General features: G+C 37.3%; 58 protein-coding genes, 1 pseudogene and 1 riboswitch (2 of these 60 only partly in view). Of the genes and pseudogenes, 11 read left to right on the top strand and 48 right to left on the bottom strand.

Features of this window, described 5'->3' with window-relative positions:
• On the bottom strand, window positions 1-23 hold the start of the coding sequence (thiD, locus tag AC2TFD_RS15185) for a bifunctional hydroxymethylpyrimidine kinase/phosphomethylpyrimidine kinase (RefSeq protein ID WP_484676253.1). The gene continues 784 nt to the left of window position 1, outside the view; 23 of the gene's 807 nt are visible here — the first part of the coding sequence; its start codon is at window positions 21-23; its stop codon lies off the left edge, out of view.
• Between the two features lie 12 nt (window positions 24-35).
• Window positions 36-842, bottom strand: a complete 807-nt coding sequence (thiM, locus tag AC2TFD_RS15180) for a hydroxyethylthiazole kinase (RefSeq protein ID WP_484676252.1) — start codon at window positions 840-842, stop codon at window positions 36-38.
• A gap of 100 nt (window positions 843-942) precedes the next feature.
• A riboswitch (TPP riboswitch) is annotated at window positions 943-1,054 on the bottom strand.
• Between the two features lie 179 nt (window positions 1,055-1,233).
• Between thiM and AC2TFD_RS15175 the strand changes: the two genes are divergently transcribed.
• Window positions 1,234-1,545, top strand: coding sequence for a hypothetical protein (locus AC2TFD_RS15175; RefSeq protein ID WP_484676251.1), 312 nt, complete (start codon window positions 1,234-1,236; stop codon window positions 1,543-1,545).
• A 323-nt stretch (window positions 1,546-1,868) separates the two neighbouring features.
• On the opposite strand, the gene AC2TFD_RS15170 is transcribed toward AC2TFD_RS15175, so the two are convergent.
• Window positions 1,869-2,777: a TIGR01777 family oxidoreductase gene (locus AC2TFD_RS15170; RefSeq protein WP_484676250.1), complete on the bottom strand. Its 909-nt coding sequence runs from the start codon at window positions 2,775-2,777 to the stop codon at window positions 1,869-1,871.
• 221 nt (window positions 2,778-2,998) lie between these two features.
• Here AC2TFD_RS15170 and AC2TFD_RS15165 point away from each other — a divergent pair, with 221 nt between their 5' ends.
• A complete protein-coding gene (locus tag AC2TFD_RS15165; RefSeq protein WP_484676249.1) occupies window positions 2,999-4,495 on the top strand; it encodes an MHYT domain-containing protein in 1,497 nt (498 codons plus the stop codon).
• Between the two features lie 36 nt (window positions 4,496-4,531).
• Here the strand turns inward: AC2TFD_RS15165 and AC2TFD_RS15160 are convergent, their stop codons facing one another.
• The 3 genes from AC2TFD_RS15160 to AC2TFD_RS15150 form a co-directional block, all read right to left on the bottom strand.
• Window positions 4,532-4,954, bottom strand: coding sequence for a hypothetical protein (locus AC2TFD_RS15160; RefSeq protein ID WP_484676248.1), 423 nt, complete (start codon window positions 4,952-4,954; stop codon window positions 4,532-4,534).
• Between the two features lie 349 nt (window positions 4,955-5,303).
• Complete coding sequence (locus AC2TFD_RS15155; protein ID WP_484676326.1) at window positions 5,304-5,387, bottom strand: putative holin-like toxin; 84 nt, start codon at window positions 5,385-5,387, stop codon at window positions 5,304-5,306.
• Between the two features lie 134 nt (window positions 5,388-5,521).
• Window positions 5,522-7,294 (bottom strand): acyltransferase family protein, encoded by a 1,773-nt coding sequence (locus AC2TFD_RS15150; RefSeq protein WP_484676247.1) that lies wholly within the window; start codon window positions 7,292-7,294, stop codon window positions 5,522-5,524.
• 322 nt (window positions 7,295-7,616) lie between these two features.
• Here AC2TFD_RS15150 and AC2TFD_RS15145 point away from each other — a divergent pair, with 322 nt between their 5' ends.
• A complete protein-coding gene (locus AC2TFD_RS15145; protein WP_484676246.1) occupies window positions 7,617-7,853 on the top strand; it encodes a hypothetical protein in 237 nt (78 codons plus the stop codon).
• A gap of 82 nt (window positions 7,854-7,935) precedes the next feature.
• Here AC2TFD_RS15145 and AC2TFD_RS15140 read toward each other — a convergent pair whose 3' ends face one another.
• The 6 genes from AC2TFD_RS15140 to AC2TFD_RS15115 all read right to left on the bottom strand — a co-directional run bounded on the left by AC2TFD_RS15140 (window position 7,936) and on the right by AC2TFD_RS15115 (window position 14,035).
• On the bottom strand, window positions 7,936-9,243 hold the full coding sequence (locus AC2TFD_RS15140) for a TRAP transporter large permease (protein ID WP_484676245.1): 1,308 nt from the start codon (window positions 9,241-9,243) through the stop codon (window positions 7,936-7,938).
• Between the two features lie 14 nt (window positions 9,244-9,257).
• Window positions 9,258-9,722 carry a TRAP transporter small permease gene (locus AC2TFD_RS15135; protein ID WP_484676244.1) on the bottom strand — a complete coding sequence of 155 codons (465 nt, stop codon included), beginning with the start codon at window positions 9,720-9,722 and terminating at the stop codon, window positions 9,258-9,260.
• Between the two features lie 109 nt (window positions 9,723-9,831).
• Window positions 9,832-10,911 carry a TRAP transporter substrate-binding protein DctP gene (dctP, locus tag AC2TFD_RS15130; protein WP_484676243.1) on the bottom strand — a complete coding sequence of 360 codons (1,080 nt, stop codon included), beginning with the start codon at window positions 10,909-10,911 and terminating at the stop codon, window positions 9,832-9,834.
• 41 nt (window positions 10,912-10,952) lie between these two features.
• Complete coding sequence (locus tag AC2TFD_RS15125) at window positions 10,953-11,609, bottom strand: carboxymuconolactone decarboxylase family protein (protein ID WP_484676242.1); 657 nt, start codon at window positions 11,607-11,609, stop codon at window positions 10,953-10,955.
• 30 nt (window positions 11,610-11,639) lie between these two features.
• Window positions 11,640-12,431, bottom strand: a complete 792-nt coding sequence (locus tag AC2TFD_RS15120) for an enoyl-CoA hydratase/isomerase family protein (protein ID WP_484676241.1) — start codon at window positions 12,429-12,431, stop codon at window positions 11,640-11,642.
• A 38-nt stretch (window positions 12,432-12,469) separates the two neighbouring features.
• The gene (locus tag AC2TFD_RS15115) at window positions 12,470-14,035 is read right to left on the bottom strand and encodes a class I adenylate-forming enzyme family protein (protein WP_484676240.1); all 1,566 of its coding nucleotides are present in this window, start codon (window positions 14,033-14,035) and stop codon (window positions 12,470-12,472) included.
• Window positions 14,036-14,228: 193 nt separating this feature from the next.
• Here AC2TFD_RS15115 and AC2TFD_RS15110 point away from each other — a divergent pair, with 193 nt between their 5' ends.
• Window positions 14,229-15,131 carry a LysR family transcriptional regulator gene (locus AC2TFD_RS15110; protein WP_484676239.1) on the top strand — a complete coding sequence of 301 codons (903 nt, stop codon included), beginning with the start codon at window positions 14,229-14,231 and terminating at the stop codon, window positions 15,129-15,131.
• Window positions 15,132-15,656: 525 nt separating this feature from the next.
• Entirely contained in the window at window positions 15,657-18,776 is a 3,120-nt protein-coding gene (locus AC2TFD_RS15105; RefSeq protein ID WP_484676238.1) for an alpha/beta hydrolase domain-containing protein, read from the top strand.
• Window positions 18,777-19,096: 320 nt separating this feature from the next.
• On the opposite strand, the gene AC2TFD_RS15100 is transcribed toward AC2TFD_RS15105, so the two are convergent.
• The 13 genes from AC2TFD_RS15100 to AC2TFD_RS15040 all read right to left on the bottom strand — a co-directional run bounded on the left by AC2TFD_RS15100 (window position 19,097) and on the right by AC2TFD_RS15040 (window position 33,076).
• On the bottom strand, window positions 19,097-20,638 hold the full coding sequence (locus AC2TFD_RS15100) for a class I adenylate-forming enzyme family protein (RefSeq protein WP_484676237.1): 1,542 nt from the start codon (window positions 20,636-20,638) through the stop codon (window positions 19,097-19,099).
• Between the two features lie 69 nt (window positions 20,639-20,707).
• Complete coding sequence (locus AC2TFD_RS15095; RefSeq protein WP_484676236.1) at window positions 20,708-22,585, bottom strand: sigma 54-interacting transcriptional regulator; 1,878 nt, start codon at window positions 22,583-22,585, stop codon at window positions 20,708-20,710.
• A gap of 201 nt (window positions 22,586-22,786) precedes the next feature.
• A complete protein-coding gene (locus AC2TFD_RS15090) occupies window positions 22,787-24,562 on the bottom strand; it encodes an FAD-dependent monooxygenase (RefSeq protein WP_484676235.1) in 1,776 nt (591 codons plus the stop codon).
• Between the two features lie 68 nt (window positions 24,563-24,630).
• Window positions 24,631-25,554: a VOC family protein gene (locus tag AC2TFD_RS15085; protein ID WP_484676234.1), complete on the bottom strand. Its 924-nt coding sequence runs from the start codon at window positions 25,552-25,554 to the stop codon at window positions 24,631-24,633.
• 18 nt (window positions 25,555-25,572) lie between these two features.
• Window positions 25,573-26,535, bottom strand: coding sequence for a fumarylacetoacetate hydrolase family protein (locus AC2TFD_RS15080; protein ID WP_484676233.1), 963 nt, complete (start codon window positions 26,533-26,535; stop codon window positions 25,573-25,575).
• Between the two features lie 348 nt (window positions 26,536-26,883).
• Entirely contained in the window at window positions 26,884-27,438 is a 555-nt protein-coding gene (locus AC2TFD_RS15075; RefSeq protein WP_484676232.1) for an NADPH-dependent FMN reductase, read from the bottom strand.
• A gap of 135 nt (window positions 27,439-27,573) precedes the next feature.
• The gene (locus AC2TFD_RS15070; RefSeq protein WP_484676231.1) at window positions 27,574-28,575 is read right to left on the bottom strand and encodes an alpha-ketoacid dehydrogenase subunit beta; all 1,002 of its coding nucleotides are present in this window, start codon (window positions 28,573-28,575) and stop codon (window positions 27,574-27,576) included.
• On the bottom strand, window positions 28,556-29,662 hold the full coding sequence (pdhA, locus tag AC2TFD_RS15065) for a pyruvate dehydrogenase (acetyl-transferring) E1 component subunit alpha (protein ID WP_484676230.1): 1,107 nt from the start codon (window positions 29,660-29,662) through the stop codon (window positions 28,556-28,558). The genes AC2TFD_RS15070 and pdhA overlap by 20 nt, the downstream gene beginning before the upstream one ends.
• Before the next feature lie 267 nt (window positions 29,663-29,929).
• Window positions 29,930-30,160: a hypothetical protein gene (locus AC2TFD_RS15060; protein WP_484676229.1), complete on the bottom strand. Its 231-nt coding sequence runs from the start codon at window positions 30,158-30,160 to the stop codon at window positions 29,930-29,932.
• Between the two features lie 167 nt (window positions 30,161-30,327).
• The gene (locus AC2TFD_RS15055) at window positions 30,328-30,786 is read right to left on the bottom strand and encodes a DinB family protein (protein WP_484676228.1); all 459 of its coding nucleotides are present in this window, start codon (window positions 30,784-30,786) and stop codon (window positions 30,328-30,330) included.
• 108 nt (window positions 30,787-30,894) lie between these two features.
• On the bottom strand, window positions 30,895-31,278 hold the full coding sequence (locus tag AC2TFD_RS15050) for an acyl-CoA thioesterase (protein WP_484676325.1): 384 nt from the start codon (window positions 31,276-31,278) through the stop codon (window positions 30,895-30,897).
• 105 nt (window positions 31,279-31,383) lie between these two features.
• Window positions 31,384-31,617 carry a hypothetical protein gene (locus AC2TFD_RS15045; RefSeq protein ID WP_484676227.1) on the bottom strand — a complete coding sequence of 78 codons (234 nt, stop codon included), beginning with the start codon at window positions 31,615-31,617 and terminating at the stop codon, window positions 31,384-31,386.
• A gap of 346 nt (window positions 31,618-31,963) precedes the next feature.
• Window positions 31,964-33,076, bottom strand: a complete 1,113-nt coding sequence (locus AC2TFD_RS15040; RefSeq protein WP_484676226.1) for an FtsZ/tubulin family protein — start codon at window positions 33,074-33,076, stop codon at window positions 31,964-31,966.
• 294 nt (window positions 33,077-33,370) lie between these two features.
• Here AC2TFD_RS15040 and AC2TFD_RS15035 point away from each other — a divergent pair, with 294 nt between their 5' ends.
• The 3 genes from AC2TFD_RS15035 to AC2TFD_RS15025 all read left to right on the top strand — a co-directional run bounded on the left by AC2TFD_RS15035 (window position 33,371) and on the right by AC2TFD_RS15025 (window position 34,973).
• Window positions 33,371-33,838: a low molecular weight protein-tyrosine-phosphatase gene (locus AC2TFD_RS15035; RefSeq protein WP_484676225.1), complete on the top strand. Its 468-nt coding sequence runs from the start codon at window positions 33,371-33,373 to the stop codon at window positions 33,836-33,838.
• A 201-nt stretch (window positions 33,839-34,039) separates the two neighbouring features.
• Window positions 34,040-34,660 (top strand): NAD(P)-dependent oxidoreductase, encoded by a 621-nt coding sequence (locus tag AC2TFD_RS15030; RefSeq protein ID WP_484676324.1) that lies wholly within the window; start codon window positions 34,040-34,042, stop codon window positions 34,658-34,660.
• Window positions 34,661-34,814: 154 nt separating this feature from the next.
• Window positions 34,815-34,973, top strand: coding sequence for a hypothetical protein (locus AC2TFD_RS15025; protein ID WP_484676224.1), 159 nt, complete (start codon window positions 34,815-34,817; stop codon window positions 34,971-34,973).
• 150 nt (window positions 34,974-35,123) lie between these two features.
• Here the strand turns inward: AC2TFD_RS15025 and AC2TFD_RS15020 are convergent.
• The 15 genes and pseudogenes from AC2TFD_RS15020 to AC2TFD_RS14950 all read right to left on the bottom strand — a co-directional run bounded on the left by AC2TFD_RS15020 (window position 35,124) and on the right by AC2TFD_RS14950 (window position 46,927).
• Window positions 35,124-35,380, bottom strand: a pseudogene (locus tag AC2TFD_RS15020) (YolD-like family protein).
• 237 nt (window positions 35,381-35,617) lie between these two features.
• Entirely contained in the window at window positions 35,618-36,061 is a 444-nt protein-coding gene (locus tag AC2TFD_RS15015; protein ID WP_484676223.1) for a cell wall hydrolase, read from the bottom strand.
• A 96-nt stretch (window positions 36,062-36,157) separates the two neighbouring features.
• Window positions 36,158-36,964 carry a hypothetical protein gene (locus AC2TFD_RS15010; protein ID WP_484676222.1) on the bottom strand — a complete coding sequence of 269 codons (807 nt, stop codon included), beginning with the start codon at window positions 36,962-36,964 and terminating at the stop codon, window positions 36,158-36,160.
• 351 nt (window positions 36,965-37,315) lie between these two features.
• Window positions 37,316-37,657, bottom strand: coding sequence for a hypothetical protein (locus AC2TFD_RS15005; RefSeq protein ID WP_484676221.1), 342 nt, complete (start codon window positions 37,655-37,657; stop codon window positions 37,316-37,318).
• A gap of 43 nt (window positions 37,658-37,700) precedes the next feature.
• Window positions 37,701-38,153, bottom strand: coding sequence for a hypothetical protein (locus tag AC2TFD_RS15000; protein WP_484676220.1), 453 nt, complete (start codon window positions 38,151-38,153; stop codon window positions 37,701-37,703).
• Between the two features lie 531 nt (window positions 38,154-38,684).
• On the bottom strand, window positions 38,685-39,137 hold the full coding sequence (locus tag AC2TFD_RS14995) for a RidA family protein (protein WP_484676219.1): 453 nt from the start codon (window positions 39,135-39,137) through the stop codon (window positions 38,685-38,687).
• A gap of 78 nt (window positions 39,138-39,215) precedes the next feature.
• Complete coding sequence (locus AC2TFD_RS14990) at window positions 39,216-40,061, bottom strand: phosphoenolpyruvate hydrolase family protein (protein ID WP_484676218.1); 846 nt, start codon at window positions 40,059-40,061, stop codon at window positions 39,216-39,218.
• Window positions 40,036-41,295, bottom strand: coding sequence for a Tm-1-like ATP-binding domain-containing protein (locus AC2TFD_RS14985; RefSeq protein ID WP_484676217.1), 1,260 nt, complete (start codon window positions 41,293-41,295; stop codon window positions 40,036-40,038). Before AC2TFD_RS14985 ends, AC2TFD_RS14990 begins: the two co-directional genes overlap by 26 nt.
• Window positions 41,288-42,202, bottom strand: coding sequence for a sugar phosphate isomerase/epimerase family protein (locus AC2TFD_RS14980; RefSeq protein WP_484676216.1), 915 nt, complete (start codon window positions 42,200-42,202; stop codon window positions 41,288-41,290). Before AC2TFD_RS14980 ends, AC2TFD_RS14985 begins: the two co-directional genes overlap by 8 nt.
• Window positions 42,199-43,308 (bottom strand): Gfo/Idh/MocA family protein, encoded by a 1,110-nt coding sequence (locus AC2TFD_RS14975; protein WP_484676215.1) that lies wholly within the window; start codon window positions 43,306-43,308, stop codon window positions 42,199-42,201. Before AC2TFD_RS14975 ends, AC2TFD_RS14980 begins: the two co-directional genes overlap by 4 nt.
• Before the next feature lie 13 nt (window positions 43,309-43,321).
• Complete coding sequence (locus AC2TFD_RS14970; protein WP_484676214.1) at window positions 43,322-43,678, bottom strand: cupin domain-containing protein; 357 nt, start codon at window positions 43,676-43,678, stop codon at window positions 43,322-43,324.
• A gap of 26 nt (window positions 43,679-43,704) precedes the next feature.
• The gene (locus tag AC2TFD_RS14965) at window positions 43,705-44,544 is read right to left on the bottom strand and encodes a carbohydrate ABC transporter permease (RefSeq protein WP_484676213.1); all 840 of its coding nucleotides are present in this window, start codon (window positions 44,542-44,544) and stop codon (window positions 43,705-43,707) included.
• On the bottom strand, window positions 44,545-45,489 hold the full coding sequence (locus AC2TFD_RS14960) for a carbohydrate ABC transporter permease (protein WP_484676212.1): 945 nt from the start codon (window positions 45,487-45,489) through the stop codon (window positions 44,545-44,547). It abuts the gene before it with no gap.
• 84 nt (window positions 45,490-45,573) lie between these two features.
• Window positions 45,574-46,599: an ABC transporter substrate-binding protein gene (locus AC2TFD_RS14955; protein WP_484676211.1), complete on the bottom strand. Its 1,026-nt coding sequence runs from the start codon at window positions 46,597-46,599 to the stop codon at window positions 45,574-45,576.
• Complete coding sequence (locus AC2TFD_RS14950; protein WP_484676210.1) at window positions 46,562-46,927, bottom strand: extracellular solute-binding protein; 366 nt, start codon at window positions 46,925-46,927, stop codon at window positions 46,562-46,564. The genes AC2TFD_RS14955 and AC2TFD_RS14950 overlap by 38 nt, the downstream gene beginning before the upstream one ends.
• Window positions 46,928-47,031: 104 nt before the next feature.
• Here AC2TFD_RS14950 and AC2TFD_RS14945 point away from each other — a divergent pair, with 104 nt between their 5' ends.
• Window positions 47,032-48,858, top strand: coding sequence for a sensor histidine kinase (locus AC2TFD_RS14945; RefSeq protein WP_484676209.1), 1,827 nt, complete (start codon window positions 47,032-47,034; stop codon window positions 48,856-48,858).
• On the top strand, window positions 48,830-49,573 hold the full coding sequence (locus AC2TFD_RS14940; RefSeq protein WP_484676208.1) for a response regulator transcription factor: 744 nt from the start codon (window positions 48,830-48,832) through the stop codon (window positions 49,571-49,573). The genes AC2TFD_RS14945 and AC2TFD_RS14940 overlap by 29 nt, the downstream gene beginning before the upstream one ends.
• Window positions 49,574-49,881: 308 nt before the next feature.
• On the opposite strand, the gene fdhD is transcribed toward AC2TFD_RS14940, so the two are convergent.
• From fdhD to AC2TFD_RS14910, 6 genes are all read right to left on the bottom strand, one after another.
• Complete coding sequence (gene fdhD / locus AC2TFD_RS14935; protein WP_484676207.1) at window positions 49,882-50,700, bottom strand: formate dehydrogenase accessory sulfurtransferase FdhD; 819 nt, start codon at window positions 50,698-50,700, stop codon at window positions 49,882-49,884.
• 26 nt (window positions 50,701-50,726) lie between these two features.
• On the bottom strand, window positions 50,727-53,084 hold the full coding sequence (locus AC2TFD_RS14930; protein WP_484676206.1) for an FdhF/YdeP family oxidoreductase: 2,358 nt from the start codon (window positions 53,082-53,084) through the stop codon (window positions 50,727-50,729).
• Between the two features lie 135 nt (window positions 53,085-53,219).
• Window positions 53,220-53,582, bottom strand: a complete 363-nt coding sequence (locus AC2TFD_RS14925; RefSeq protein ID WP_484676205.1) for a Na-translocating system protein MpsC family protein — start codon at window positions 53,580-53,582, stop codon at window positions 53,220-53,222.
• A 510-nt stretch (window positions 53,583-54,092) separates the two neighbouring features.
• A complete protein-coding gene (locus tag AC2TFD_RS14920) occupies window positions 54,093-54,632 on the bottom strand; it encodes a CBO0543 family protein (RefSeq protein ID WP_484676204.1) in 540 nt (179 codons plus the stop codon).
• A 146-nt stretch (window positions 54,633-54,778) separates the two neighbouring features.
• Window positions 54,779-55,285, bottom strand: a complete 507-nt coding sequence (locus tag AC2TFD_RS14915; protein ID WP_484676203.1) for a CBO0543 family protein — start codon at window positions 55,283-55,285, stop codon at window positions 54,779-54,781.
• A gap of 266 nt (window positions 55,286-55,551) precedes the next feature.
• A complete protein-coding gene (locus tag AC2TFD_RS14910; RefSeq protein ID WP_484676202.1) occupies window positions 55,552-56,241 on the bottom strand; it encodes a class D sortase in 690 nt (229 codons plus the stop codon).
• A gap of 159 nt (window positions 56,242-56,400) precedes the next feature.
• Here AC2TFD_RS14910 and AC2TFD_RS14905 point away from each other — a divergent pair, with 159 nt between their 5' ends.
• Entirely contained in the window at window positions 56,401-56,841 is a 441-nt protein-coding gene (locus tag AC2TFD_RS14905) for an LPXTG cell wall anchor domain-containing protein (protein ID WP_484676201.1), read from the top strand.
• Window positions 56,842-56,948: 107 nt separating this feature from the next.
• Here AC2TFD_RS14905 and AC2TFD_RS14900 read toward each other — a convergent pair whose 3' ends face one another.
• Both AC2TFD_RS14900 and AC2TFD_RS14895 read right to left on the bottom strand, forming a co-directional pair.
• Window positions 56,949-57,554 (bottom strand): hypothetical protein, encoded by a 606-nt coding sequence (locus tag AC2TFD_RS14900; RefSeq protein ID WP_484676200.1) that lies wholly within the window; start codon window positions 57,552-57,554, stop codon window positions 56,949-56,951.
• Between the two features lie 10 nt (window positions 57,555-57,564).
• Window positions 57,565-57,671 carry the 3' portion of a hypothetical protein gene (locus AC2TFD_RS14895; protein ID WP_484676199.1) on the bottom strand. It continues 331 nt past the right edge of the window, so only the last 107 of its 438 coding nucleotides appear in the window; the start codon falls outside the window, past its right edge; it ends in the stop codon at window positions 57,565-57,567.

Below are 57,671 nucleotides of genomic sequence, written 5' to 3'. Positions count from 1 at the left end.
GCAATCGTTAAAGCTTTTTTCATGGTGATCACTCCTTATAGCTGTTTGAATGAAGCAAATTGATGAATATCTTCTGAAGAAACAAGGGCAAGTTGATTGATAAATTCGATTTGGAAACTGCCTGGCCCTACATTACCAACCTTTTCGAATGCTTTTTCCGCTGCAATCCCATAGAAAGTTAAAGCAGATAATGCAGCATGGACAAAGTTCTTTTCTACTCCTGCAAATGCACCGATAACGGAGGTTAATAGGCAACCAGTTCCTGTTACTTTCGTTAACAGGTGATGTCCATTGGACACTAGATACGTTGTTTCGCCATTTGTAAGAACATCGTCTTTTCCGGTGATTACGACAGTAGTTTTGAGCTTTTTCGCTGCGTTTACGGCTAATTCCACGTGATCTCCTTGCTGTTCACCCGCATCAACGCCCTTGATTTCCCACTTTTCCCCAACAACATTGGCGATTTCAGCCACATTTCCACGTAGAACAGATATTTTCACTTCTTCTATAATCTTTTGTGCCATTTCCGTTCTAAATGGAGTCGCTCCCGCACCCACCGGATCAAAAACTACTGGAATTCCGATTTCGTTCGCTGTTTTTCCAGCTAGAATCATTGAGCTGACCACCTCTTTGTTTAAAGTCCCGATATTGAGCACGAGGGCACGTGAAATCCGAACCATGTCCGCCACCTCATCTGGAGCATTCGCCATTACTGGAGACGCCCCTAGAGAGAGTAGCCCATTTGCCGTAAAATTGGTGACGACCACATTGGTAATATTATGTACGAGCGGGTTCTCCTCTCTTACTCTTTGTAAAATTAAACTCATTTCGCTGCTGTTCATAGCAGTTCCTCCTTCTAAATAATGATCCTATCACTCTTTTAAACATAAAAAAGCCAGATCCATTAACAGGACCCGGCTTAAATAGTTAGAGAAAAAGGATATTTTCGCTTGGCTACTTTCCTACGCTGGTATAATCCAGATCAGGTCCAAAGGGTTAAAAAACGTATCGTTTTTCTCTCAGCCCGTCTATCAGGGCACCCCTAGTAGTAAAAATCTTATAAATTATCCCTTATAATAGTCTAATAATTTCGATATGTCAATTTATTGGATTTGATAGGATCTGCGCCAGCTTCAAAAAGAGTGTATGTTATAGGTAATAAGACCAAAGGATTAAAGTCGGATTTACTTTCCCCCATCATCTCTTAAAATACATAGTGGAGGTAGAATTTTTATGTTGAAAAGAATGATCATCCTTGGGATGCTTGCAATAATCTTAGTAATATTAGTTATAGTAAAATCACAAACCACATCTACAGTGGCCAATCTTAACGATGAATCCTCTGAGTACATTACGATAGAATATACGATTAGCGAAATTAAGGAGAATAAATACTACGGTGAAAGCGATGATGGAAAGGAAATAATTTTTTCTGCAGAAAGCATCGTATCGGGGGATAACATTCAAGTCGATGATGTTGTGATATGCTATTTTGAAAGAGATAATTTTGCCAATGGGATCGTCAAAGTCAAAAAGAAAAAGTAATAGCCCTTCTCAATTGAGTAGGGCTTTGCTTTATTTTGAAAGGCTTTGTTAAATAAGTCTGTTGAATAGCGCATAAGTAACCAGCGATTGTAAAATAAGCGGAAGTTTTCCGGTTATTTGAAAAATGGGGCATGATTCGTGGAATATAAGCGGAAATTTTCCGGTTATGCTATGCAAAATCCCCCATTTTTATGTTTTATTTATAAATAGGCGGAATCTCTCCGTCTATTTTCGATATTTTTAATGTATTTTATCAAATAAGCGGAATTTCTCCGTCTATTAAGATTCTTAAAATTATTGCCTATTAAAAACAAGTTTGAATCTTATTTATGAAAAGTAAGTAAATCCTCCAAAGCAGGTTTAAGTGATGGATACGTGAATTCAAATCCTTCCTCCATTAACACTTTAGGCATAACGTGTTGACCTTCCAAAACGAGTGTACTTTTTTGACCTAGGACTGTTTTCATTACGAAAGAAGGTACAGGAAACCAGTGTGGGCGGTGTAAAACAGAACCTATTGCCTTCCCAAACTCACTCATTTGAAGTGGCGAGGGTGATGTGACATTAACCGGTCCACTCAGATGAGGATGTTCAAGGGCAAAGAGGATGGCGCGGACGACATCGGTTACATGAACCCAAGATACCCACTGTTCCCCTGAGCCCACTCTTCCCCCGACAAATAATTTATAAGGAAGCGCCATTAGCGGAAGTGCTCCGCCTTCCTTCCCAAGCACCACACCAAATCTCATAAACACCGCTCGAATGGATTGTTCTTCTACTAGTTTCGCTTTATTTTCCCAGTCACGTACCGTCCTGCCGAGAAAATCGTCTGCTATTTCCGATGAATTTTCGTTATAAACATTCTTTAAAGAAGCTGGATAAATGCCAATAGCACTGGCATTGACTAAGACAGACGGCTTTTCAGTCAGGCTTGAGATGATTCTTACTAACTCATCTGTTGCTGTCATCCGGCTGACATATATTTGCTTCTGATGACTCTTAGTCCATCTCCCATCATTGATGGAAACCCCCGCCAAATTAATAAAAGCATCTGCACGATTAATTTCATTTTCTGGTGAAGTGCCTTCAATAAGCCACTGAACATACTGCAGCTTATCAGAGGATTTCTTCTTTTGTCTTGTTAGAATTACGATCGAATGCCCTTCAGCAAGAAGCAGTGCTGCTAACTTTTGACCAATAAATCCGGAACCCCCAGCAATTACAATCTTCATAATTCCCCTCCGATTCATTCAACGTGCCGAAAAATATATATGAAAATTATACCATTTTTTTCAAAGAAACTTCTGACTTTAAACGAAATAAACAATATTCAATGTTTGCAGATCCTCTTGTTTCATTAGGTACAAATTCCCGTTTTTCCTTTTTCCGTTATAATCTCTCGCTTGGAAGTGAATCATGGTAGGAAATAGAAAGTAATTGGAAGTGGTTTACGATGGAGCATATGGCAGGGTCCTATAATGATTACTGGTTGGTTTTTTCCATTCTTCTCGGTATTCTTTTTTCATATATCGCGTTAGATCTTAGATGGAAAATGATTATCTTTAAAAATATTAAATACCATTTGTGGTTATTGGGTTGTGCGATTGCCATGGGGATTGGGATTTGGACGATGCATTTTGTTGCTATGTTCGCGATGGAGCTGCCGAATCCAATTGAATATGATGCGCGAATAGTATTACTATCGCTGCTGATTTCCATCTCAGGCACAGGGCTTGCCTTCTTTTTGATGAAAGCTAATCTTTTTAGACTCTTTTTATCTAGTCTGTTGATGGGTGGAGGAATCGTTTGTATGCACTATTTAGGTGTGGAAGCGATGCATATAAATTTCTCTATCACGTATAAGACGCCTATTGTACTTTTGTCTTTTTTAATTGCTTTTACAGCTGCATTCGGCTCACTATGGGTATTATTCTACTTTAATCATCACTATGCCATGAAATTTAATTGGCGGATATTGAGCAGCATATTAATGGGGATTGGTATCGCAGGAATGCATTATATTGGAATGTGGGGGACCATTCTTCACTATCAACCAAATCTCATTTCTGGATCCACCTATTACTCGGTTAATTCGAGTACCTTGAGTTCGTTCATTAGTGTCCCTGCTATTGTTGTCGTGCTGATTATGTTATTATCGAGTGCTTTCCTTGATAAAAAACTAATTAAAAAAATGAAGGACCTTAATCAGCATGAGAAAAAGTTAAGAGAATCGGAGAAACTATCACTGGTGGGTGAATTGGCTGCTGGGGTGGCCCATGAAATCAGAAATCCATTAACGACATTAAAAGGATTTACCCAAATGATGAATGAGACCGACGATTTAGAAACCAATAAACGTTATTCGAAGATTATGATTGACGAAATAAACAGGATTAATTTTATCGTAAGTGAATTTATGGTCCTGTCAAAACCCCATATTGTTCATTATTCCTTAACCGATCTATCGGTCAGTATTAAAAATGTAATCACCCTGTTAAATACCCAAGCGATTATGAACAATATCGAAATTTTTCCAGAATTTGTTGGCGAACGTTTTCTTATTAAGTGCGAGGAAAACCAAATTAAGCAAGTGGCTGCCAATCTAATCAAGAATTCCATCGAAGCCATGCCTGATGGTGGAAAGATAATGGTTCGAATGGAACAAAAAGACGCTCATTTAGTTCTTTCCATTGTGGATAATGGTGTGGGGATCCCACAGGATAAAATCCATTTATTAGGGACTCCATTTTACACAACAAAATCAGAAGGAACGGGTTTGGGGTTAATGGTAAGCAAGAAAATCATTCAAAATCACAATGGAAAATTCGAAATAAAGAGTGTTCCAAATAGTTCTACGACTGTTACCATCACTTTACCAATAGAGATTAGTCATTTAGATTATCTAAGCATGAATGAGGACGACGATCTAACATTAACCCAATCTTCCTAAGTGCGTCGGCTTTACCTACACAAAGGTAAAGCCTTTTTATTGATTTCGAAAAATAATCATGCCAGTAATCATTGGTACGATCATTAACAAACCAACAGTAAGAGTGGGAATCGATAACCGTGAAGCAAATATCGCACCAAATTCACCCAGAAACCCTCCAATCAAAAAAGGGATGGCGGATTTTGTTTTATCGGCGGCATTTGGCTTTGCAAAGTACCAGGCATCCCAAACTGCATAAACATAGAAACCTGGATAAAACAACATGTATTGAAAATTGGTTGCCTCTAATGCTTTTTGATGAAATCCATTAAAATCAAGATGAATGGCAGTATTAATATTTCCCATAACATTATCATAATGTTCTACGATCAGGAGAAAGACACCTTTCAGAAATTGTCGATTATAGATTTGGCCAAATCCGGGCATTAACATGGAAAATAACGCTGCAATATTCCTCATTGCGGTTCTCCTTTGTTGTCTATGTATTTATTTCCGAATTATGGAAGTGTTTATTATAATTTCCAAATAGGCAGGAATAACACGAAATAAAATAATACAAATATCGACATTTTCGATTAGAATCCATTCAGACTTCCGTTGGTGCCTTTCTTCTAAGGGTTAGATATCTATCTATAAGAATTAAGTACTATTATTTTCAATTATTTCAGTTATAATAAAAGTAAGTTTGGAATAAAATTAAAAAAGACCGAACATGCTGGTAACATGTCCGGTCCAGCAATAGACGGTCCTTCACAGGGGTCGGCTAGTTGGGACGATAATCCACCTGAGCCATCAACTCAAGGGTGGATTATTTTTTTTGGTTAAATGACAGTATGGTTAGGATTAAACTTGCAAATCCAATCGTAATCATGAAAGTTTCAAAAACTGTCATTCAGCATCACCCCCTTTCGGTTTGGGGAGTGTGCCGACCACCCTTGAGATACCCTACTCTATCGCTCTTTCAGTATACCATATCCCGATAAAAACGGAACATACATTCGTAATTTTCTTAACTTAGTAATCTGTTTAATTCTTCATTTGTTCCACTAATAGATTGGCGTATGTTTCGCCGCCTGCCTTCGTTAAATGAACGCCATCATTCGCAAAAAACTCCGCATGACCTGCACTCGCACCGTACCAATCTACAAGGACAGTATTAGGCATACTAGTAACCACTTCTACTAATGTTGAATTTACAGTCGATTCCCAAGGTCTTGGCACTCTACAGTTTACTAAAATCACTTTTTTATCACCAAGACCTTCTATTACCTTTACTAGGTCGGTTTTTACAAAAGGTCCGTTCGTACCAACTTGAATAATTACATATTCCCCTAACTGACCATTGCTCTCTAGATTTTTGATCACCTCTGGCACCTCTGACATTTGCCTTCCAACGCGATAATCAATAATGGCTTCAGGATAATGGTTTTTAAAGAAAGGAGCTACATCATACATAACAGAATCACCAATTATCGTAACCGTTTTTGGCGCAGGTTCGTTAACCACCTTTTCTCCACTAGGGTCTTGTTCCTGGTTGAATACGAGTTCATCTAACGGTGCTATTGTTAATGGTGTTTTAACAGATACTGTGACGGTTGTTTTTGTAACAAACACGACTCCTATTCCTATTATGAAAACAAATAAAAGAGCCCAGCTTCCTACAACCATCCTTTGTTTAGTATTAGAAAGTCTTTTTAATTCTGTTAGTCTTAATTTATATCGACCTGTTCGAATCGGTATTTCCACATATCGATACGACAAATCCGAAATGATCAAGGTCGCTGCAATCTGTAAGGTTATTCGCCATAGGCTGATTCCATCTGTATTCACAATCGGTGTTGTTAAGATAATAATCGGATAATGCCATAAATAAATACCATAGGATCTGACCCCAACCCATTGGAGAGGCTTTGCACTCAACCATTTTGCTAGTTTGCTGGCGGGATGTGCCAATGCTGCAACCACGAATGTGGTAATAAGAGATAGAAGAAACATACCTCCCTGATAATGAAAATGGTCAAATTGGGACACAATTGAAAACATCGTAACAATAAGAAATAACCCTGCTATTCCCACACATTCAAGGACAATGCCAGCCTGTTTTGGTAAGGTGTTCGATAATCTCTGACTTGGCCATAAAAAAGCAAGTGCAGCTCCTAGAAGTAGTGAAAAGGCTCTAGTATCTGTTCCATAATAGACACGTGAAGGATCCTCTCCCGGTATATATAGGTAAGCCATTAACCAAGCAGAAAAAACGACTCCAACTAGGATAGTTATCAACCTATACCTAGTACTTTTTATAAAAGTAAATCCAAGGATCATAAATAACGGCCAAATAAGATAAAATTGTTCCTCTATAGCCAATGACCAAATATGAGTTAGCGGTGAAACTGGTCCGAAGCTTTCAAAATAGGAAACTTCCCGGAAGATATACGACCAGTTTGTAACATAAAAAAGTGAAGGTAAAAAATCTGATCGTAATTTTTCATACGAAGGATGATTTGTTAATGTTACCCAGACAGTGATGATAAGTATCATGGCCATTAATGCTGGAGCCAGCCTGCGAAAGCGCTGAATCATAAAACGCAGGTAGTTAATCTTATTGTTTATATTCCACTCATCGATAAGGATATCCGTAATCAAATACCCAGATAAAACGAAGAATACCGTTACTCCTGAAAACCCACCTTCAAACCAAGGGATATTTAAATGGTATAGAATAACACCTATTACAGCGATTGCCCTAAGTCCATCAATCCCTGGCATATATCTGCGTTTTTCCATATTTGGAATGCCCATTTCATCCTCCCCTGCTTTCATTTTGAAAGGATTATTTACGATATCGCCTCTATTGGTTTTTATATGTTTAGTATCGTTCATTCATTCCAGGAAAACTGCATGTTTCTGTGAACTAGCTCACATACTCTTATAAAAATACATGTTACGATACCTTATGTATCGGTGCCTGTCACCATCCGTGGACACTGTCCACCTCAGGCGGACAGTAGAGCGAAACGTAAACAACACAGCAATATTGAAAACGTGTATAGGGAAGCAAATAATTTAAATATAGTAGAAGATTTAAATTTGATTTTGAAACATACTACTGGAGGCGGAAATTATGTTTGATACGTATATGATCCATAAATATTATAAAGGTGTGTTAATTGGCAGGTCCTACTACCAAGGAGCAACGAAGAAATCATTAGTACATTTTATGGCTAAAGCCTATCGAAATGGTGAGCTGCGCTTTGGTAAAATTGTACATTTTGATGAGGCTAAAGTGTTTAGGTTTATTGATGGGAAGGAAGAGTTCGTTGAGACTGTAACTAAATTTAAAAGTCTGCCTATGGCATAAAGTTAACATACAATTTGATATAAATTTATCCTATAAAAAAACCCAGATTCATTTATGAATCCGGGTTTTTTAGGCTTTCTGATTATCTCATTGTATTAGGTAAAAATAGAGCGATTTCAGGGAAAATATATACTAAAACGATTAGAAGGAGAATGGGTATCATGAAAATTAAGGCTCCTTTAAAGATATCTACTAATTCTAGATCTTCTGAAACCCCTTTTAAGACAAAACAATTCATACCTACTGGTGGTGAAATTAAAGCCATTTCCACCACAAGGACAACGATAACACCAAACCAAACTAAATCAAATCCTGCCATTTGCAACACTGGCATTAGTATAGGAATCGTTACGACCATCATAGCTAATGTATCCATTAATGCACCTAGAATAATATACATCACGACAATTAAGATAAAAATCATGGTCGGCGAAAGGTTTGCTGAAAATAAAAAATCCGCCAATTGATAGGGTAAGCGAGTGATCACCAAAACATAATTTAAAATAAATGCGCCCATTAAAATTGCAAACATAAATCCTGTTGTTTTAATTGTACTGAAAATGGCTTCAGAGAAATTTTTTAAGGTTAATTTCCTGCGTATTAAACCAATAATAAATGCACCAAATGCTCCTACACCAGCAGCTTCAGTAGCTGTGAAAAAACCAAGATACAGACCACCAACAACGACTAAAAACATGATAATAATATTAATATTAGTCTTTAATGAAATAAATCGTTCTTTCCAACTAACATTTGGTTCTACTGTAGTTGAAACCATACTTGGTTTTAAAATGACAACGACAACAATGGTAAGCATAAAGAAAATGGTCAACAATATACCTGGAATAACCCCAGCTGTTAGAAGAGCACCAATTGATTGTTCTGTTATCATGCCATAAATGATAAAAGTGGTGCTTGGTGGAATTAATATGCCTAAAGCTCCGCCAGCAACGATTGAACCACCTGTCAAACTTTTACTATACCCTGCTTTCAACATTTCTTTCGATGCAATGACACCCATCGTTCCGGTGTTTGCTACGCTCGAACCTGAGGCTGCGGCAAACATAGCCGATGAACCAATTGTCGCAAGACCCAAACCTCCTTTTAATCTACCAAACCATTTCCGAAAGGTATCAAACAACTCCTCACTAATTCCGGAAGTATATAAAAACTGCCCCATTAAAACAAATAATGGGATTGTACTAAGAGTATAGCTGTAACTCTGGTACCATACGATACTATCAATAGCTGATAGTAGTGTATCCCATCCCTTGAGATAGAAAATAGCAATACTTGCTGGAATTGCCATAGCAATGGCAATTGGGATTCTTAGAAACATAAGGATAAAAACAGAAATAATTACGATTACTCCAACGGCTTCAACAGTCATTTTCTCACTCCTTATCAAAAGCTCCGAACGGATTTATACAATCTTAAAAGCGCTTCTAATCCCCAGCCAATGAAACCAATTATTAATAAAATCTTTATGGGATAAAAGGGAATCCTTAGAAGATCAGAAGACTGTAAAAAGTTCATCTTAGATATAAACACCCAACAAACTAAGAAACAAAAAGCGAGTGTTAGTAATTGGGAAATACAATTTATCGCAGCTTGTAAACGGGGAGGGAATTTATCTACCAAAAGTCCAATCGAAATATGTGAATTTGATTGTTCCGTTATGGCTAATGAACCCATTATTAGTAAAACCATCGTAAACTGAACTAACTCAATATCTCCAATAATGGGGTGTCCTGAACTTCTAGAAATTGAAAAAAAAGTGACAGCTACCATCATAAGCGCTAATGTAATATAAGCGATCCATTTATTAATATTGGTAATAAACTGTATAAATTTAAAAATAAAGTTCATTACTTTACCTTCTTTCGTTAGAAATTCAGAAAAGATAGAAGGATCTTTTGAATATTCTATCAGTCATTTTTCAAAAGATCCCTATCTAGTTTAGGTTATTAAATATGAATTAAAAAGGAAGATCGCCGCCCTCTTCTTTAATTAAGTTTTTAAATTCATTCAATATTTCTTCACCAGGGTATCCCTTTTTGTCAGCCTCTGCTGCCCAAGAATCCCATATTTTCTTTGAAGGTTTTTTAAACTCTTTTAATTCAGCACTATCTAAAGTAATGACTTGACCGCCTTGACTTTTTACTTTTTCGCCAAATTCTTTAATTGCTGAATCTGCTTGATTTTTATACATTTCTCCAGTCATTTCACCTAATTTAGGACCTAACTCTTCCACAAGAAGTTTCTTAAGGTCATCTGGCATTTTATTAAGAGAATTCGAATTTAGTAGAAATACTAATGTGGTTGCACCCAAATCAATTTTAGTTAAATTAGGAGCCACCTCATATAATTTAAGCCCAACAGCACCGACGGATGTATATGTTGCTTGATCAACGGTGTTTTTTTCTAATGATTCATATATTTGCTCAAGACCCAGTGATACAGGTACTGCATCCCATCCTTTAATAGTTTCGATTCTTTCTATTCCTTGTACAATAATTTTACTATCCTGAACATCCGCGATTGACTTTACCGGTTCCTTACTATATAGCTGATAAGAGTCCGTAGAGGATATAGAAAGAAGAGTCGCTTCGTTAAAAACATCTGTCATATACTTGTCTTTAAGCTTTCCCAAAACCTTAGCCTTAACCTCACTATCAGTAATACCAAAAGGTAAATCACCAATGGACATCGGGTATAAATTACTATCAAGATGGAAACTTGGGACGACATATCCAATATCATATACACCGCCCTTTATATCGTCATAAGCAGTTGCTAGTGTTCCAAGAGCACTGCTATTATAGATTTCAATCTGCACTCTGCCATTTGTTTCTTTTTCTACAAGTTCCGCCCACGGTTTAACAACATCTGTATGAAATTTATGAGTAGCGGGAATTTGAACATTAAAACTAAGTTTGTATACTTCTTCATCGCCTGATGACTTTTCTGAATTAGTATTTGCTGATTTTCCACAGCCAAGTAAAGCAAGTGAAATACTCAACATTAGGGTAATCAATATGAATATTTTTTTTGACAAAACCCTTTTCCCCCTTTTAATTAATATTGGTGCAAATTTTTCTATTCATCAAAAGCATTTAATGCATTCACACCATGAGCCAAGGCTGAGCCCGCTTTTAAAGCTGTTGCTACCATAATCGCCTCGGCAACCTCTTCCTTAACCGCTTTGGCTCTTTTTGCACCCTTCGTATGAATGTCAATGCAATATGGACAGCCCGTGGTATGAGCCACCGCAACGGCAATAAGTTCCTTTTCCTTAACACTTAGTAAACCAGATTTTAAAGCTTGCTGATCAAAATCTACAAACGCTTTGAAAACATCTCCATTTAAATTCGAAAACTCTTTTAATCTATTAAAATATGACTTTTTATACAATTCTTCATCATCGATGTGATCAAAGCTATTAAGTGCGTTCACGCCATGTGCAAGTGCTGAACCCGCCTTTAATGCAGTTGCTACCATAATAGCTTCAGCCATTTCTTCTTTAGAAGTCTCTAAAGATTTTGCTTTGTTTACATGCAAGTCAATGCAGTATGGACATCCAGTCGTATGAGCGACAGCAATCGCAATTAACTCCTTTAATTTTGCAGGGATGACCCCGCCCTTTAAGGCATAATGATCAAATCTGATAAAATATTTAAAAGTATCAGGGGTTAAGTCACTAAATTCTCCTAGACGTGAAAAATATGATTTTTGGTATAAAGATTCATTACTCATTTTTGTTTCCTCCCTAATTTATATACTGTTTTAACTTCTTTTTTCTTTCTGGCTGGCAACAAATTTATCGATTTCATCCCTGGCCTCTCCATGCAACATCATATGTTCTTGTAATTCTGGTTCATAAAAAAGTAGATTTTCAAATCTCGGGGTTGCTGCATTGACTATTTTTTTTGTTACCCTTATTGCTGAAAAAGGATTCCTATTCAACTTGCCTATTAATTCTTCCGTAGCATTGGTTAATTCCTGAGAAGGTACTACTTTATTTACTAAACCGATTTGTAAAGCTTCGGCAAAGTCGATGACTTCACATAACATGATTAATTCCTTTGCTTTCGCTGGTCCCACAAGATTTACTAATCGAGGTGTACCTCCACCTGAGAAAAATAAACCTCGTTCCACCTCTGGCAGGCAAGCTGTTGCGTTATCCGCCATAATACGAAAATCGCAAACCATTGCTAAAGCGAAGCCTGCACCGTACATCGGCCCATTTATCGCAGCGATTGTAATTTGATCGAGTGCATCAAACTTCCTTAAAAACTCATGTCGGTTAATCTGATCCTCCCTAATATAGGAAGAACTTAGCGCATGATCTTCGATTCCGTTTAATAGCTCATTCATATCTGCACCGGCCGAAAATGTCTTTCCATTCCCCGTAAATACAATAAATTTATAACCTGAATCTTTTCGTATTTCTGAAATAATTTCATCCAGTTCCTTATTCATTTGAGTATTCATGGCATTTGCTTTTTCCGGTCTATTAAACGTTATCTTTACTACTGGTTTGCTTCGTTCTACCAAAATAGTATTGTAGGCTTCCATCTTCATACCCCCCCTTAATAACCAAATTTTGTAAACACCTAAATATTTCTGCTAGCGAATTCCCAGTAGGGTGCTCGTAAGGTCTTTTTATCAATTTTTCCATAATGAGTTAGCGGCAGGTCTTCGATAAGATTAATCGCTTTAGGAACCTTATATTTTGAAAGATTATTCTTGCAATATTGCATGATGTTTTCAGTGTTTATTGAATTGTTTTTAGGAATAATAAAGGCTGTGACAGCTTCTCCCCAATCCTTATCTGGAATACCAATAACGGCAACTTGACGAACATCCGGGTGTTTTTGGATGACATTTTCAACTTCCGAAGAATAAACATTCATGCCGCCGCTAATGATCATATCTTTTTTCCGATCCAGCAGATAAACGTATCCTTTCTCATCCATTACTCCCACATCTCCTGTGTGTAACCAACCATCTTTTATGGTTTCAGACGTTTTTTCAGGAAGTTTATGATAACCAATCAAATTTGTCAGTGCTTTGACGCAAATTTCACCCTCTTCACCGCGGCTTACTTCATTTCCATGTTCATCAACAATCTTAATTCTGCTCATGATCGTTGATTGACCACAGCTCTGTAATATTTTTTGATATTCCTCATCGGTGCGGTGATCCGCTTTCTTAAGCCATGTTGCCGCACTTTGTGTTTCAGTCAATCCATAAATTTGAAGAAAAACTTGACCAAATATTTCCAATCCCTGTCTTAACCGATCTGCTGCAATAGGTGCTGTCCCATATTGAATGGTTCGTATCGAGCTTACATCAAAGTTTTTATCTTCCATAAAATCAAATAATCGATATAGGGTGGTAGGAACAGTACTTAGGAAGGTAATCTTATTTTTTTCAATATGTTCCAATACGTTCTCAGGATCAAATTTACTTTCAATAAAAATTTGAGCACCTTTTACCAAACCTGCGTATAAATAAAGTCCAGCAGCATGCGGCAATGGCGTAGTCAATAAAATTTTTTCATCTTCTTGCATTGTCGTCTCAATCGCCATTGAGAGAGAGGTTAGGACGGTTCCTTGATGATTATGTACTACACCTTTTGGCTTTCCAGTGGTACCGCCTGTGTAAAGGATTAACGAGAGGTCCGTAGGGCTAGTTGAAACAGTTAATATAGCTTCAGGTTCATTTGCCTGGAAAGATTCCCATGAAATAAATGGATCAGGTAAATATTCTTTCCTGCATACTCCTACAATCGTCTTCATTTTTGGTAATTCCATCTGGATGTTTTTTATAATGGAGAAAAATTGCTCTTCCACAATTAAAACTTCTGCATCAGAATCATTTAAAATGTAAAGAATTTCTTTCTCTCCAAGCATGTTGTTTAAAGGGACTTTTGTTCCCCCTGAAAAGAAGATTCCTAATTCACTAATCAAGTATTCAGGAGTGTTGGATAATAAGAGAGCAACCCTGGTATTATTTTTTACCCCACACTTTATCAATCCATGAGCAACTCTATTAGCTTGCTTGTGTAGTTCACGATAGGTGAATGATTGATTTTGAAAATGTACAGCCGGCCTGTCTCCATGATTTTGAAACAGATTGTTGAAAAAATCGTTTAAAGTTAGAATGGAATGATTCATTTGATTCCTCCCCTTTTGTATGAATTTTTTAAGTATACTAGATCCAGTACATAAAGTTTAATCGTTTGAAAAATCTGAATACTATTTCGTTTTATATTTTGATACTACCACTTTCTTCTTTTATCGGTCTAATATATGATAGAATCATATTAATATTCAGAAAGTATTATTCTAGAATAATAAGGTGATCATTTTGGAATTAAGACATTTACACTATTTTGTTGCAGTCGCTGAAGAACTCCATTTTGGCAGAGCTGCTATACGTTTAAATATGAGTCAGCCACCCCTTAGTCAACAAATTGCTCAATTAGAAAAAGAGTTAGGCGTTAAGTTATTTAATAGGACAAAACGGCATACGGAATTAACACCTGCCGGTAAGTACTTTCTAGAACAATCCTATGAAATTCTCACTAAACTTGATAGAACCTGTCAAGATGTTCAAAAAATCCATCAGGGTGAAAAAGGTCAATTAATTATAGGGTACACAGGATTTTTGAATAAACTTATATTACATTTAATTCGAACGTATCGTGCTAGATATCCAAAAGTAGAGATCGTTTTACAATTTCTATCTTCGGTAAATCAATTCCAATACTTATATGATAATAAGATTAAACTTGGTTTTGTTTGTCCGCCTATTGACAGCCGTACATTGAATTCTCGTTTAGTCGGCTTCGCTCCTTTTGTAGCAGCATTACCTTCATCCCATCCTTTAGCAATGGATACATCACCATTAGATCTTACAGAACTGAAAAGTGAACCATTTATCATGGCGCATCGTAAAAATGAACCAGGCTATTACGATACCATCATTTCCATATGTAATCGTGCAGGCTTCAGTCCAAATGTTATTCAAGAAGCAGAAGGAATTTTTACGATTCTTGCCCTTATTTCAACAGGAATGGGCGTTTCCCTTGTTACCAATATGGCACTTGAATATGGTAATCCTGGGGTAGTATTCAGGCCGCTTTTGGATTCAACAGCAACCATGGATCTTTCCTTAGCTTGGAGAAAGAATGAAGATTCACCACTTGTAGACACCTTTCTAGGTGTCTATGATGAATTGTTTAATGAAGTAAACAATTTAAAGGAATAATTAAAAAGATAGTGTGTAAAGGTAGTGGGAAAGAAGTATGTTCAGTTAAAATTGAGGATATTAAATATACTAACTTTTTTTAAAACGACTATAGACTAATCCCGCTATGTTGCATAGCGGGATTATATTTGTATCTTACAATGCGCCTCCCCAACAGGTAAAACAATAACTCTATTTGAATTTAAACAGATGTCCCTTGAGGAAAAAAAGGGATGATGTTAATCTCTCCACATTATATGGGTAACAGCAGGCCCTGTCCGGATATTGGAGATAACTTCTATACTCTTTTTGTATTTTGATTCTCTAGCTTGATAGATATTAAGTAATAGGTACTATTTAGTGTCTTTTTCAAAATATTTAAAAAACACAAATTTATCTAAAAAAAACCTATGCCCCTTGCTTTTAGAAACTTTTTATAATTAAGGTTATTGGAAACGATTACATAAAAATAACGTGGTTTCCAACTTATGGGGGTGTAATTGTTAAATACAGCATTATGGAAGAAAAAGAATATGGAGGGAAATTATGAAATTTGCTAAAAAGGTTACCAAAGTAGCTCTATCAGCAACATTGTTATTTGGGCTTCTTAGTGGCGGAAGCTTCCCGGCAATGGCCGCCAGTAATGGCAACAATCAGGCACAGCCTTCACTTGAAAAGGCGAATGCGCACAGGGATATTGGTAAGATCAAGAGTTCCATAAAAGCTCTTCCAACAATTAAAGAAATACCTTATGGAGAAGGCATGACTTTCCATAGCGAGCCTACTGAAATTAGTCACCCATTTAGTTCTATGTATAGCTCCAGTGGCCAAGTAGATATTTGGAATGACTATAGCTACGAGGAAAAGGAATTTTTTCTTTCCGGTAAAGCCAATGTTTATAGTATCAACGATAAAGATGAACCATATATCAAATCTTCCAACAATGATTACACAACAAGAATGATTGTACGATTCCCTGAGGATCCTTCTAAATTCTCTGGCCGGGTCTATGTAGATATTTTAAATGCTTCTAGCGGTGTTGATTTAGAAGATACTTTTGGAAGAAGTTATGATTGGTATATGAATGAGGGGCATGCCTATATTGGGATTACTTCGAAAACAGATACCATTAATGCATTAAAAAGGTTCGACAGTGAACGATATGCAGACCTAAATTGGCAAGTAAATGGTAAAGATGAAAACGGCCTGTTCTGGGACATGCTTTCTCAATTGGGCACTAAACTTCGCAGCGAGAGTGCTGGCGATCTATTAGGGGGTCTATCCCCGGAACATGTTTATTTATCTGGTCAGAGTCAATCAGGCTTTTATTTGAATACTTACATTACATTATTTGATAATTTGCTAAAGAACTCTTATAACGGAAAGCCGTTGTTTGACGGGTATATGAATTTGGTTGGACCTGGTACAACAAATGTACATTCATATGGGCCTCAGCCTAAAGTTACATACTCAGACACGAGTGTCCCTTATATCGTGATCATGTCAGAATTTGAACACCGGTTTGGAAACATACCTAATTTTCCTGAGTATGAAAGAAAAGCAGATTCTTCCACAGCTAAAAATAAATTTAGATTTTATGAAGTGGCAGGGACACCGCATACAGACCCTACTCTAGCGGTTATTCCTAACAGCGCTGAAATTGCTCTTGGAAACGGGGTTGGCAGACCTCCTAAGGTGTATGATCCTGGACATTATGAAAGCGATTTAAATCTTCAAATTTTCGTAAATGCTGCTCAAGAAAACATGCATATATGGGCAACCAAGGGGACTCCAGCTCCATCTGCTCAAGACAAATGGATTAACTATAACGAATCCGATTCAAATGGCAGAACCATATATTCTCCAAAAACAGACGAACATGGTAATGCTCTTGGCGGAATTCGTGCTCCGATGATTGAGTATCCGATTGCCACTTACTATGCAAGCCGAAATGGCCTGCCTTTTGAGACAAATGGCAGCATGGTATTCTTTACTGCTAATAAAATAGCAAAATTGTATCCTGATTATATACAAGATTACAAAAATCCATTTATTGCACAAGCTGAAAATCTATTAAAAGGAAGATATATTTTAAAAGAAGGTTATGACAAACTTGTCAATTATGCAAATGAAAAGAAAGGCTTTGGCGGACCAGATGCCCAAAAGATTTACGATACAGCTAATACAAAACCAATCAAGATCGTGGAAAAATCTTTTAATTATGAAAAAATTGGTTTTCACCAACAAGAACCAGATGTTGCCGCAGACCCAAGCTTAAGCCATCCATATAATTCGATGCTGGATTCAGTCGGCTCTGTCGATATTTGGGGAGACTATGATTATACCGAAAAAGAATTCTTCCTTTCAGGGGAAGCCAATGTTTACGAGCTAGGGAAAGTCGAAGGCAATGATGTACCTACAATCAAAAGCGGACCTTATGATTACACAAATCGAATCATCGTACGAATGCCTAAGGATATGGAAAATTTCTCCGGTGCAGTTTATGTTGATATTTTAAACGCCTCCAATAATTCTGATATGGAAGATACATGGAGAAGAAGCTGGGAATACTACATGCAAAACGGACATGGGTATATTGGTATTACTTCTAAAGATGTAAATGTATCGGCGTTGAAAAAATTTGATCCTGTACGTTATGCAGACATTGATTGGGTCGCCGATAAGGAAGGGCAATACGAAAATGGCTTATTCTGGGATATGCTTTCACAGCTGGGTGTCTCATTAAATGATGATGAACAAAGCAAGCTAATCCTTGGGACCAAACCAGATTTCGTATTCCTTGGCGGACAAAGTCAATCCGGCATGTATGAGAATACGTATACAAATGTTTTCCAACCATATTTGTATAATGCTAAAACAGATGAATACATGTTTGATGGCTACTATAATTGGGTTGGAGCAGTTCCAACTGCGATTCAGCCTACAGCGGTAATACCAACCACAAATGATCAAAGTCCAAAAACCATTTATAAGGCAATGGGTGTTCCAACCATAGTGGTTATGTCTCAAGCAGAATTTGGCTTCAAAGAAGGTAAAGGTCTATTCCCTTCTTATAAAACAAAAAAGGACCAAAACAGTGAGCATGATATTTTCAGACTTTATGAAGTATCTGGTGCCCCTCACTCTGATGCCATCTCGCCGATCATTCAAAACAATGATGCGCTTGTAAAGGCTGGGGTAAAACCAAGATCATACCCGACCAGCACACTGCCAAATACCATTAAAAGTGAATTGCACATCGATATGTTTGTAAGTGGAGCGTTGCAAAATTTGTATGATTATGCTGTTGCAAAGAAAAATAATCCTAATGCAGATCCGAAGCAATACTTCCCACCTGCTGATGATAAATGGGTAAATGTAGATGCAACTGGTAAATTCCCAAGAGATGAACATGGCAATGTTAAAGGCGGAATCCGTCATCCTCTTGTGGATAATCCGTTAGCTACTTACATGGTTCAAAGTGATTTTATGACCATGTTTAGTGCTGACAAACTAAACACGCTATATGGAACTAGAGAAAACTGGGTTTATAAAATGAACGCTTCTGTTGATAAATTACTTATTGAAGACTTAATTCCGAAATCAGTTGCCGATTCCTACAAAAATGTAATTGCGAATTACACAGCAGCCTGGAATAAAGAATAAAATGAAGAAAAAATGTATCCTTGGAAACTTCAAAGATACATAAAACCAGATAACCAATCTTTGGACATGTTAATTAAAAAAGGGCCATCTTTTGATGGTCCTTCTGGCCTCTACGAATAAAAATCCTTTAATACAAACTTAATGACTACCAAACTGTAAATTCAGGTTAGAGTTTTTTGTGCATGTAACAAGACAAAAAAGACACCCTTCTTTAATGCTTTACCCCCGACCTTAAAGTCCATTTGACTTCCGGCACAGAATAAAAACAATGCACATCAACTCCGTATCTAGGCAGGGATTGTTGTTCAATTGCCAGCATTTTAAACCTCGCTTTTTTCTGATTGAACTTGGTCCCTAAGTATGTTCTTTTGAATTTTACCAATAGATGTCCTTGGAAAATCATCCACAATTTTAAAGATTTGTGGGACTTTAAAATAGGATAATCTCTCTTCACAGTATAATTTTAAGTCCTCTTCTGATAGATTCAACCCATCCTTGATTGTAATAAATGCAGCAACAGACTCTTCTCTTAAGTGATCTGGGATAGCAATTACAGCACAATCTTCAACATTTGGATGATCACGAATCACATTTTCTACTTCAAGTGAGGAAATGTTCTCTCCCGCACGTTTGATCATGTCTTTATTACGATCGACAAACCAAATATATCCATTTTTCTGAAAATATCCGTTGTCTCCAGTGTAAAGCCAACCGTTCCTCAATGTGGCAGTTGTTGCCTCTAGGTTTTTATAATATCCTTTCATTAAGGAAGGTGATTTTATTATAATTTCCCCGACTTGATTTGGTCTAAGTTCTTCTCCATTTTCATCGACAATTTTAACCTCATGCCCTAATGCAGGCTTCCCAATAGGGACAATACCTGTTCGCTCATCCTTAATCCTTTTTTCGTAAAGTGGTGTTACGATTGATGTTGTAATCGATTCTGTCATTCCATACCATTGGTATAGGTTAATTCCAAAACGAGTTTCAAAATCTTCCAACTCTTTTAAAGTTACAAACAACCCATAACCTGCTTTTTTGAGAGTATGTTCTCGTTCATTTGGATGATGGTCTGTTTGTAAAAGCATCTTAATAACGTTTGCAACTAAACTTGAAACAGTTGGTTGATACCTTTGCACGTCATCCCAAAATGTAGACGACTTAAACCTTTTTAGAAGAACAATCGAACAACCTGCTACTAGTGAAGCCATTGTTGTGTAGTATTGCGAATTAACATGAAATAAAGGCAAGAAAATTAAATACCGATCAAAGGGCGTTAACCACTGGTTCCGTACGGAAGTTTCTCCAGCAAAAAGGTAGTTTTCGTGGGTAATTTCTGCCCCCTTAGGTTTTGAAGTTGTACCAGACGTATACATTATGCAACATACATCTTTTGAACTAACCTCATCCACAAGTGAATTTGAGGAATACTTGCTTAAAGAGTTTAGCCATTCATCTGTCATGATTTCTGTGAATAACAGGTTACTAGAGTCGACCAACTCTTTTATTTTACCTTGGGTTAACTCATGTTCTCCTATATATCCGACTGCATCCGAATGCTGGATAAAGTAATTAATTTCATAGGCGGTCGAAGCAGTATTCATTGGGACAAGTATTGCCCCTATCGCACCACATCCAAACCAAAAATAATAAAATTCCGGAGTATTGCTTAGTAAAACTGCCAATTTATCTCCCTTTTTCACGCCTTTTGCTTTAAGATAGTTTCCTGTTTGATTGACTCGAATTAAAAGCTCTTCATACGTAATACATCGGTCTTGATAATAGAGAAATATTTTCTTTGGATGTAAATCATTTTTTTCTTTAATCAACTCATAGATTGTTTTATCCCCTGTTATTAGCAAGGTTATGACTCCTTTCAGTTTAAAAATTTAGTATTTTCTGAAACCTTTTGATAGACCGCTGCTACTAGATTACAAAGTTTTCATTTGATATTTTGCTAATTTTTCATAAAAGACGGACCTGCTAATACCTAACATCTTTGCTGCTTTTGTCTTATTTCCATGCGTTTGTTTTAATGCTTGTTTGATCATTTCCTGTTCTGTAAATTGACGAGCATCTTCTAAAATGATACTCTTTTTATCGGTAATTAAAGCTTTGTTTAAATTTGAATGGTCTACTTTACCCTGTAGCATCTCTATTTTATATTGATTGCTGATCTGAATATGCTTTGGTAAGTCTTCTTTTTGAATGATTCGATTGTCAGTAAAGGTCATTGCACTTTCAATCACATTATTCAATTCTCTTATATTTCCTGGCCATTTATAGTTATTAAAAATTTCTTCTGCTACTGGACTTATTCCAACAATACTGGTTCCAAGAAACTTATTTAGTTCTTTCATATATTTTTTAGTTAGGAGCATAATATCGTTTTTTCTTTCTCTCAGAGGAGGAATATCAATGGTTACAACATTTAAGCGATAATACAAGTCTTCTCGAAATTCACCATTTTTGATCATTTCTTCTAAATTTCGATGGGTAGCTGCAATAATACGCACATCAACATGAATTTGTTTCATTCCACCTACACGATAGAATCCCTTATCTTGTAAAACTCTTAATAACTTTGCTTGAAGTGAAGGAGCCATATCCCCTATTTCGTCCAGAAATAATATTCCTCCATTTGCCAAGTCAAACTTACCAATTTTTCCACCTTTTTCTGCTCCTGTAAATGCACCCGGCTCATAACCAAAAAATTCAGATTCAAGTAAATGTTCAGGAATCGCCGCGCAGTTTACTGAGATAAAAGGACAATCCTTTCGAACACTTGCTTTATGGATAGCCTGGGCAAATAGTTCCTTACCAGTACCGCTTTCTCCTCTTATCAAGATTGTTGAACGCCCTTTTGCAGCCTTAAGGGCATGCCGGATCGTTTTTTTCATTATTAGGTCTTCTGTTAGGATGTTATCGAAGGATATCATAGGAGACTGTCTTAATTCATCTTTATTTGTATCATTATTATTACTTTTATTTATACCTTCATATCGTTGGATTAACTCAAGAACTTCATCCATTTTATATGATAAATCAAAGTGAATCATTCTTTCCCGTACTGCATTTATTCCGTGATAGATAACTCTGCTAATAGCCCCGGTAATCGTACCATCCTCAAAAATTGGTATATTCTGTACAATACATAGAACTCCGTTAAGCTCGATTACTCTGCTAAGGTCAGGAACTCCAGTTTCTAACGTGTGGTCCAAATTTAATATTGGTAAGACTTCCTTAACAGGTTTACCTATTTCATTCTCATGTTCAACTTGAAACAAATCTGGTATTTTATGATTTAGAAACATGATTTCACCAAGCTTATTTACAATGACAATCCCATCATAAAGTTGTTCAATCAAGGTGTCGATCATATTTTGCCATCTTTTTATAGCCTTTGATTTTTTAAACTTGTCAAAATTTATATTAATATCTTCTTTCGTGTTCGTAATAGGGTCAAGTTGTATGATTCTATGATTATGACCCTCCTTATTTCGGTGGATTAAATTTAAAGAGACTGTAAGCTGTGGAAAAGCCGATTGGAGTAATGGCTCATTATTCTCTGCTAGGCCATCTTGGATAAAATGAAATTTTTCTACGAACTGCTCTATCTTGGTTTCCAGTGTAATATTTTTTAATAGTGCCTGATAAAGTATTTCTTTCGTGAAAACACCTATTAATCGTTTATTGCCATCTATTACTGGAACCGAATCGCAAGCGCTTTCATTTAAACGGTTAATTGCAGTATAAAAACTGTCTGATAATTTCAGATTAGATGGAAGAATAATATTATGTAAGTTCATTGAGCCCTCCTTTATCACAACGCAAAATTCATTCAAAGAAAATTGATTGTAGTTTCCTTTATTTAACTGGATTCTTACTTTGAATATACCATACAATGTGTATGGATATACAGACAATATTAATCGTAGAAAAGGTAGAGAAATATATAGATTTTTATAGTTTACTACTTAATCTATATATCTCCTCTACCCCATATTCATTTAGTTATTATTTATTATAGGACGCTTTATTGAAAGAATCCTTCCCATTACCTCTCCTAAAACTTCGGTTGGATTTTCAATGCTGCCTTTTTCTCGCCAAGCAACATGATTATCTGGCCGTACAAGGATAGCACCATATACAGAAATTTCTGATATATTTTCCCAATAACCTGTTGGGTCAGCATATTTACCTTCATACCCTATCTGAACATGTTTGATTTTAGTCCCTAGATTTTCAGATATTACTTTTGCTGCTTCATTCCATCCTTTTGCGGAAGATCCAGTGATAAGGAGAAACTCTCCTTTATCAACGAGATCAAGAGTCGAAATCCGCTGATTTTTATATTCAATCCAAGCATGGGGCAGTCTGTGTCCAGGAAGAGTGGTTGGATGATAAATACTTCCAATCGGATCAATTTCTGGCGGTTCAGTATTCTCAGCAACTAGGGCGCCTTGATCATAGAAGAACCCTAATTCAATATTATGTGCTTGAAATTCAATCCGTTGAGTTTTAAAAACTTCAGCAGCTCTTGCTCGGATTGAAGCTCCCTGCTCAGTCTGAGCAAAGTAAGATTCAAGTGCAGCATTTTGAGCTTCTTTTGGTGATCCTGGCATCAACCCAACACCCATATTAAGAAGCGCGTGATTCATAAATGAAAATAGTGCCCAATCTACATTCCTTCTTCCGATTTTACGGCGTTCTAGTTCATATGAATCTAGTAACTCTTCAGAAGCCTGGCCTTTAAGAACGGCAGCAAGTTTCCATGTAAGGTTATGGGCATCTTGGAAAGCAGTATTTAGACCAAGTCCAGTTGTTGGCGGGTGACGGTGGGCTGCATCTCCTGCTAAGAATATCCGATTAACACGATATTTTTCTGCTAAAACAGCTTCAATAAACCAATGACTAATCCTTATGATCTCAGGCTCTAATTCAGGGATTCTCAAGACTTCACGAAGTAGCGGTATAACAGAATCATTATCGAATTTTTCAGGGTCATCTGGTCGTATCCCATTATGCAGCACCCATTCCTCTGATTGAGGACCCCAAGTTGGTCCTACTGGTACTAAACCACAAAGCGCTCCCTCAGGGCTAGGAAGGAATGTAATGAGGTTAGGTGAATCCCCCATCCATTTTGAAAGGTCAGCTTTAAAATAGACACTAACCATATCGACTAAACCTGTAGGACCTTCCATCTTAACCCCTAGTTTCGGACCTACTGATTTACCACCATCGGCAGCGATCATATACTTAGCACGAACCGTTATCTTTTCATTTGTTTTTCGATTTAGTATGGTAGCTGTAACGGCCTCTTGATCCTGATTCCATTCGACTAATTCGTGATGAAATAATATTTTTCCTGGTGCCCTTTCCTCTGCAACTTGACGTAATAGTGGTTCAAGTCGAAGTTGTGGTAAATTCGTACTTGGGGTTGGACTGTCTGTCGTATATCTTTCACTGAGCTCTCCTCCTCCAAATGCGTCTAGTTCAAAAAAGTTTCTTCCTTCATAATCTTTTGTGCCGCCAATAGATGAGCGATAATGAACCTGGGACATATATTTCATAGGTGTACCGTGTTCATAAAGCAAATCGGCGATTCCATGCTGTCTCATGATTTCCATTGTTCTTTGGTTTTGGTAGTGTCCTTTAGGTAAGTGGGAAGTCCCTTCATGACGTTCAATAAGTAAATGATCAATTCCTAAATCAGATAGAAAAATAGAAGAGGAAAGACCACATCCGCCGCCTCCAACAATTAATACAGGAACTTCTAGGTTCATAAATACACTCCTTTTTAATCGTTTAATGAAATGAATGATAATGGATGTGAATCATCATGGTTCTGTATTCAAACTTTTTTTATAATTTCAATGACCTCAGTACCATAGGCTGTAATATCGTTACCATATGGTGTTGCCCACTTTGAAAACATCTCATCAGGATTCCATACTTTAGGCCTTTGAGGATAATCTTCATGCCATGGTCTTGGTTCCATATACCCTAAATCAAAATTATAAAGATCAACATCAAATGTTAATTCAACCACGTTTCCATCTGGATCTTGGTGGTAAGAAGAGATTGGGTGCCCTGCTCCATGTCTAGATGGACCCCAAAGTATTGGCACATTGTTTTTTGCTAATAGATCATGACTTTTCGCCATATGATTCCAGTCCTTTAGTTCAAATGCTATATGGTGCATTTTTTTCCTTTCTCCCAACAAGAAATTCACTATGTGGTAATTGGTGTTACATGTCATAAATGTAATAACACCATCTACCCAATCGGTAACATGAAACCCTAATACATCACGATAAAAATTCACCGCACGTGGTTGATCTTCTGGTGTAAGTGAAAAAGAAACATGGTTAAGATTAAAAGGTGCGATTCCCGTTTCCTTGAATCCAACGCCGCTAAACTCCATCTCTTCGTAAATTTGTACCGTATTACCAATCACGTCAGTAAACTCTAATAGTTGGGGTATACCCGGAAGGGCATTTGATTTGATGTCAGAATGGATATCATGTTTTGCTAATTCCTCTGCAACTTCTTGTAACGTTGAATCTTTGCTTAATTGAAGTCCCGTAGAAATATACCCTGATTTATCAGACGGGGTAAGAATAATATTATGATGATCAATCGATGCACTTAAGTAAGCGCTTCCATTGAGTCCCCTTTTAACAACCGTTAATCCCATAATGTTTTCATAGTAATAAATCATTGCGTCGATATTTTTTGTACCAAAATGTACATAACCAAATTTTATTAATCTCATGTTTCCCTCTCCCTTTTTTTATCGTTTCGTTTTTGCACCAACAACTAAATTTTCTTGTACCCCTAAATTAATTAACCCATTTGGACTTTTAATCTCACAGCGAATGGTATCTCCATCTTTAAGATAAAACGGATTATCCTTTTGGTCGTTGATTAAAATCTCTGTCTTCTTATCTGGAGATTCAGACATTTTCTGTATTAATTCTGGGGTTAATCGAATCGCTATACCACTTGGAGTTCCCGTCATAATCAAATCCCCTGGAGATACATCCATTAGTCCTGATAATTCAGTTAATGTTTCAGCGGGTCTATAGATTAACTGCTCTGTATTGGCCGATTGGCGCAGTTCTCCATTTACCCAAAGTTTAATATCTAAGTTGTAAATGTTAGGAATATCATCCTGATCTAAAATGTAAAGAAATGGGCCGGTTGGACAAAAAGTTCGATAACTTTTCCCTTTATAGTATTGGTCCTGTGGAATCTGGACGTCTCTTGCTGAAATATCATTGGTTATGACGAGACCAGCCACATAATCTAGTAAATTATCTTCTGTTACCTCAACGGAAGCGGTAATCTCTTTACCGATCACTAGTCCTAATTCGATTTCATAATCAAGCAATCTGACATGATCGGGGCAAATCACTTGATCATTCGGGCCGCATATAGAACTTTCTGCTTTTGTAAAAAAGAGGTTAAAGCTTGCTTTTTCCGAAGTACCAGCTTCGGCGCGATGGGCCGCATAGTTCAATCCCTGACAGACGATTTGAGCAGGTCTAGTAATAGGGCTGAGGATATGCAGATCATGAATGGAAATTCCACTGCTTGAATCGCCACCTGCGATTTGTCTGGCTTTTGGGACACCCTCCTGTAAAAAGATCGATAGTGATTCAAATGTTCCTGGAATAGGAATCACCTTATCCCCTTGTACAACCCCCCAATTTGAATTTTGTATTTTTTTATAACGAGCAACAGAAAACCCCATCATTCTCCTCCTGTTTTTTAATATTCTGCCATCTGTTTTCCCAATTAAAGGATAGGATGTTTTCAACATTTGCTAAGACTGTTTACTTGGGACACTATTAAAAAATGCAATTTTTGTGCCAAACTTTGCTTTTGGCTTAAAATTGATAAAATCACGTTTTGTCTTATACCGATTCAATTCATGAGGTAGGATTGTTGTAATATCCGGACATTACTGTCCGTCTTCCCTTACAGTTTGAATTCTTAAATCCTTCATACATAGCTCTGGGATTTTTCTTTGGGAAATTTCTCTTATTTTTCTTAATAATCCCGTAGGAAATTGGATGAATTTTTGAACCATTGTTCCTTTTTAACTTAATGAATGTTTGGAGCTGAAAGTTTTAATCCATGTTATAAAGTTCTCAATAACCCCATCAATAAACTTCAGTGTCGGCACATGAATGATTTCACCTTTTTCATCGATCTTTTCAAGTATGCTGCCGATGAAAACTTCATTTTGCGGGAGAACCAAGGCACCCGTTGCATCGAGCGCGACTCGTAAATGTTCTTGAGCCCGGACAGTCCCACCTACACCTGGGGTCACACCTGCGACCATGACAGGCTTCTTCACGAGGACTTTTTCGACCCGAGAAGCCCAATCAATTGCATTTTTCAGGACACCTGGAATCGTATGGTTGTATTCAGGGGTAATAATGATGAGCCCATCACTGTCTAAAATTTCCTTTTTGAATATTTGGACACTTTTAGGTGATGTTAATTCAAAATCTTGATTATACATTGGTATATCCTCAATCGATAAAAGTTGAATTTCCACTCTGTTTTTATATCGATCAATAAGTTGAAGAGCTAGTTTTTTATTGACAGATTCTTTCCTTAAGCTGCCTACAATGATTGATATTTTCATTAATATAATTCATCCTTTCTTCATTAAAATCAAACTGCCAATAATTTGCGGATCATCAAGTAACAGTTTGAGATATTTCATACCTCGATTTAATTTTGGTGCATCTTCTCTCCCTCTTAATCCAGAGTTTAATTTCTAGAATTCTATCACTTTATTAATGGCGTCAATGATTCTTTTCGTTGTCGGAATCCATTCATTTTCAATCTCTGCGAACGGATAAACCGTATCAGGAGGAGCGACTCTTAGTACCGGAGCCTCTAAATGAAGTATCGCTTCTTCAGTAATTTGGGCAATGATTTCTGCTGCTACTCCTGCCGTTTTCTGTGCTTCTTGAACTACGATGGCACGATTTGTTTTTATAACAGATTTTACAATCGTATCAATATCGATAGGGCTGACCGTTCGCAAATCAATAACTTCTGCCTTGATTCCTTTGGTTTTCTCAATTTTTTCTGCTGCTTCTAATGATGTGTGTACCATCGCACCGTACGTAACTATCGTGATATCTTCCCCTTCTCGAACAACTTTTGCTTCTCCAATAGGAACAGTGTATTTACCTACCGGAACTTCTCCTCGGAAGGAGCGATAGAGCTTCATATGTTCTAAAAAGATTACCGGATCATTATCGCGAATCGCTGAAATGAGCAATCCTTTCGCATCATATGGGTTAGACGGGATAACCACTTTCACTCCTGGTGTTTGTAACATTAAGCCCTCAAAACTATCTGCATGGTTTTCAGGGGTCTTTACCCCACCTCCGTAAGGAGAACGAAACGTTATTGGACTATGAAATCTCCCACCAGAACGGTAACGCATTCGCGCGGCCTGGTTTGCTATCGAATCCATGACCTCAAACATAAATCCAAAAAACTGAATTTCAGCGACTGGACGAAACCCTTGAAGACCCAACCCTATGGCCAACCCCCCAATTCCCGATTCAGCAAGAGGGGTGTCGAACACTCTGTGTTCTCCAAACTGTTCCTGCAATCCTTCCGTCGCACGAAATACCCCTCCATTCAGCCCAACATCTTCACCGAAAACGAGGACTTTATTATCTCTTTCAAGTTCAATTCGCATTGCGTCATTAATGGCTTGAATCATCGTCATTTGCACAGTGCTAGTTAATGTCTGAGTCATCTAATTTCCCCTCCATAGGTTCAAAATCAGCCATTTGTTTTTTCAAATGTAATGGTGTTTTTTCAAACATCGTTTCAATTAAGATGGGAATCTTCATTTTGGGCGTTTGATCGGCAATTTTTATTGCATTTGCTATCTTTTGTTTTGCCTCTTCGATCACAAGCTGCTCTTCTTCCTCACTCCATAGTCCCTGCTTGGTTAAATATTTTCTGAAGCGGATTAATGGATCTTTGCGCTTCCATTCTTCCTCTTCTTGTTTATTACGGTAACGTGTTGGATCATCTCCTGCCATTGTGTGCGCACCATAACGATACGTAATTGCTTCGATTAAAGTTGGCCCTTCACCATTTCTTGCCCGAACAGCCGCATCCGAAACGGCTTTATGTACGGCCAACACGTCCATTCCATCTACCTGTATACCCAAAATACCAGCAGAAACTGCTTTTTGTGCTAAAGTTTCCGCTGCTGTTTGCTTTTTAATGGGAACAGAAATCGCATACTGATTATTTTGAACAAAAAAGATGGCTGGTGCTTTGTAGGCACCCGCGAAATTAAGGCCTTCATAAAAGTCTCCCTGAGAAGTTCCTCCATCCCCTATATAAGCAATCGCCACATTCTTTAGATTGTTTAGCTTAAATCCGAGTGCCACACCTGCAGCCTGAATAATTTGTGCAGCAATGATGATCTGCGGCATCAAGACATTCACACCATCCGGAATTTGCCCGCCATGTATATGGCCTCGTGAATAGAGAAAAGATTGATAGAGTGGAAGCCCATGCCAGACAATTTGTGGAATATCACGATAACTTCCCAGGATAAAATCTTCCTTTAATAGAGCATCCTCACTCCCTATCATACTGGCCTCTTGACCGGAGACAGGAGCCCAAAGCCCTAAACGCCCCTGACGATTTAATTTAATTGCCCGTTCATCCCATACTCTTGTGAACAACATTTTCTTCATAAGATTTCTTAATCGATCATTCGATAATTCCGGAATAAGATCGTGATGAATGATTTCTCCTTCTGCATTTAAAATAGAAAGGAACTTTGACTGTTCTGGGTACACTTGTGTCGCTGATTGACTCATATTGGACCTCCTCAAATTTCCTCGTTTACATTAAATAATGCAAGTTGTGTGCCAAATATTTAAACTCTTTAAGAATGCGGTTTCAATAAATTTAATTGAATCAAAAATGTGAAAGTGTATGTCAAAACAAACAAACTGTCAGAAATTACTTACAAAATAAAGAATTTGAGCAATCTTTAAAATAAGAAAAAGCGATACCTGTTTTAAGGTATCGCTCCCGTTATCTATTGCTTCAATTGGATAATGGTTTAGTGGTAGTCAGCATTCCTATTTTTTTAATGCCTTGCTTGCAATCTCAATTAATACGCTGGTTTCGCTCTCTTTCATATCTTCTGCAATCGTCTGTAATGATTGTTTATAATACTCAGCTTTTTCGGCTTGCTCAATAAACCATTTTAAATCTTGTAATTGGAAATGAAATTGGGGAATGATATCATGAGCACCCTTAGCATCCATTTCTACAAACGCCTTCAATTGGTTAAATCTTAACCGATCCAAATTCATCCCTCGCTTTTCTCTCAGTTTATAAAACTCATTATCTCTCTACATCGAGCTTTACAATTTGATTCATTATATTCAGCCAGGTATGGTTTCATACCAAACAGTCTATCTGCTGCCTCATTCCTGCCATTTATTAGATACTCTTAACAAAAAAAAACTCCAGATCATCGTCTGAAGGTAATAAAATCAACATTAATAGGTTCAAGGTTTGCTGCTCTTAAAAGTTGATTAATCTGTCCACGATGATACTGACCATGTAGAGCAACATGGGTTAAAATATCCCGTACTGAATTGTGAAACTCTTTTCCTTTAATATTTTTATACGAGACTAGTTGATCTAGTTCCATATGGGATAAATTTGATAGCAATGTAGTATAGTTTTTGTTATTTTGAATTGCAAGTTCAACACAGCTTTCTAAACTAACCTCCGACCAGATTGGTAAGTGTGAACTATCTCTTCCCTTTAATCTAGTAAACCAGTGATTTTCTGCATGAAGAATATGTGAGAAGAGCCTATTTGCCTGCTCAATCTCTCCTTCACCGTATCGTAAGGCTTCAAGAATTCGTTGGTTACTCCAGTGTAAATGCTTAAACATTGTACGGATTGTTTCCAAGAAAAGCACCATCCTTCATTTTAATAATAAAAATATATGCTGCAAAAAAGATGAGTTATATCCTTACCTATAAATAATAAAAGCCCCAACGCTGGGCTTTCATTATTTGGCTATATGCTATTTAATCAAAAACTTTTCCATTTTATTTCGCATTTCATCAGGAATCGGAGCACTTGTTTGCTTTTCAAAATCGAAATAAACGATAACTGCTTCTCCGTATGCAAGTAATTCATTCCGGTCTTGATGAACAAATTCATGACCTAATGTTAGACTACTTTTTCCAATCTCTTTTAAAAAAGATTTAATTACAATCTTATCATTGACATAAATTTGCTGTATATAATCACAGTGTGTAGAAACTAAAACAAATGGAAAATTTTCAAGGTTTGGAACGATTTCGTTTTCTAATAGAAACTCTACTCGAGCTTGTTCTAGATAAATAAAATAGCTCACACTATTGATATGCCCTAAAGCATCCGATTCACAATATCTTGTGACTATTTCAGTACGATGGTGTACGATTGCCGTCTCCTCCTTTCTGTACTTATATTTTTTTCAATTCTTCGATTAAATTCGGGACAACCATATCGAAAGAAACAGTTTCAATTAAATCTCAATGTCATTAGCTAGTAAAGATCTCTTCTTCCGAGTAGTTGTGATGATGCTAACAATAAAGATGAGTATACAAATGGTTGTAATGACGCCTGAAATCGGAAGAGTAAAAAAGATCATGAATCCATTTTGAGAGGTTGCCAATGATTGAAATAATGCTGCCTCCATTTGTGCGCCTAAAACAAAAGTTAATATGGTAGCCGCTATCGGAATATCTAGTTTTTTCATTTAATACCCAATAACTCAAAAGAGTGCATAATAAAGGCACCAAATAGAACTGCAATGGTAGGTGATATTGGAAGTTCCAACGTAAATAAGGGTTGGGTAATCGCCCATCAATAAAAACTCCTTCACTCCAATATGTACTTCTATTAGTATCCATCCACGTATACAATTTTGCTCTTATTATACCATTATAACAGAATATTTGAAATTTTATAATTAAATCTAAGATATAAAATATGTACAAATCCCTGTATTGGAATTTGTGTTAATCAAAAAGTTCCAGTAATCTTGAAATACCTCAAGAGTACTGGAACTGGATTAGGATGTTTATTACGAATTTTTTATTTCCTTACTTCTTTTGATATTTATTTAACTTGGTTGAAATGGATACGGGCTTTCTTTCTTGTTTCATTAGTTTTAAGTTGGATGCCCAACGAATTCCTGACTCGTAATTTTGGGTATTTTCCTTTTTTACAAGGCTCTGTAATCGTTCCTTGTTCTTTTCGATCGATTCTTCTATAGATAGCATGCGCCGGGATGGGAAGGATAGTCCGGCTAGAATGGTTGTAATCGTAGGGTCAGATTCTGTGATATAGGTTCCTTCGAATAATTGCACCGGTTCCCCTACCCTTTCAAAGATCGAAGGTACATTAATTAACTTTGAAATGCTCTCAGGTCCTTCATAGATAAGCCCGGCTCGGATGACCCCCTGTGATTCAACAGGACAAAAAATCGAGTTCTCCCAAGAAACCTGCACTTTTTTTGAGACCTCTGAAGTATTTTTTGCTTCGGTAATAGGAGCGGAAGAAATCATCGCTACCCCTCTTGATCCAAGTATATTCATTAGATCGGTTTCATCAAAATTACCAAAGAATGAGCTTTTCTTCGTGATTTTTAGAAGATGGTTAATGGCCTCTATGGCTTGAAGATTTGCTGAAAGATAAATTTCGTGTTTGCTGGATTGAGGTTTTAATTTTCGCATTTGATCATTGTCAACAAGAAAGACAGATGAAATGCCTTCTATATTTGATAGCTCTTCGATACATTCGGCGGTATTAATGCGATTCCCCGCTAATACATTACGTTCAGGTATAACTGCAATCGCCCCAACCTTAACGCCAGGCAACTGATCAATTAACAGATCAATCAACATCGGACTCATCCCAGAACCCGTGCCGCCGTCTGTTGAAAAAGCCACTAGTAAAAGCTTAATGTTTTTAAAGGAGCTGTTAACAAAATCAATAATCTCCTTATAGTTTTCTTGAATCGCACGTAATCCCAATGAACGATCTTGCCCTGCACCATTATAGCCTGGGACAAAAAACTTTTTCTCTACCCGGGTATTTACAGCTCCATCCCGTTGGTTCGTATTGATGAGAGCTGTTCGAAAATTCAAGGCAGATGCAATTTCTGCAATGTTCCCGCCTGCTTGACCCACGCCTAAAATTCCAATCGATTTCACGATAACTCCTCCTTCGTAAGCTAAAATCTAATATACGTTAATTATTTAGAAGGATTTTTAATCCAAACAGTAATTTGGAAAAAACAAACCTTATAACATTTTTACTATTTAGATGGGCAGATTATGACCAATTATCGTCCTACTCTTTTTCGAAAAAAATAATGGCGGCCTTATAAGAGGGTTGAAGTCCTGAAACATGGAAAGGGTCTTTATTTTACATTCATTGATGATTGCCTTAGAATGGTCGTTATGGAATAGTAATCGAAGTTTAATAGGTTAAAAGGAGTTAATATCATGATAAATGTATTATTTGTTTGCTTAGGAAATATTTGCCGTTCACCAATGGCTGAGGCATTGTTTCGTGACTTACTGAAAAAAGAAAATTTGTCTACCCAGATAACAGTTGATTCCGCTGCTACAAGTTCTTGGCATATAGGTTCACCTCCTCATAAAGGAACTCTTGCCATCCTTAAAAAGTACAACGTTTCCTCTGATGGTCTTGTTGGCCGCCAATTAACGAAGGAAGATTTTGAGAAGTTTGAATACATCATTGGTATGGATGAAAGTAATGTGAAGAATATTTCAGAGATAACTGGTAATCCTCAGCATCCTAAAATCATTCGCCTGCTTGATTTGACGGAACATAAAAAAGATGTCCCTGATCCATATTACACAGGAGATTTTGAAGAAACCTATCAGCTGGTTACAGACGGCTGTCATGCATTGCTCGAGAAAATTCGAATGGAATATAACTTAACCTAAAAAAAACCTGCCAATTTGTACAGTCAAAAAGGCTTAGAGAAAAAAATTTCTCTAAGCCTTTTTTGACTTTTCTTTTTTCATGACAGCACCCGTTTGTAATATAAGGTTTGCCCGAAATTTCTGGGAGACCTTTTAGTTGAACAAGACATTAAAATAATTTTTATAGTAAAATATTATTATTGCTAAAGGAGGCTCATTCTTATTAATATTTTAATTTTAGGTGCAACTGGACGAGTAGGTAGTCAAATAGTAACTTATGCCCTTCATGATAGACATCATGTTACTGTATTAGTTCGCACTCCAGAGAAGATTCAAATAAATAGTGAAAATTTGACCATTATTCAAGGGAATGTTTTAAATAAAAATGATTTAGTACGTGCAATGGATGGGATTGATGTTGTAATTAGTGCACTAAATACTGATGGAACAACCACTCTATCAGAAAGTATGCCACTAATAATCAAAGCAATGGAATACGAAGGTATACAACGAATTATCACGATAGGAACTGCAGGGATCTTACAAAGTAGAACCACGTCAACCGTACTCCGTTATCAGTCGAGTGAATCAAAACGGAAATCAACACGTGCAGCACAAGAACATCATAAAGTTTACAATACGCTTAAACAATCAGCCCTCGATTGGACGATTGTCTGTCCTACGTACCTGCCGGTTGGAGAAAGGATAGGCAAATATCGAATAGAACGAAATTTCTTGCCTGAGGATGGAGTTGAAATCTCCGTACTAGATACTGCAGAATTTGCATATAGCCAGATAAAAACAAGCGATTATATAAAATCACGTGTAGGTATCGCCTACTAATGATATTCTTACCTCGTATGCGAAGAAAATAGATCCATCCAACTAATTTAATTCTTTGTAATAATTGTAGTGAAACCTTAATACAACGATGACAAGCATTGAAGCATAAATATGAAAAAATAGAAAATCAACTTTTAATTGAAGGAGGTTTTTTATGATGGGTATTTTAGCGAAAGTCATCTGTAAATTAAAAGGTCACGCTTATGAAGAAACAAATCAGAAACCCGATGGATGGGGATATATTGCAACTTGGTTTATATGTAACCGATGTCGTCATGAAAAAGTAGTCACTATCCGAGAGGATGAAGTTTAATGTCGGTCATCAGTAACGGTGATTACTATGGAAAAAGGACAGGTGGGTTCGTTAATCTGTCCTTTTGTTTTCTCATCCCTTATTCAATTGCCCTTTAGTTAAAAAAAATACCAACCCTGCTAAGGTTGACACATAACATTAGATGTATGCTTAATTCAAAACCTTCACTCCTATTACACTATCGAATGCCACCCGTTCAAATTCCCCAGACTTTAGTACAATCCGCATCTCATGAGTTATAGGATCGACGTAATGAACACGCCCAGTAATGTCTTGAGTAAATCCGTCATCCCATACTGTTAGCTTTACCGCATGTATTCTATTGCGTATGCTATACGCAGGTCGAACTCTTCCTTCTGATGTTCGTCTAATATTGGCTTAGCAGTCCGAGCTTGGTCCTTAAACATTTCACTTGTCATTTCAAAAGCTAGCGGTAAGAATGAAGCTGACCGCCATTTCATTTTACCACTGTCACGAATTTCCAATATAAATCATCTCCTCACTATTATTATATACGAACAAATGTTCTGTGTATATTCCAACATATAAGTGGTCTTAGTTAACTTCTTCAACAAACGCTTCCCGTAACCCTTTTATTTTGTAAAAATTCTAATCATGTAAAAAAGCTTACTCAAAGAGTAAGCTCAACCCCTATAAACACTATCACATGTTCCAGGTTTTGGTTCATAAAAACAATGTTCTTTAAATGCACCAGTATGAGGTTGATCATACCATGTAGGAGGACACCCTGGGGCTGCTGGATTAAAATACCAAAGAGCAAATTTCGCAGGATGATCTCTCCAACCATTTATATTTTGTTGTGCTAATCTTCTTTCAGAAGTTCTTGATCTTTGATAAAATACATTCCCTTTTTGCACTGCTTCAAAAGAAAAATTTCCTCCTTGTACATGAAATATTACATCATGAACAGTGGTTAACTCTTTGAAATCTGTGCATTGTGCTACAACACGATTTATGATTACATTTCCAACATATAACATTCCTTGCTTTCCTTCGCCTTCTGCTTCTGCTCTCATCATTCTTGCCATTTCATCAACTTCATGACTTCTAGCCCTAACTCTTGGCATTTCATCACCTCACAAATAAATGTATGAAAAAAATCCTCCTTTCATGACATTGTTTATATAACTTGGTGAGTGAAATTATTTTCTATAGTTTAATTCTTAAATTTTTTCACATTCCTCTAATATACTTTCGGTCTGCTCAATTAATGAGATCATTTCATTCCAGGAATTTTGTGTATTAAGATCTTGCGAATGGGCTAGATTGTTGCGTAAGATTTCTAATTTTTTAAAGAAATCCTTCCCTTTACTTTTTGATTCAATACCCAACAGTTCTCTTAAATGTTGCTCATTTAATACGATGTCCCTCTTGTCACAAAGCTGCAAACAATCACTTAATTGAATCGCTTCATTTCGAGCTTTTCTTTGTAAAAATAAATCCTCTGCCAGGTCAATCCTTTTATCACTTAAGTGTTTTTTCCAGGTATCATCATGAAAATAACCACTAATGATTCGATACAAATGCATTTCTACTAAAGAGATCACACCAAATAAAAGCATGCGAATCGGTGGCTTCTGGAGATCGGCAAGCGTTACTACTTTGGTAATCCGGTTTCCTTCTATTATAAAAAGTCTTTCAGTATTTTTAAAAATAAATAGTGTTTGAAGCAGCGGTGTGGAATCAGAGACGAGCTCTGACGGACTAAATTGGCGAAAATAATCCTTACACGTTCCCTCACCCAAGTCATCTCGTAAGACATAACCGATGACCATACCATTCTCTTCAACCCCAATGACATCATAGTCTTTTAAAACCATCTGCTCTCTAATCTGTTGTGCATGATCACTCACATTGCAGGTAGCCAAAACCTCTGAGATACTGTTAACAGTAATATTCTTTTCAAATAATGAGCGAAGACTTTGATAATTACTGACGTTATCACGCTGCTGTACTGGGAAGACTTCCATGATGAACCCCCTTTAACTGCTTACATTGCTGGTACAAATTTTGTTACATCTATTCTACCACTTTGTATTGAGATTTCTAATCTGTTTAGAACCTTTAATACTATTAATTCTTTTTTAATCAAATAAGTATTAAATAAAATTAAAATAGTCCTGGCGTGGTGGTAACATGTCCGATTCAGTAATAAAGGATTCCAATTATGGAATCCTCACGCTTATTAAGAAAATAATCCTACTTTTTTCCAAACTTAAACATGTATTATTTCTGTTCAAGTTTATTTACTTTTCTCTTTACATCAGCCATTTCCTTGAATAAAAGCTCAATATCAGAGTTAACATCCGATGCTATTGCTTTCATATCTTTTCGAATATCGTGAAATTTTCTGTTATCAGAGTAGTTGTGTGCTTTATTAATTCTTTTATTTCATATTGTCCGGTTGACAATAGGTCCTGACCCTTTTCTACATTTTCAATTTGAGTAGATAATTGTTTCTGACCTGTAATTAGTTCCAATTGCCCTTTTTCTAAATTTTCCGTTCGACCTATTAATTCCATCTGCCCTTTTTCCAGATTTTCTGTACGATTCAATAATTGATTTTGGCCCTTTTCCATTCTTTCTGTACGAGTCAATAACTCTTTCTGGCCATTATTTAAATTTCCTAGTTCTAAAAGAATAATATTTAGTTTTTCTTCCATAATCGAACCTCCGTTTTTCGGTTAAAGATTATTTGTTTTTCCTTTAGTAATCATTATACCTATCATCATCCCAATCTTCTGACCATCTATCGCCATTTCTTATTAAATTTTTTTCATTGATTTTATTCAGCAGCTCTTGCCGTTCACTATCTTTTAACCATTCGATTTCCATCAACATTCTTTCCGAAACTGACAGTCTTCCAGACATATACGCTGTCGTTTGTATCATTAATTCTTTTACTTCATTTTGCCCCATAGAAAAAAACTCTTTTATTTTTTCTAAATTTTCTATCCGAACATTTAATTGTTGCTGCCCTCGCATTACCTCTTCATGAACTTTATTGGTATTTCTTGTAGTGTTTGCCATTAATCTTTTCTGCCCTTTTTCTAAAACTTCTATCCGACCTGTTAAATCCTTCTGCGCTATCACTAATTCTTGTTGAACTTTATCTATTTGTTGTAATTCAGAAAGAATACTATTTAGTGTTTCCTCCATTGAAAGACCTCCATTTAATGTTTATAAAATGTATAAAAAATAACCTTATTTAGACGGAATTAAATATTTTACCTTTATGATTAGAGAGAGAAATTGAAAATTTAAAATAGGAAGGAAAATCTTTTTGAGATAAAAGTGTTGAAGAAGTTGGAAGATAGTAACGGATAAAATGTGGAAATACAATAATCTATTATGCCTGCCCCAAATCCATTTTCGATAAGAATAAAATATGAGATTTCTAACTCATCTTTGGTCACCCCCTTAGAATATTCCTGATGTTACCTAGACTTAATTACTAGCCATTTTAAATCTATCATTAATTTATTAAACAATATTAGAAGAAAATGACAATATATTGAATTTTAGATTTATATTGGCTTGATTAAGATGGGATTTTTATCCGTCATATATAGCAGACAGCAAAAAACAGAAATAAAAAATCATTCCCTGTTTTACTCCAGAGGAATGATTTTTTATCTTTCTATCTCCCTTTAATCCCATCAAGGCGTACCGGAATAAAATAGTTAAAAATTAATCACTAATTACAGCCTCAACATCAATTTCCATTAACATCTCAGGCAACGCCAGTCCGTTTACAATCAAACCGGTACTGCAAGGATAAACATCTTTAAAATGCTTGGCGATTACTGGATAGACCTTACTGCGGTCTTCACGATTAAGGAGATACACGGTGATTTTACAAATATCTTTGACCGTACCGCCAGCTTCTCCTATTAATTGTTTTACACATGTACAAGCATTTTCGGCCTGCTTTTCTACATCGCCGTCCCCGTGAAAGTTACCATCTAAATCAAATCCAGTTTGCCCTCTTAGGAAGATCCGATTTCCTGCTCGAACAGACATACAAAATTCATTTGCAATGTGATGTTCTGGTTTTCCAAAGCCTTTTGGATAAAATTGATCCGTTTTAAATTTCCGGAATCTCTGAATCTCAACTTTTTTTGTTTCACCATGTACGGTCATTTCGATATTTCCTCCCTAAAATATGAATCTATGAGATAGGAACATTCTCCCTTGTGAAAAATGAACCTATCCTGCTATTTAGTGATTTATCACCTTGTTCATCTTGACAGATTTAAACTGATTTACCTGGTTCGAGATGGCAACTTCAGTCGGTAATCGCTCCATACTTGAAGCTCCAAAAAATCCGACGACACCTTTTGTTCTGCTAAGGACGTATTCTGCATCCTCAGGCTCAGATATCGGTCCTCCATGACAAATGACTAAAATATCAGGATTTACCGACTTCCCGGCATCATGAATCCTTTGTACTAAATCAACTGATTCATCTAATGTTAAAGCTGTTTGAGCCCCTATTTTTCCTTTGGTTGTTAGGCCAACATGTGCAACGAGTACATCTGCACCCGCTTTGGCCATTTTAATAGCATCTTCCTCATTAAAAACATAAGGTGTCGTGAATAGGTCGAGCTCGTGGGCTTTACGAATCATTTCAACCTCTAAATCGTACCCCATACCCGTTTCTTCCAAGTTTTGGCGAAATTGCCCATCAATTAAACCTACAGTCGGAAAGTTTTGAACGCCTGAAAATCCACTTTCTTTTAATTGCTTTAGGAATACATCCATTATTCTAAATGGATCGGTTCCACAAACCCCTGCAAGGACTGGAGTATCCTTAACGATTGGCAGCACTTCACTGCCCATTTCAACAACAATTTGGTTCGCATCCCCATAAGGCATTAAGCCTGCTAATGAACCACGCCCCGCCATGCGGTATCGGCCAGAATTGTAAATAATGATAAGGTCAGCGTTACCGTCCTCCGCACTCTTTGCAGAAATCCCAGTTCCTGCTCCTGCTCCAACGAGAATCCTATTTTCCACTAACTGTTTTCTTAATCTTCTGTTAATTTCTTGTCTGCTGATTGCCATAATTTATACCCCCTACTGATTTTTCCATCATGAGTAATAATTGATCCGCAATGAAATCTGCCACTGCTTCATCATTAATGTCTTGTTCCATTTCGACGAAAGGAATATCACTTCGAAGATTCTCTTTGATAGCGTTATATAATGCTATTCTTTCAGCTTTACCATCAAACGCCTGGCCTTCCCGATCTAAAAGAGAAACCCCGCCTTTAGGAAAAACTAGAATTGTTGGTGAATGGCTTTGGTTCAGCTTTTCTGCAATCATACGACCCAGCAGATGATTTTCTTCTACGGTGGTTCTCATCAGGGTGGTCGTTGGGTTGTGCTGATAAAATTGACGTTCAGCAAATCGAGCAGGAATGGTTTCAGGCTGACCGAAGTTGACCATATCCAACGCTCCAACAGATACTACCTGTGGAATTCCAGCTTTCCCAGTTGCTTCCAGTCTATTGGGACCTGCACTAAAGATCCCCCCTACTAATTCATCCGCTAACTCCGTTGTGGTTACATCGGCAACTCCCTTAATAAAGCCTGCTTTAACTAGTTCCTCCATTCCCATGCCGCCTGAACCGGTAGCGTGAAATACAAGAACATCGTATCCGTTCTCTTCAAGCTTCTCTCGAACTCTCGTAACACAAGGAGTTGTAACTCCAAACATAGTTGCACCAATCATCGGCTTATCATCATTAGCTTCTGGTTCTTTAGCACTTCCTTTCACCATTCCAGCCAATGCATAAGCAGCATTTGCCAAGATCCGTTTTGATAATTTATTTAAGCCTGCAATATCCACAACCGAATACATCATCGTAACATCTTTTTCTCCTACGTATGGACGGGTATTACCAGAAGCGACCGTCGAGACCAGTAATTTCGGTACACCCACAGGTATAGCCTTCATCGCTGAAGCGCCAACCGTGGTACCTGCTGTACCACCCATTCCGAAGATACCGCCAATGATACCTTCACGGTCAAGCTCCTCTACCACTACTTGAATCCCCTTGGTAATAGCAGCAATCGCCTTCCCTCGGTCCTGCTCCGAACGAAGCTCAGCTAAACTCATTCCTCCAGCTTTTGATACTTTATCACTTGAAATGTCAGGGATAAACAGTGGAGCCCCGATAACACCAGTATCGATCATAATGGTTTCAATTCCTAATGATTCAAGTATGTCCTTGACATACTTAAACTCTGCGCCCTTTGTATCCAATGAACCAACGAGGACTGCTTTTTTATTCATTGCTCTTCACCTCTATCAGAGTGGATTCAAAATACAGCTTACTCCTTCGGACGACTTCCGCTTCTCCCACTTTATCCTTGTCTTCAAGGGAAGAATAATGTGTATCAATCGTCATCACGGCTTTTGGATCATGTTTAGCTATGGCTTGGAGTATACCGCTGTGATCATAATCATCTTCTCCAGCGATAGCAAAGCCTTTAAAATCACCATGTGGATTTTCTAGAGTAATAGAATTTGGCTTACGGTATGCCCCTTTTAAGTGTGTTTGCAAAAGAGATCCTTTTACATATTCATAGGATTCCAGCGATGGATACTCACCAGCCCACCAGCTATTAATAATGTCCCAGTTTATTTTTAGACTGGGATGATCTGCAAAAGTGACAAGTTTACCTAATTCTCTTGGTCCTTTTGTAAGGGTAGGCGGTTCATTTTCAACTAACAGGATTTTCCCTCTGCTTTTAGCGTGTTCAGCATGACCACGCATAATGTTTGCATTGTACTCATACTCTGCCTCTTTTTCCGCTTCCGGCCATTGATCAAAACCTTCTGGACGATGCAGAGAGTATACCCGTACATGTTGCACCCCAAAGATATCAGCTAAATCAAAGAGACGTTCTAAAACAACCGACATTTTCTGATGATGTGCAGGATCATGGCTATCGTATTTAGGCGGCCCAGAAAACGTACAGGAATTAACTGCCCATGAACTCACACTATTAACCTCTAAACCATAGTTATCTAAATGTTTTTTTATTTCTTTTGCCTTTTCCAAGGAAATGGTGTCGATAGAATCACCGTTTAATTTAGAACGTAAATCAATGATTGAAAAACCCAATTCTACTGCCGTTTGCAGCGATGTTTCAAAATCCTCACATCCAAGCATATCCGTAAATACACTAAACCTCATTTACAGCTCACCTCTTTTTTCGTGTTCTCAATGGTGATCCACTTTCCTGACCTTTGTTTAAAGGCGTCAAAGATTTTCGTAAAATGTAAGGCATCCCGTAAGGTAGATTTTTCTATCTTTTTACCTTCTAAGACGGCATTCGCAAAATAATTAACACTTTGCACCATTCCTTGTAAGAAAAGGTTTTTATTATATAATTGGCCAAGTGAGAATTCTGGCTCCCACAGAACAGGTCCATCTGTTGGGTCATCCCCTATGTAGACAGGAGTTTTACCATATTCCCCGCTGCCTTTTGATCCTTTGTAATAAACCAAACGCATACCATTATCAATGACGATATTTTGATGATTACCGATAATTTCAAATCGTTCATATGGTCCGGTTGGTGCCTGAGTTGAGGACAACTGCAAATTCCCTATACCTCCTGAAGTAAATTGCAGTAAGGCTTGAACATTTCCGCTCGGTTGATGTTCAATAAAGCACATCTCTTTTACTTCACCCATCAAATAATGAATGCCAGACATGGGATGACAAATATCTTGGAACAATCGTAATCCCGTCCTGGTTTGGATGGATTCTTGAAAGGGTGACAAAGTTAATGGGTAGCGGCCATTGATGGAAACCGGATCTCCAAAAACTGGACGATCAATAATTTGTTTTGCCTTTTCAAAGGTAGGGTAGAAATATCTCTTGTTCGACACAAGAACAAACTGATTCGTACGTTCTTCTACCTCAAGCATTCTTTCCACTTCATCTGCGGTGTAGGCAGCTGGCTTTTCCATCCAAACGGGCAGCCCTGCCTCTAATAGATCTGGAACGATTTTCGGATAAAGTGGTCTGTTTTCTTTGTCAAAGTTTAAAACGACAAACACTGCATCCAATTGTTCATTTCTAATCATTTCCTTGTAATCGGTGTAAACTTTGTCAGCTGCAAATCGTTTACGGTATATTTCGGCCCGGTCAATATTGAGGTCACAGACCGCTACAAGATCAACGGGTGCGTAATCAAAGGTTGGATATACATTACGAAAGGCATGGGCTCCACATCCAATGAACCCGGCTCTAATCTTACGGTCATATTCAAAGTTAAATTTAATTGATTGCATAACAGGTTCCTCCCTACTCTCCAATGGTTTGACGATCTGGTGCTGAATAAGCTATTATCATGCGGCAGGGTTCCCAGCTGGTAACGGTTGCATTATGCGGGACATTTCTTGGAATTCGGAGCAACATTCCTGGTTTCAAATGATGAACTTCATCTCCAAGCGTATGATCGCACTCACCAGATAAAACAAAGATGACTTCCTCACAATTTGGATGAATATGTCTTGTATTGGAATCACCAGCATTGATATAGACCATTCCAAATGTCATTTCACTCTCAGGATCAATATCCTGACCGCATAGCCACTGAATTGCTCCCCATTCCATTGGTAAAATGTGTTTTTCTTTATTTAAATCCGTAATTGTAGCCATTTTTATCTCTCCCTTTTCGTTTTTTGTTATTTATTTGAACCATCGGACATGCCATCAACAAACTGACGCTGAAAAATAAGATAAATAATAATACTTGGTACCATACTAATGACTGTTCCCGCGAAAATCAGGCCATAATTTGAGCCATTACTTCCTTGGAATGAAAGCAATCCTAACGGAATCGTATAATTATCTTGAGAAATTAATAGAACCAATGGTAATAAGAAGTCATTCCAGATATTCATAAAAGTGAAAACCATGAGCGCAACAATCCCTGGTTTTGCTAGAGGAAGCATAATTCGAAAGTATGTTTTCCATTCCCCTGCACCGTCTACCTGAGCAGATTCCCTTAGCTCTTTAGGTACATCCCTGAACGTATTTCGCATTAAAAATACGGAAAACGGAAGTGCCAAACCGACTGATACAAGGGTTACACCTGTCAACGTATCAATCAGACCAAAGGACTTCAACTGAAAGAAAATAGGGATGATTACAACCTGAACCGGCAAGGATAAGCCCAATAAAAAAACATAGAATACTAGATTGTGTCCAGGAAACTTTAATTGACCAAATACATAACCTGCAGGACATGCGACCAAAAAGATGATGATCATTCCACTGATGGTTATAATGGCACTGTTTAAAAAGTATTGTTTAAAATTCCCCAAATTCCACGCCTCAATGAAATTATTGAAATTCCAAGATGAAGGAAGCGAAAATGGGTGGTTTGCAATATCAAATGCAGATTTAAAACTTCCTAGAATCACCCAAAAAATAGGCGTAACAACGATTAGAAGCAAAATAGATAAGATCAGCCATAATCCAATTTGCGATTTTCCTCCAAGTCGCCTTAGTACTTGCATCATCTATTCCCGCCTTTCCCGCAAATAATTGAAGAGAAGCGTTAGTGTAAGGATAATAATACCTAGTACCACACCTCCTGCAGCAGCATAACTCACTTTGTTCATACTAAAAGCCGATTTATACACATACGTAGAAACGACTTCACTCTTATAAAATGGCCCGCCTTGTGTCATAACCCAGATGAGCGCAAATCCTTTAAAAGAATTTATAATGACCATACTAATGACGACATTCATCGTATTTCGCAAACTTGGGATGGTAATTTTAAAAAACTTTTGAATCGGTCCAGCACCATCTATGTCGGCCGCTTCATATAAGGATTTATCGATATTTTGCAATCCTGCCAGAAACAAAATCATATAGAATCCATAGAATGCCCATGTACTTGCAATAACAAGTGCAGGCAGCACAGTGAATTCATCACCAAGCCAATTTAATGCCAAGGAATCCAAGCCGACTTTTTTTAAGATTAAATTGATAGGCCCCATCATCGGGTCATAAATTTTTGCCCATAAAACCCCAACTACAGCTAAAGAAATGACGGCAGGAAGATAGAAAGCCGCTCGAAAGAACAATTTCCCTTTCTTCACTTTCGTAATCAACACAGCAAGTATGAGCGTTGGAATGACCTTTAACACCAAACTAATAACGACCCAGATAAAATTATGAAGAAGCGATAATTTGAAGACGGAGTCTTTTAATAGATTGGCATAATGCTCCAACCCAACAAAATTCATGGTTGGTGATGACCCATCCCAATCGAATACGCTCAGACGTATGGCATCTACCATTGGTAAGAGCATAAATAAAAGATATAAAAGGAGTGAAGGTAATAAAAAGGAAAGAACGATGATTATATGTTTGGTTTTCCTTTTCCACCTTTCAAATTGGACACTACTATTCACAGCTGGTAAACGTTGAACTGATGTTGGACTCTCTGAGCTCATAACTTCCCCCCTCTTTAATCTAGTTAAGATAAGAGATTAGGAATATACTTTTTACAAGAACACCATTCCTAATCTCCTGTTTATCTACCTTTTAAGCTCAAAGCCTGCTTCAATATCTTTTTGTCTGCCAATTTCCATTGCTTTCATTGCGTCTTCTGGACTAACAAGTCCTCCAATGAGGCCAGTTAAATTTTGATAGTATGCTTCTTTTTCTTCACTGCCTATGAAAACACTAGGATTGAACCCTGATCCGGATTTAAGTCTTGTGACCGTGTCTGATAATAACGGATTGACTACTTCTACATCCAAAGAAGCGGTTGAGGTTAAGATTAAGTTATAGGACTTATCACCATATAAAATGTTTGAATAGTCTTCAGAGAGAGTGTAATCTAGCCATTTTTCAGCATTTTTGCTGTTAGCTGCTTCGGTTGGTACTACCCAAGAATAGCCAAGTCCCCCTGTTGGGTTCGTTTTTCCACCAGCTTGGAAGGATGGAATTGGGAATAAGCCAAATTGATCTACTAAATCCTTTTCGACGATATCAGAAATAGAGCTAGTTGTTGTAACCATCATGCCAAACTGATTATTTAAGAATGCAAACTTTAGGTCTGTATTGTTCAAGGACATCGATTCTTTTCCGATATACTCCTTCTTGGCCCAATCTGTTAACATTTCTGCTGCTTCAACAAATTCAGGATCACTCCACTTCTTTTCATTGTATAAAAGTGCTTCTACATCATCCTGACTTGAAACCGCTTGCATTACATTCGAAAAAAGTGTTCCCAGCCAAACCGGTGTACGAACAGCTGTATTCAAAGGGGTAACGCCATTATCCTTCAGGGTTTTCATGGCAGCAACAAATTCTTCACCTGTCTTCGGTACATCAATTCCATATTTATTAAAAATGTCTTTATTGTAATAGGCTTGAATGGCATCAAATGTATAAGGTAACTCATAGATCTTGTCGTTTAATTGCGCCAATTCATATGCAAATGGCTGTAGTTTGTCTTTCCAATTGTTTTGGGTATATAAGTCCTCTAGCGGTTTAATTAAACCTACATCAGATAAAATTCTAACTCGTCCGGGACCTGGGTACATTAAGGATGACATCTGGAGGTGTTACACCCGATTGAAGCAATGTCGTTAACTTACCAGATTCCGTGTTAACATCCCCATTTGTAAGCGTAACTTTAATTCCTGGATTCAGCTCTTCAAATTTCTTTACAAGGTTTTCCCATTGTTGTTTTTCCAACTGATTATAATAGTTGGGGATATACAAATTTATTTCACTTTCATCTGACTCTGTTTTTTCTGATTGCTTACTATCTGTACTAGCAGTCTCTTTACTTCCTGAACTAGTTGGAGAAGAACATCCAGCAATCATAAGTACTGCAAAAATTAGAAAAACTAGTAATAACTTCACTTTGCGTTTAACCACTTTTCTCATCTCCTTAAATTTAATGGTTGACTAACTTACTTAAATTTTAGATAATTTATAATATTTAAACAATGGTACAAATCATGGGAAAAGGGGGACATTTAATGGATTTGAATCTTAGGGAAAAATCAAAGGTACCATTTGTTCACTCTATAATGTTTAAATTACTTATTTCATTTCTTCTAATATCCATCATTCCAATACTCCTTGTGGCAATTCTGGCATTTCAACATGCCTCTAAATTTCTAGTGAAAGAATTGAATGCGGATACATCTACCGTATTGGAACAAAACTCAAAGTATCTCTCATCCTTTTTCAATGACTTAAACCGTATGGGTGAACTTACCTTCCTTAGTTCATCAGTTTCTAATTTCTTGAAGATTAATACTCAAGATGACTACCTCCATTCCTTTTTACCACTCGACCAGACCTTTAAGAGTATTGATTCCATTCGACCCGAAAATATTGGGATGACTCTGGTTAGTGATAAAGGCTATGTCTACCATTATGGCTATTCCATCAATAAGCAGGATCTAAAATTCCATACATTTGATTGGATGCCAGATTTAACTACCCTATCAAAACATCCGCAGCTAACTCAAGTACATACTCGTTCATATAGTAACACCAATAAAAATGAAAAAGTTTTTTCTTACGTCCAACGTGTATATAGCAAAAACTTAAAAGAAAAAGGTGTTCTCATCATTGATTTTAAGAGTGAATTATTAGATCAGCTGTTTAACATTCATTTCTTTACCAATACGGATTCCAGCAAAACAGATTCAGGAATTATGGTCTCCTCACCAAGTGGACAATTAATGTATTCACTCAATAAGAATCTCTTTTCTCCAAAAGATCTTCAAGGAATTAAAGATAATTCGGTTATAACCGGTCAAAACGGGCTTGAGTACAGAATGGTAACAGTCATTAACCATGATACGGGCTGGAACCTGACTGGATACTTCCAAGAAGACAAGTTATATGATCCGATTCATCTCCTAGGAAAATATATTTTTTGGGCGATTGCCCTTAGTTTTATCTTTTGTCTATCCTTTTCTATTTTTATATCACAGCGAATTTCGAACCCGATTCGGTCCCTGCAGCGCCTGATGGACAGAGTAGGAAATGGGGATTTTTCCTCTTTTTTCACACTTAAACGGCGTGATGAACTCGGTCAATTGGGGTATCGATTTAATCAAATGATAGAAAAGATCAATGAATTGATTGATCTCGTCTACGAAGAGCAAGGGAAAAAACGGAAGGCGGAGGTAACTGCCCTGCAATTACAAATTAACCCACATTTTCTATACAATACACTAGAATCAATTAATAGTTTAGCCCGAAAAAATAAACAACTTGAAATTAGTAAAATGATTGTTCTGCTCGGTAAATTAATGCGTTTATCGATTAGTACATTTGATGAAATGATACCAATCTGGCGAGAAGTAGAATATGTACGATACTATATTGAACTTCATCAATTCCGATTAAATAAAAAGATAGAATACAAGATTGAAATTGATGAGGAAGTTCAGAGTTTAACCACTGTAAAATGGATCCTGCAGCCTGTGGTGGAAAATGCCATCCTTCATGGTTTAGACCCGGTTTCCAATCAAGAAGACGTGAGCCATAAATTAGAGATTAAAGGCTGGCTTGAAGCGAATACGGTCTTTCTTCAAGTCAAAGATAATGGAATTGGGATTCCTTCCCCGACTTTACATGAGATTCGGAAAAATTTAGAGGAAAACTCAGAAGAAATGGTTAAATTCAAACAAAAAATTGGCTTATTTAATGTCCAATCACGGATACGCATGCATTATGGGAAGGAGTATGGTATGACGATTGAAAGCCCATCAGAAACTGGTACTACCGTAACTCTTAAACTGCCAAGGAGGTTGAGTGATGATAGCAACGAAATTATTAATTGTTGATGATGAATGGAGAATCTCAGACAGCCTTAGTTCAATGGATGAATGGGCCGAGAGAAACATAGAGGTTATTGGTACAGCGAAAAACGGGTTAGAAGCATTAGAATGGGTGGAAAAGACGGTCGTTGATTTAGTGATAACGGATATTCGCATGCCCGATATGGATGGATTGGAACTATTGCAAAGGCTCTTTGAAAAAAATCCCGAAATCAACGTAATCATCATTAGTGGATATGAAGAGTTCTCCTATGCTCGAACAGCTTTACGCTACCAGGCAAAAGGGTATATAACAAAACCAATTGATTATGACGAATTATTTGCCATTATTGATGATTTGTTGGATGTTACGGATACAAGTCAAGAACAGATAACAGAAGTGGAAGATGCCCCTAAAACTTATCACGAACTGATTGTAAATAGAGCGATTACCTACATACAAAATAACCTTGACAAACCAATTTCATTACAAGAAACAGCCAACGCGGTTCACCTCACCCCGCATTATTTTGGTCAAGTTTTTAAAACCGTAGTGGGAATGACCTTTGTTAATTACCTTACACAAACTAGGATGGAAAAAGCCTGTGCGTTGTTAAGAAATCCCGAACTCAAACATTACGAAATATGTGAAAGAATCGGTTATGCCGATACCAAATATTTTGCAAAAGTATTTGCTAAGACCTATGGAATGTCACCACGAGAATATCGGCAAACCATCTGATGAACGTGTTAAAATAAACGGTACCAAGGATACTTCGCCTTCCTGTGTCCGAAATTGACTTGACTTCGGACACGCTCTTGCTTTTTTGAGTCTTCCTTGTCTGAAGTTGGCTCAACTTCGGACACGCTCCTGCTATTTTGCCTCTTCTTTGTCTGAAGAAAAGGAAAATGACGTGTACCAAATCACACGTCATTTGTTTATGTCATTTAATAACAAAGCACCCGAAAACGGAACCCTTTAAAGATACTGGCACCGTTTTACTATTTGGAAATTCCCCATTATTCGTATTTATGTCATACAGTATTAACTCATAGCACCGAAGTGGAACGATCAGTTGTAACACCATGAATCCGTTCCTGATGAGTGTATACATTAAATCCGTTCCCCCGAATAAAACCAACTGTCGTAATTCCAAGTTCCTCCGCTAAATCTAAAGCTAGATTGGTAGGAGCCGATTTAGAAAGGATAATTCCGACTCCAATCTTTGCAGCTTTTAACAAAACTTCGGAAGAAATTCGACCACTGAAGGCAATTATTTTATCCTTTAGTGGAATTCGATTCATCATACAATAACCAAAAAGCTTATCTAAAGCGTTATGGCGGCCGATATCCGTTCTTGACACTACAATTCCTTCACGTGTACATAATGCAGCATTATGCACACCGCCTGTTTGCTGGAAATGAGCGGAGCTTTCCTGCATCTTCTTCATTAGCACATGGCATTGTTCCGGTGTAATTGTCAGTTTCGTCATCACTGTCTTTGCGGTTTTCATATCATTATGAAAGTAAAATTGCCGGCCCTTTCCGCAGCAAGAGCCAATAAATCGCTTGGAGTGAAAGTCCTTTTGAATACATTGTTTATTTACCAGTTCAACATATGCGAATCCCTTATCTTCATCAATGTGGAGAGATTTGATGTCTTGATAACAGCGAATAACACCTTCGGAAGCTAGGAAACCAACCACTAATTCATTCCGTTCAGAAGGAGTGCAAACCATGGTGGCAAACTCCTCACCATCTAACATAATTGTTAACGCCGTTTCAACCGCAATGTCATCTTCTGCCTCGAAAAAGCTTTGTCCATTATACCTGACAATGTTTTGAGAAGTTGTAATCTCTTTTAACAAGGTTATCCCCCCTTCCTTTTTTTCTATTAACTAACTTCAGTTTCTAAATCTTCAATTGGTTTTTCAAGATATTGCGTGTCTTTGCGGGCGTGATAGCGCTCGGCTTTTTCAACATTGACGGTAATATTGTAATCTGGGATTCCAGCAAACTTCTCGTACCTGCCCCGCGGCAGCAGGAAGTTACCTTCTGGGAAGTGGACTTCTAAATTTCCCGGGGCAATATCAACAAACTTCGCTCTACCTTGGAAGACACCAAATCCATTGTAGACGACAATTCCCTCACCCTCAGCGATACTTAATTTTTGACCATCAACACAACTCATTAACACATCATAGCGTCCCGCACCGTTTAAGGGGTCAACCTCCTGATAAACCATTGAATTAAACTGTTTGCCCCGACGGGAGGTAATAATAAATTGTTCTGGCTTTTTATTTAAATCTGGAATTTCAACAGGAATCATCGTTGCTCTGCCATCTGGTGTAGGACAAATGCCATCTTCACATAACCAAGCACCGCCCCATTGAAATACGTCACCTTGCTTTTTTAAATATTGAATACCATCATAATCCGGGTTTGCTTTGGCAATCTCCTCTCGAATCGCAAAACCATCAGAAAATTCTACCAAGTGGGCTGTCTCTGGTTTTACACGCTTTGCCAGGTCCAAATAGATCTTCCATTCAGCACGTGCTTCTTCCAATCTATTTTTATTACCGGAAATTTCAGGTGAGAAGTACACCATCCGCTCCGTCGAGGTACTCGTCCCTCCATCCTCCTGCTCATAACGGGTTTTTGCCGGCAGTACAATTACCGCTTCCTTGGCATCGACTAGAGTAGAAGTATTTAGAATAATATCTTGGTGTACACGAATATCAAGCTCTGATAAGGCATGCTCAATGAAATCAGGGTCCGGCATTGTCTCTAAGAAGTTGCCGCCAGATAAATAATATAGCTTCACTTTCCGTTCATGGTCTTCAGGCAGCACAATGTTTTCTAATGTCACACCAACGATATCCCCCTGCCATTTTGGAAGCTCAAATCCCCACAGTTTTTCGATTCTTTCTACATTCATTGCATCCCAGCCGCCGCCAGGCAGCACGAATGGATCTGCGCCCATTTCACCGCTTCCCTGTACACTGGAATGTCCTCGAAATGGCATAAGGCCAGCATGTTTACGACCTAAGTGGCCGCGAAGCAGTGCTAAATTTGCCACTTGAGAGATATTGTCTGTTGCAAAAGAGTGCATAGTCAGTCCAAGTGCCCATGCATAGACAGCGTTTTTACTGTTTGCTAACAGCTCTGCTAATTCCATAATCCGTTCTTTTGGGACACCAGAAGATTCGATAATTTCGTCCCAGCTTTGCAACTCGACCTTGTTCTTTAATTCTTCATATCCATTTACATGTTCGATAACAAAATGATGATTGATTGCAGATCCATATGCATTTTCTTCCATCGTAAACCAATGCTTCATAATTCCATGCATAAATGCAATGTCCCCGCCAATATTAACCTGGTAGAAATCATCGGCAATCTTCGTTCCAAATAATGCAGACTCAGGGTTAGAGGGAATCCAATATTGATCCATTGCCGGTTCACGGTATGGGTTTACAACAATAATTTTGGTTCCTTTCTTCTTCGCTTCCAGCATGTATTTTGAAGATACAGGTGAAGAGTTTGAAGCAACACTTCCCCAAAACAATAAAACATCCGTTCCAATCCAATCCAAATAATTCGATGTCGAAGCTCCAACACCAATCGAGCGCTTTAAAGCCGTCTTACTTGGAGCATGGCAAATACGGGAAGCGTTATCGATATGATTGGTTCCTAGAAAACGGGCTACCTTTGCGGCGACATAATAGCTTTCATTGGTAATGCCGCGGGCCGTTAAATAGAATGCATATTGCTTGGGATTCAATTTTTTCATCTTGTCTGCGATGACATCCATCGCATCGTCCCACGTAATCCGAGAAAATTTTCGTTCGCCTTTACGGCGAATCATAGGATAGGGAATACGGCCGAGCTTACGCAGCTCACTGCTGTCATATTTTCTTAATTCCTCGATATCGGCATGAAGTATATCTGGTTGAATGGCAGGCATGGTGTTTAGCCGTAGTACATTCAAACGTGTTGTACAAACATGCGGTCCTTCCAATGTTTGATCATATAAGCCTGATACTCCAAGTGCACAGCCGTCACAAACACCTTTGGTAAGAATATTCGCTGCATAGCCTAAATTATCTCGATTATCCCACGCAATTTTCATCGTATCCCGAATATGTTTTGGCTTTATTTTTCCTAATCCAAAAGGAATCGTACTTACCCAATGTTCAGGAGCAGGCATTTTTGATTTTTTTTGTGGACCTGGATGTAGTGTCTTTCCCATATCTAGTTCCTCCTTTAATATTTAAATTTGGGTATAAAAAAACCACCAAGGAGCCCCTATAATGCTAGGGGTAATTCCGAGGTGGTTAGTCTTTAACAGGTTCGCTGTCAAGTGCCAACAATATGTAGCTGACTATTACAATTCATTAAATTTTTTTTCAATATCCTGATCAAAGACGAAAATCGACATCCCTCTATCCTCTTCAATATCAATATCAACAAATAAATGAAGGAAATTTGCACCTAACAGTTCTTCCAGTTCAGTAGGATGGTTTTCCTTATAAATCTCTTTAACCATTTCTGTTCGAGCAGCACGGAGCATTTGTTTTCCATCATCTTTCGTTGCAATAAATTTTTCAATCGGTGATAAATTTCCGTCTAATTCACAAATCGCCCAGCACTTACAAAATGTGGTCCTCACCTGACTAGGTCCTTTTCCCATATGTCGTTTTCGATAAGCGCGAACAATATTACTAAATTCTGCTTCATATTTATTCACTTTAATCCATCCCATTTCCCATACTTATATTCTATATTCACTATGTTAACATTGTTAATGTAACATGAGTATACAATATTATTTGATAGATACGAACTTGCTTAATTTCAATTGGTTTTTCTGTTCATCACAACAATCTTCTCCAAAAATAAAACCATCATAAAGATTCATTTCATTGAATCCAAGATAACAGAATTCAATCGAATCCTTACAACGGTTTGCCTTCAACAAGGACGCTGTTAAGTACCAACAGTTATAAACATGTATACAACAAAATGTCATTCCACTCTCTAACCGATAAACAGGTTCGCTGTTTCGTATTAATAGAGTCTTATAATTTCGAATTTACTATTTATCTAAATCTTCATATAATTCACTTAACATAATAACACGGGAGAGATTTCAATTCAATAGATAATTATTTTCTTTATTTAAAGGAAATAGATGAACGCTCTATCTACCGCTGGTAATGAGTTGTCCAGTATGGAATTAATAAGATTAGAATTTTTTTTAAAAATTTATTCTTTGAACTAACCATTTTACAAATACAGCCTTTGCAACATATAGTGGAAGTGAATAAATGTATTTCCAGTTATCTAGTTTATAAATATTAAGCCAAACAGACAAAGGCTCGAATATAAAAGTAAAAATAGCTGCCATAACTAAATTAACAATTATAAATGGTTTCCACTTTGGAAAAAATTGATAAACTGTCATATGAGCAACGGTAAGCATACCATAATCAACTGCGGCTAATCGTGGTATTACCTGTAATAATTTATAAGGATATGACCAAAGTTGAGCATTAACACCTATATCGTCCAATAGCCCAACCAAAAGCATTAATATACTCCCAAAAAGCACAATATCCTTTAATCTATTTTTATCAACATACCTCCACCATAAAATCCAAGGAAGAATAAATATGATTAAAAGTAACCACCATTGAAATGTAAACAAATCGTGGTGAAGCCAATATTCGTTTTTCATTTCAGTTAATTTAGATTCAATACTTCGTATTTCATCATAACTTGGATAGGTTGCTTTCAACTTTGTCACTCCCTCGTATGCAGATTGTTATAATTTACAATAATAACCTACGCCTTCTATTATCGCGTTTATCACCTTGCTCTCAAAATTAAAGACAATAACAACAAGGAGTAGAATATGCATTAATATATTTCTCAATCGGAATATTACTTCATATCGCTTATTCTTACATCAAAGATACTTAATAAAGATACAATTATGATTATAGATAAGAACCAAGCAAGTAGAGGGTTTTTTTGATGAATTGGCAAAATAAAGAAAATGATTGCTGTGAAGATAATGGACCAACCAAAATTCCAATTATGATGATAAGTAATAAATCCCAGCCTATTGTTTATGTATTCAATCACTATATATATTCCCCACCATAACAAAAACCAAAAAAACCGTTTTAACCAACTATTAGGAAACCTACCTAAGTATATTAATACTGTTGCAGTATAAGAAAACACCATTGCTACAAGAGTTATCATTGTATGATTAGGCAAAATTAAATCATGGAAAATCCACATCGATTTTTTATAAAGTAAAAAATTATATAATAAGTCTCCTATTATCAAGAAAAGAATGGTGGGATAATACTGTTTCCAATTTCTCCAATCCCCCCATTTTAACGCTGTAATCAAATAAAAAGCATTAATAAAAATATACATTAGACCATTCCCTCGAAATGTTTCCTTTATCCTATCCATTCGGTAGAATTATTATCATTAATTACTCCGATGTATATACTTCAATTTATTTCTTTCTTCAACAAAACACCCTTCGTATTATAGGTTAGCTAGAATGCTAAATATTACAGAATAAAGAGCTTGCTGTAAAAAACATACTATCACCAACGATTGTCGAGATTTTTGTAAGGGAGAAATAGCGATCCCATTCGCTCCATTGACTCTTCGAGAATTTTTCCTTCTTGAATTTAAGGTAGCAGGTTCTCCAACGATCCACTTCCCGAAGTGCGGATTTCGAATTTATTTTGCTTATACTGCAAATCTGCTTGGATGATGTATCTTTTTGGTGCATTTCCTACGTAATAAAAAGGATAACAGGTTGTAAGGGTTAGAGTTGGGGTGTGTTTTTCTACAATGACTGTCTGGTCCTCTGCGTCAGTAATCCATATTTTTGATATTTTATATGTATAAATGGAGTCTGCATATTCAAGCTTAAGAGTATCGCTTTCCTTTAGCTCTTTTAATCGGTAAAATACGGTATCACGATGACCACTTAGTACAGTATGCCCACCTCCGTCAGGGGCAGTCGTGAATGGACTTACATACATCCCCACTCCCCATTTTAAGGTTTCTTTATCCGCTCCCCAAAAGACAGAAAACTTTTGTTCTATTTTCGGGATCAGTAAAAAAGCGACCTTCTCACCCTGCTTATGTTGAACCTCAGAGCTTGGTTTTTGTTTTTGAATTTCATGTTTTGGAATAACGCTTGAAGCCTCTTGTTTTACTACTAGTTCTTCTTCCTTTTTATATTGATGTATTTCTTTATTTGTCAGATCCTGTGCAGCAGAACGACCCATTTGCCACTCTAATAAGTGGCTGCCTCCCACCAAAGTACCAACAAAAACAAAACAAATCCCTAATACCCTGATCAATTCCATCCCTCCAACTTCTTTACAATCTTATTATCTCGTCTCTACTTTTGAATATTCTTCCATCGATGATCAATAGGGAAAATTTAGCTTATTTGAATAAAGAAGGATGTAATGGAAGAAAGTATAGGTTGTAGATGGAGTATCAATTACCGAGGAGGATTACAAATGAAAAAAGTTTTACTCTCATTTTTATTAACTAGTTTTGCATTTGTATTTGGATTACAAAGTGTCAGTGCTGCAGGTGTAAATTGTGATGATTTTGATACTTGGACACAAGCACAAACGTATTTCGAAGAGAGCGGTGGGAGTCCGACGAACGATATAGAAGGCTTAGACCGAGATGGAGACGGATTAGCTTGCGAGACTCTTCCTGGTGCACCAGATAAAACGACTTGGTCATTTGACACCGATCGATTAATACCTGGAACTACTGGTAATGCTGGAACCGGCGGTAATGCTGGAAATACAGGTAATGCTGGAACTGGCGGTAATACAGGCGGTCAATTACCGAATACTGCTACAAGCAATGTAACCGGGATCATAGCTGGAGCAATGACAATTATGGCAGGTTTTTTCTTACTTTTTCGTAAAAAGAGAACAAACTAAGAACTAATACGAGATTTACTCCATCAAAAAGGACGGGTGATATCACCCGTCCTTACCTTTGCGATTGACCGAAGACCTCTGTCGGAATCAAAATCAAATCCACCATATTAGGGTCTTGGTAATACCGTATAAGTATTAGATTGTCCCACTGTTACCACATTAAAGTACGTTGTATGATTGTTTGGGAATTTGACAGCATATGAGATCCCGCCACCCAAGTCTTTTATCCCCCTGACAGTCACAGTACTCGGGACAGGTATACTGATGGCAGAAGCATTCTCTGATAAGATCAATTTTTCTTTGACTGGTACACCATCAACCAATATCGCCACTTCATCTAAATCTACTTTGTTAAAATCCCAAATTAACATTCTCGCTTCTCCACCATCAGACCCAGCATTGGTAACCTCAAAATTTCTGGCCTCAATATTTGCATTGGCTTCGTCTGAAAATAAACTTTCACCTGCTTCGGTAGTGGTACTGATACGATTTGCAACCACTTCCTCTGGTGTACCCTCATCACTATAACTTGTAGTAAAGAAGCCGCTGAGTATGGCGAGTCCGACAATGGTTAACGCTGCCCAGCCTAATGATTTGCGAAGCATAGATTGATGTGGAACTATTTCATGTTCTGTCTGATCCTGGGCATATTCAGAACCTTGCTGCGCATATTCCGGACTTGGTTGATTGGATTGCTTTTTCACTTTTTTCATTCTTTTCTCCTTACAACTTGTGAACTTTATAACTGATTGGATATTTACGATACCAATACGATAAATAAACGCGCACAATAATTAAACTAATAAAGGAAAGGAAAATCGCCACTCCTC

The sequence above is a fragment of the Neobacillus sp. plas4 genome, assembly GCF_057221695.1.
This window is presented reverse-complemented; position numbering and strand designations above follow the sequence as displayed.

Coding starts and splice junctions, on each gene's coding strand:
- AC2TFD_RS15095 (WP_484676236.1), bottom strand. CDS start 22,585: ATGAACTTACATAATATTATTCTTCCATCTAATCTGAAATTATCAGAC.
- AC2TFD_RS14960 (WP_484676212.1), bottom strand. CDS start 45,489: ATGAGCTCAGAGAGTCCAACATCAGTTCAACGTTTACCAGCTGTGAAT.
- AC2TFD_RS14905 (WP_484676201.1), top strand. CDS start 56,401: ATGAAAAAAGTTTTACTCTCATTTTTATTAACTAGTTTTGCATTTGTA.
- AC2TFD_RS15000 (WP_484676220.1), bottom strand. CDS start 38,153: ATGGAGGAAACACTAAATAGTATTCTTTCTGAATTACAACAAATAGAT.
- AC2TFD_RS15015 (WP_484676223.1), bottom strand. CDS start 36,061: ATGCCAAGAGTTAGGGCTAGAAGTCATGAAGTTGATGAAATGGCAAGA.
- AC2TFD_RS14900 (WP_484676200.1), bottom strand. CDS start 57,554: ATGAAAAAAGTGAAAAAGCAATCCAATCAACCAAGTCCGGAATATGCG.
- AC2TFD_RS15140 (WP_484676245.1), bottom strand. CDS start 9,243: ATGACTGTTGAAGCCGTTGGAGTAATCGTAATTATTTCTGTTTTTATC.
- AC2TFD_RS14955 (WP_484676211.1), bottom strand. CDS start 46,599: ATGTCATCCTTAATGTACCCAGGTCCCGGACGAGTTAGAATTTTATCT.
- AC2TFD_RS15165 (WP_484676249.1), top strand. CDS start 2,999: ATGGAGCATATGGCAGGGTCCTATAATGATTACTGGTTGGTTTTTTCC.
- AC2TFD_RS14990 (WP_484676218.1), bottom strand. CDS start 40,061: ATGGCAATCAGCAGACAAGAAATTAACAGAAGATTAAGAAAACAGTTA.
- AC2TFD_RS14975 (WP_484676215.1), bottom strand. CDS start 43,308: ATGCAATCAATTAAATTTAACTTTGAATATGACCGTAAGATTAGAGCC.
- AC2TFD_RS14965 (WP_484676213.1), bottom strand. CDS start 44,544: ATGATGCAAGTACTAAGGCGACTTGGAGGAAAATCGCAAATTGGATTA.
- AC2TFD_RS15075 (WP_484676232.1), bottom strand. CDS start 27,438: ATGAAAATATCAATCATTGTAGGCAGCTTAAGGAAAGAATCTGTCAAT.
- AC2TFD_RS15025 (WP_484676224.1), top strand. CDS start 34,815: ATGATGGGTATTTTAGCGAAAGTCATCTGTAAATTAAAAGGTCACGCT.
- AC2TFD_RS15035 (WP_484676225.1), top strand. CDS start 33,371: ATGATAAATGTATTATTTGTTTGCTTAGGAAATATTTGCCGTTCACCA.
- AC2TFD_RS15150 (WP_484676247.1), bottom strand. CDS start 7,294: ATGGGCATTCCAAATATGGAAAAACGCAGATATATGCCAGGGATTGAT.
- thiM (WP_484676252.1), bottom strand. CDS start 842: ATGAACAGCAGCGAAATGAGTTTAATTTTACAAAGAGTAAGAGAGGAG.
- AC2TFD_RS14915 (WP_484676203.1), bottom strand. CDS start 55,285: ATGTATATTTTTATTAATGCTTTTTATTTGATTACAGCGTTAAAATGG.
- AC2TFD_RS15045 (WP_484676227.1), bottom strand. CDS start 31,617: ATGAAAAAACTAGATATTCCGATAGCGGCTACCATATTAACTTTTGTT.
- AC2TFD_RS15080 (WP_484676233.1), bottom strand. CDS start 26,535: ATGGGGTTTTCTGTTGCTCGTTATAAAAAAATACAAAATTCAAATTGG.
- AC2TFD_RS15160 (WP_484676248.1), bottom strand. CDS start 4,954: ATGAGGAATATTGCAGCGTTATTTTCCATGTTAATGCCCGGATTTGGC.
- AC2TFD_RS14985 (WP_484676217.1), bottom strand. CDS start 41,295: ATGAATAAAAAAGCAGTCCTCGTTGGTTCATTGGATACAAAGGGCGCA.
- AC2TFD_RS15085 (WP_484676234.1), bottom strand. CDS start 25,554: ATGAGATTAATAAAATTTGGTTATGTACATTTTGGTACAAAAAATATC.
- AC2TFD_RS14980 (WP_484676216.1), bottom strand. CDS start 42,202: ATGAGGTTTAGTGTATTTACGGATATGCTTGGATGTGAGGATTTTGAA.
- AC2TFD_RS15170 (WP_484676250.1), bottom strand. CDS start 2,777: ATGAAGATTGTAATTGCTGGGGGTTCCGGATTTATTGGTCAAAAGTTA.
- AC2TFD_RS15115 (WP_484676240.1), bottom strand. CDS start 14,035: ATGAATCATTCCATTCTAACTTTAAACGATTTTTTCAACAATCTGTTT.
- AC2TFD_RS14940 (WP_484676208.1), top strand. CDS start 48,830: ATGATAGCAACGAAATTATTAATTGTTGATGATGAATGGAGAATCTCA.
- AC2TFD_RS14995 (WP_484676219.1), bottom strand. CDS start 39,137: ATGACCGTACATGGTGAAACAAAAAAAGTTGAGATTCAGAGATTCCGG.
- AC2TFD_RS15175 (WP_484676251.1), top strand. CDS start 1,234: ATGTTGAAAAGAATGATCATCCTTGGGATGCTTGCAATAATCTTAGTA.
- AC2TFD_RS15155 (WP_484676326.1), bottom strand. CDS start 5,387: ATGACAGTTTTTGAAACTTTCATGATTACGATTGGATTTGCAAGTTTA.
- AC2TFD_RS15090 (WP_484676235.1), bottom strand. CDS start 24,562: ATGAACCTAGAAGTTCCTGTATTAATTGTTGGAGGCGGCGGATGTGGT.
- AC2TFD_RS15005 (WP_484676221.1), bottom strand. CDS start 37,657: ATGGAAGAAAAACTAAATATTATTCTTTTAGAACTAGGAAATTTAAAT.
- AC2TFD_RS15010 (WP_484676222.1), bottom strand. CDS start 36,964: ATGGAAGTCTTCCCAGTACAGCAGCGTGATAACGTCAGTAATTATCAA.
- AC2TFD_RS15070 (WP_484676231.1), bottom strand. CDS start 28,575: ATGACTCAGACATTAACTAGCACTGTGCAAATGACGATGATTCAAGCC.
- pdhA (WP_484676230.1), bottom strand. CDS start 29,662: ATGAGTCAATCAGCGACACAAGTGTACCCAGAACAGTCAAAGTTCCTT.
- AC2TFD_RS14945 (WP_484676209.1), top strand. CDS start 47,032: ATGGATTTGAATCTTAGGGAAAAATCAAAGGTACCATTTGTTCACTCT.
- AC2TFD_RS15120 (WP_484676241.1), bottom strand. CDS start 12,431: ATGGAAGCCTACAATACTATTTTGGTAGAACGAAGCAAACCAGTAGTA.
- AC2TFD_RS14910 (WP_484676202.1), bottom strand. CDS start 56,241: ATGGAATTGATCAGGGTATTAGGGATTTGTTTTGTTTTTGTTGGTACT.
- AC2TFD_RS15145 (WP_484676246.1), top strand. CDS start 7,617: ATGTTTGATACGTATATGATCCATAAATATTATAAAGGTGTGTTAATT.
- AC2TFD_RS15135 (WP_484676244.1), bottom strand. CDS start 9,722: ATGAACTTTATTTTTAAATTTATACAGTTTATTACCAATATTAATAAA.
- AC2TFD_RS15125 (WP_484676242.1), bottom strand. CDS start 11,609: ATGAGTAATGAATCTTTATACCAAAAATCATATTTTTCACGTCTAGGA.
- AC2TFD_RS14930 (WP_484676206.1), bottom strand. CDS start 53,084: ATGGGAAAGACACTACATCCAGGTCCACAAAAAAAATCAAAAATGCCT.
- AC2TFD_RS15105 (WP_484676238.1), top strand. CDS start 15,657: ATGAAATTTGCTAAAAAGGTTACCAAAGTAGCTCTATCAGCAACATTG.
- AC2TFD_RS14970 (WP_484676214.1), bottom strand. CDS start 43,678: ATGGCTACAATTACGGATTTAAATAAAGAAAAACACATTTTACCAATG.